This is a genomic window from Brevibacterium sp. W7.2, assembly GCF_018137945.1.
Classification (GTDB): Bacteria; Actinomycetota; Actinomycetes; order Actinomycetales; family Brevibacteriaceae; genus Brevibacterium; species Brevibacterium sanguinis.
Genome location: NZ_CP073089.1, coordinates 1,093,646 through 1,150,432, shown reverse-complemented (window position 1 = coordinate 1,150,432; position 56,787 = coordinate 1,093,646). Strand labels below are relative to the sequence as shown.

The following is a 56,787-nucleotide window of genomic DNA, read 5'->3' as shown; positions in this document are numbered from 1 at the left end:
GTGCCGACAGGACATCGTCGAGCCGCTGCTCGCGAAGCGGCAGATCGTGCCGGTCGCGCAGACCGCGGAGGGGACGGGCGGTGCCGATGCGGCGGCCTCTGCCGGAACGACGCGCACGATCGCCCAGTCGCTCGTCCGCGAGACCGGTGACGAGGTGCGCGATTCGCGCATCTACCTCATCGGACTCGGCATCGTCACCCTGGCGCTCGCGCTCATCATGCCGAGCGTCGTCGAAGCCCTCACCGTCGCCTACAACCTGCTCGTGGCCGGACTCTTCGTGCCGATCCTCGGCGGACTCGTCTTCCGCCGCGGCACCATCGTCGGCGTCATGGCCGGAATGATCCTCGGCTCCGTGACGACGATCGTCATCATGATCACCGTCGACATCTACGCCAACGAGGCGATCTACTTCGGCCTGCTCGCCTCTCTGCTCGGCTACCTCGTCGGCTCACTCGTCTCGAAGCCGACGTCGCCGGAGATCATGGCCGCATGGCGGGAGCGTCTGAGCCGGTAAGGGGCTGAGCCGGTGCTCAGTGCCGGCCGGAGCCCTTCCGCTTCGGCCGGCAGACCTCCCACACCGCGTAGGCGATGAGGAGACCGGCGACGATCCAGATACCCGTGCGCTTCTGGTCGGGAGTCGTCAGCTGCGCGACATAGCCGACGAGCGGGACGTGGTAGCGGACGACGCCGCGCACCTGCACACTGCGCACCGGGTCGGGGTCGGGAGCATTGTTCGCATCTCCCTGCGTGCGGTAGACGGTCTCACCGTCCACCTCGGCGACGTCGATGATCCGGTGGGTGATCATGTCGTCCGTGCCCGGTTTGCGCAGGTACGTGATGATCTGCCCCTTCGTGAGCCCCTGGGTCTGCTCCGGCCGCAGGGGTTTGACGACGACCTGCGACCCCGGCGGGATCGTCGGCTCCATCGACCCGGTGAGCACCGTGAGCGGCACCCAACCCATGGCGAGCGGCACGACGACGGAGGCAAGGAGCACCCCGATGATCGCGGTCAGCAGCACCCCGCACAGCCAGGAGATGACGGTCCGCAGGCGGCGCTTGGGTCGGGGCCGCCTCTCCACCGGGTCGGCGTCCGGGTTGACGGGGGCGGCGCCGAGGCGGTCGGCACTTCCGTCCGCGTGAGCGACCTCGGTCGGTTTCACGGTCATGTCGTCGTCTCTCCCTTCTCCGCGCGGCGTCGGCGGGCGCCGGCGATGAGGACTGCACCGAGTCCGATCGCGATGCCCGCGAGCGCGACGAGTCCTGCGCTCTCGAGACCGGTTCGCGGCAGCGCCCCTCCCCCGTCGCCCGTGCTCGTCGCCGAGGCGTCACTGGCCGTAGCCGCCTGCGACGAGGTGGTTCCCCCGGCGGCCGCGGAAGCGTCGGTTCCGTCGGCGTCGGCTGCGGCACCGGCGGTGTCGTCGGCATCGGCCGTATCGTCATCGCCTGCCGTGTCATCGGCACCGGCATCGGAATCCGCCGACGACGCTGCATCCGCGCGGACGTCGGCCTGCGCGTCTTCGTCGGCCGTGGCTACGCATTCGCCACCGGCGCCGACCCCGAGGGTGAAACGCAGCGGCCACGTGCGCTTCTGCGTGTCGTTGTCCCGCTCCTCGACAGCCGGCAGTGCGACGTCGACGGCAAGGGTCTCGCGGGCGCCGGGCGCGAGGGAGCCGAGCTCAATGCTCGTTCCGACGATGTCGCGGTAGGTTCCCTCGGCGACGGTGCGACCAGCCCACGTGATCGTCACCTGGAGGTCGCGGTCGGGGTTCTCCACCGGCGTCGTCTCCGGTGCGACCCGGAGCGTCGCGGTCACCGGCACCTCGGCGATCGAGCGGATCGCCAGCGCATCGTCGGCACCCGCACCGGGGGCGAGCAGCTCGGGCACATCGGGGAAGGCCCGAGCGAGATCGCCGGGCGCGGTCTCCTCGCCCCCGTCGGTCTCGGACACCCGGATCGCGTCATCGATCGAAGACGGACAGGCAACCGCCGAGGCGGGGGCGGGGACCAGGGCGAGCGCCCCGGCGACGGCCAGCGAGATGAGCACGGTCACCGTCCTGCGCAGCGCCCTCGCGGCGGAAAGGACATCGCTGATGTGCTGAACTCCTCTCATAGCGACGCCAGACTGACGCTGCAGGTGGGGAAGAGGCTAAAGGGCTCACGCTTCATCGACAGGATGTACACCGGCGACTGGGTGGCTCGTTCGCCGTTCGGGCCGGGCACATGGCTCCCGGCTCCCCCGGTTCCGCGGATGACGAAGGTGAACTTCAGGTCGTAGCCCGCTCCGAGTTCGAAAGGCTGGCGGACGACCTCGACGCTGGTGCCGGTGAATCCGGACCCCACATCGGGAATCGGCGCGTAGGACCCGTAGTTGCCCGGGTTCGAGCCCTGCAGCTCCCGGGCCGTCTTCGCCAGTCCGCTGTAGGCCGCCAGCGTCGACGTGTTCACCGAAAACGTGTGGGAGAGATCGAAGTTGTCGGTCACACTGCAGGCACCTGTGGTGTTCGATCCGGTCGCCACCGTGACCACGGGTCGCTTCACCGTCGCGGCGACGCCACGGCACTCCTGCGCTGCGGTGGCTCCGGCCGGGCATGCCGCCCGGTCGCCGGGATTCGGGCCGAGGGCACCGTGGGGATAGAGCTCGGCGGTCTCTGCGCTCGAGAGTCCGTCGACGCGCCAGTTCACAGCGAAGCGGAAGTCGAACTTCGCCCCTGCGGCTCCGACGAGACGCTGATAGAGGAGCTGAGTCGAGTTCGATTCGACGCCGACGACGATCTTCTGGCTGGCTCCCGGCGCGAGCGTCCAGCTGAGGTTCGCCTCGGGGAACTGGGTCGTCGACCGTGTCGTCGTCACGCTCGAGGCGATCTGCTGCTTCGCGCCGTTTCGGTCGATGACGTACGCCCGCGCTTTCCCCGACGCCTGACCGGTGTTCGCTCCCGTGAGCGCCACGGATCCGATGGCGACGGTGGCGACCATCGACGTCGGTGACGAGTTCGTCACCGTCAGCGAGGTCTCGTTGGTCTGTCGGTCGAACCAGTTCCAGTCGCCGTAGTCAGGCGTGATGATACCCGCGGTCGTCGCCGCAATCTGCTGGGAGGACAGGGTCGATCCCGAGGAGTCACCGGCCTCGTCGAAGAACCGCGCGAACGTGGCACCGCTGGGCACGAGCGCGACGGCGACGACCGCGGCGACGAGAGCGAGCACGCACACGGCGGCGAGCACGCGGGCCCTCGGGCGCTGTCTGTCCGACATCTGCGATCTCAACGGTCCTCCTGAATGGCTTGCACAGCGATGTCGGGAACCGTGACGTCGCCGAAGGCCCCAGCCCAGTCTCCGGCGCCGACGGGTCCGGAGAACTCGAGTGTGCGCTCGACTGTCACGGTCTGCGCACCGGTGAGCACACCGCCCGGTGTGACCGTGTCCTCACTCGTCCACCCTGGTGAAGGGGTCTGCGGCAGCGGCGTCACCGTGATCGCATACCGCAGATTCGTCCCGGTCGCCGTGACGTCGAATCGGGATTCCACGGTCAGCCGGTCCCCCCGCATGAAGCGGAAGTCCCGGACCTGGGCAGCACTCGCCTCGGCGCAGTGCGCGAAGCCCTGCGGAGCGGTGCACGCGGTCAGTCCCTCGAAGCGGGTGTCGGTCGGGTACCTGCCGAGGATCCGATAGGAGACGTCGCTCGAGGCGATGCCGAGTTCGCCGGAGTTCACCGTGATCGGATCGTCGGCGAAGCGCAGCTCCTCATACCACCTGGCACTCGTGCCGAGCCCGCTCGAGAGCAGCACCAAGGCGGCCGCAAGGGCCACGATCACGCGCACTCTCATCCGACAGCTCTCATCCGGTCACCGACGACAACGTCGTCCTCCGGCCGCTGCGAGCCGGAGGACTGTCCGTCAGCGGTCGTTCTGCACCAGCTGCAGCTTGATGTCGCCGGTGTTGAAGGAGTAGTCCGTGTTCTGGTTCTCCTCGCCCCACCACTGTGCGGTGTCGGTGCCGGGGTTGTCCCGGTTGAGGGAGTTGTCCACGGAGTCCTTGAACTCCTTGAAGTAGATGGAGAAGCCGACGTCGAAGGTGTCGCCGTCGTTGGCGGCGGTGAGCACGATCGGGTCGCTGCTGCCGTTGACGGTCGCCTTGAGCACGGCGAAGTCGTCGTCGACGAGCTGCGCGAGGGCTCCGGTGGGCACTGCGGTGAGGGTGGCCCGCAGGTTCTTGCCCTTGATGTTCGTCACGACCTGCGAGCTGCCGGTGCACTCCATGGTGTCGCCGGGCACGACGAGGTCACCGGGGACGACGTTGTCGCCGCCGTTGGCCCACTGGCAGGAGAGGTTGTCGATGGAGAAGTTGAGCTCACCGGACTGGACGTTGGCCGCCTCGTTGCCCAGGGATGCTTCGTCGTACCAGCGTGCGAAGGTGAGGCCGCCTCCGATGAGGAGGACCGCGGCGGCTCCGCCGGCGAGGACGGCTTTCTTGTTGACATTCATCGATGTGTCGCTTTCCGGCAGAGGATATTGCCAATAAAGGGTGTTGGAATGAGAGGGTGGGTGCGGGCACTGCGTTCTCGATAACGCATACCTGTCACAATGAGATTAACATTCATTTCAGTTAGCGAGAAACTCTCGTTATCGTTTCGTAACAATCAATGACTGTTTCATTGCGTGAATCACACCTGCAATGGCAATGTTGTCAAACAATTCATTTGTCAGAACAGCTGAACGGATACCATGCCTGATCACAAGGCCACTGACCATCCGACACAGGCTCGTCGGCGCACCGTCCGCACGGCCTCGACACGCCTGAAGATCGCCGCGCGAATGACAGTCGAGGATATTTCGACAAGGCACCTGGAGGTGCGGCGGCGCACAGCCGATTCCCGCTGAGCGCACCGCCTTGTCGACGATCAAAGCGCCTTTCAGGTGGATTGATCAGGAGTTCTATACGGTAATTGAAATATCTATCACAGACTTTATCAGTGCGATTTCATGATGCCGTTCAACGAGAATTCACTTGTTAATTGCGCACCTGATCGGTGCACATTCATTCACCTCGGTTCGCCTCCCCGGACTTGGCGCAGACGACTGCTTCGCCCTATATTCGTACCTGTCAGGTTCCCGGCGCTGCGCCTCAATCAGCGTCCCGGGGGCCGGTGCTCGAAAAAGGAGCGCGAAGCCTCACGCGAGACATATATGGACCACTCTCCATATCTCTCGAAAGGCCCTCTCTTGGCGCACACCTCGGCGCACGTCGCGCACACGCTCTCCCGGCACATCGACGACGTCTTCGGACTCATGGGCAACGGCAACGCCCACTTCCTCGATGCCCTCCTCACCTCCACCTCGGCGACCTACACCGCGGTCCGGCACGAAGCCGGCGCCGTCGTCGCCGCCGATGCCCACTTCCGCACCTCGGGTCGCCTCGCTGCGGCGACGACGACGTACGGTGCCGGGTTCACCAACACGCTGACCGCGCTGGCCGAAGCCGCGCAGGCCCGCGTTCCGCTCGTCCTCGTCGTCGGCGACGAGCCGACCTCGGGTCCCCGCCCATGGGATGTCGATCAGATCGCGATGGCGTCAGCGGTCGGGGTGCGCACGTACACGGTCGGGCGGGTCGATGCCGCTGCCGCGACGGTGACGGCCATCGAGCATGCTCTGACCTACCGGGTGCCCGTCGTCCTCGCGATCCCCTATGACGTCGCGACGCTCGAGATCGGTGAGATCCCCGAGGTGCCGGGTCCGGGAAGGCCGAGTCCGCTCGCGCCCGGCGGTGAGTCCGCCGGTGCCGCCCTCGACCGTCTCGCAGCGGCCCTGGCCTCAGCGCAGCGCCCGCTCCTGCTCGCCGGTCGGGGCGCGTGGCTCTCCGGCGCCGGTGCCGCCCTCGGGGACCTCGCCGAGGCAGCCGGTGCGCTGACCGTGACGACGGCGCTGGGACGCAACATCTTTCCCGCCGCCGAGCACGACCTCGGCGTCGCCGGGGGCTTCGGGGCGCCTGCGGCGATGGCCCGCGTCCGCGAGGCCGACGTCGCCGTCGTCATCGGCGCCTCGCTCAATCAGTTCACGATGCGGTTCGGGGAGCTCTTCGGCCCGACCACCTCGGTGTGGCAGGTCGACGTCGACGACCGGGCGACGCACGCCCGCGTCGGCGGATTCATCCGCGGTGACGCGCGGCTGACGGCGGAGGCGCTGACGGAGCGGGTGCGGGGACTGACCGGCCCGACGGAAACGTGGCGGGGCCGGGTCGACACCGCCGCTGATCGGGTCTATGACCGGGGTGGGGAGTTCGGCTCCGACGGCCGCCTCGATCCTCGGGCCGCTGCCGCCCGCCTCGGCGAGCTCATGCCTGCCGATCGGGTCGTCGTCTCCGACGGCGGGCACTTCATCGCGTGGGCGAACATGTTCTGGGAGCCTTCGGCACCGGAGCGGATCGCCATGGTCGGCACGGCCTTCCAGTCGATCGGGCTCGGCTGGCACAGTGTTGCCGGCGCCGCCCGGGCGAACCCGGAGGCGACGATCGTGCTCACCACCGGCGACGGCGGTGGGGTGATGGCGCTGTCGGACCTCGACACGGCGATCCGCTCAGCCGGCGGCCGGGGCATGGCCGTCGTCTTCAACGACGCCGCCTACAGCGCCGAGGTGCACCTCTACGGGCGCAAGGGCCTCGCCACTCCCCCGATGCTCATCGACGAGATCGACTTCGCGGCGCTGGCGACCGCGGCCGGCGCCCAGGGTGTCGTCGTGCGCTCGCTCGCCGACCTCGACGTCGTCGCCGAGTGGGCGGCCGCACCGGTCGAGCAGCGACAGTTCCTCGTCCTCGACCTCCGCGTCTCGGGCACCGTCGTCGCGCCGTACCAGGAGGAGATCATCCGCGTGAACTCGTGACGGACCGGGGTCGGCCGACCTCCGTTGCCCGGCTCGGCGAACACATCCTGTCCGCGGCGCCTGATGGGACGACAACGGCCCCGGCAGCTCGGATTCAACCGAGCTGCCGGGGCCGTGACATGAGTGGAGATGGCGGGAATCGAACCCGCGTCCGTCGGCAGATTGTCAGGACTTCTCCGGGCGCAGTTCGTGAGGCAGTTTCTTAGGTTCTGGTCATCGCACGAACACGTAGACCAACGAACGGAGTTGGGTAAGAGTCCCTCAGATGCCCCCAACGTGCATCTGAAGCAGTGGCCTCTTAAGCGACGCCAGGATCTAGAGCAGAGGCAACTCTAGGCTGACGGATTCGCAGCTCGCGCTCTATCAGGCAGCGAGGGCGAAATCGGTGCGGTTTTCAGATTTAGCACCTATTGTTTTGCAGAGGACATTAACGAGATGACTCTGCATTCTCGGCCCGCTTCTCCCGACGCAGTGTCCAACGTCGAAACCGATCATCCCCATATTCTGTTGCCAATCCTGCTCACCGACATCACCTGGACGAACAGGCTCTGCCGCCGGGCAGGAACACCAGCATACTCTCTCAACACCGACCGGGCCAATTGCATTCCCGGGTGGGTCCGGTGAAGGACTCAGAGGTACTGCTTGGACTTCATCGCCCGCTCGGCCTCGCGCTTGTCCTGGGCTTCGCGCAGCGACTGCCGCTTGTCCCAGTCGCGCTTGCCGCGGGCCAGAGCGATCTTGACCTTGACCCGCGACCCTTCGAAGTAGAGTTCGAGCGGGATGAGGGTGCGCCCCGATTCCTTGACCTTCTGCGAGATCTTGAGGATCTCCTCGCGGTGGAGCAGCAGCTTGCGCCGACGCCTGGCGGCATGGTTCGTCCACGTGCCCTGGAGGTACTCGGGGATGTAGACGTTCTCCAGCCACGCTTCGTTCTGGAAGATGAGCGCGAACCCGTCCGTCAGCGACGCCCTGCCCTCACGCAGCGACTTCACCTCGGTGCCGGTGAGGACGAGGCCAGCCTCCCACGTGTCCTCGATGTGGTAGTCGTGGCGTGCCTTGCGGTTCCTCGCGATGACCTTCTTCCCGGTGTCCTTCGGCATGACCGGCCTCCTCTCTCCTCTTGTCCGATGCTCTCGTGCAATGCTCGTGTCCGACGTGCTCCACCGGCGGTCCGACGACCGCCGCCGACCTGCACACGCAGACCCACCAGTCTATCCCATCTGCAGTTCCGGCGCACTCGCCCTGACTGCCCGAAGGTGCGGATTACGAGATGAACGGCATCGCGTTGACGTAGCCGCCGTTCTCCATGATCTCGAAGTGGAGGTGGCAGCCGGTCGAGGCGCCGGTCGTGCCCGACTGGGAGATGACGTCGCCCTTCTTCACCTTCTGCCCGGCCTTCACGCTCAGGCTCGTGTTGTGGTTGTACGTCGAGGCGATCGACTTGCCGCCGATCTTGCCGTGGGAGATGACGACGCGGTTGCCGTAGCCGCCGGCCCAGCCGGCGCTGACGACGACTCCGTCACCGGCCGCCCGGATCGACGTTCCGCAGGGCACACCGAAGTCGGTGCCGGTGTGCAGCTTCCGGTTGCCCGTGATCGGGTGGATGCGGTAGCCGAACTGCGAGGTGATCGGGAAGCCCTCGGCGGGATTGGCGAGGACACCGTCGCCGTAGACGAAGTTGCCCTTCGCCTCCTGCTCCTTCTCCCACTCGCGGACCTCCTTCGCGAGCCGATCCTGCTCCGCCTTCTCATCGGCGAGCTGCTGCTCGGTCTTGTCCTTGTTGTCCGAGATCGTCTGCTCGGCGTCGTCCTTGGCGGAGATGAGGTTGTTGAGGTCGTCGGCCTTCTTCTTCGCGTCGGCCTGGGCGGCCTCCTTCGCGATGACCGCCTCGGCGGCCTCATCCTTGAGATCGGAGATCTCATCGGTGACCCCGGAGAGGCGCTCCTCGTTGTTCTCGTTGAGCGCACGCTGCTCCGAGAGGTCATCGATCGTGCGCTGCTGGGAGCGCACCGCGGAGTCGACGCGGCCGATGCCGCCGTCGGCGCTCGTGCCCTCGGCCATCTGCAGCAGCATCGCGAGGTCGGAGGTGATGCCGGAGTTCTGGTACGCCTGCCGGCCGATCCGCGCCGCGGCCGTGCGGTTCTGCTCGATCTCGTCCGTGCCCTGCTGGATCTCGTCCTTGAGGTCGGACTGCGCGTTCTCCGCCGAGGTCAGACGGGCGGCGAGGTCCTCATCCTTCTGCACCGCCTCGGCGAGGGCGTCGTCGGCTTTCTGGGACGCCTCCTCCGCGGCGGGCAGGGCCTCCTGGGCTTCGTCGCGTTCGGCGATGACCCGGGCGAGGTCCTCGTCGAGGCCCTCGAACTCCTGCTGGAGCTCCTTGACGCGTTCGTCGACCTTGTTCTTGTCGTCGCGCGGGTTGGCCGTCGCCGAGGTGACCGGCATGACGACGGCGAGCACAGCAGCCGTGACGAGAAGGGGAAGCCTGCGTTTCATCTCAGACCTTCGTGTACTTGTTGAGTGTGATGAGCGACGAGGCACCGGCCATGACGATGCCGATGACGAGGAGGATCGGGGCGACGATGAGGACGTCGACGCCGGAGATCAGACTGAAGCCGGTCGCCTGGTCCTGCAGCCAGCCGCTCACCCCGAAGTGGACGAGCAGGCCCAGGGAGCCGGCAGCGAGTCCCGCGCCGATCGCTGCGGCGATGACCCCTTCGAGGAGGAACGGGAGCTGGATGAAGGAGTTCGAGGCGCCGACGAGGCGCATGATCCCCGTCTCCCGGCGTCTGGCGAACGCGGAGAGGCGGATCGTCGTGGCGATGAGCAGCATCGCGCACAGCAGCATGATGCCGGCGATCGCGATCGCAACGACGGTGGCGACGTTGAGGACCCCGAAGAGGCGGTCGAGGAGCTGATTCTGGTCGACGACCTCTTCGACGCCCTGGGTCGAGGAGAAGTACTCGTTGATGATCTGGTACTGCTCGGCGTCCTTGAGCTTGACCCGGAAGGACTCGTTCATGTCCTCCTCGGGCACGGTGCCCTCGAGGCTCGTGCCGGCGAACTGGTCCTGGAAGCGCTGGTAGGCCTCGGCCTTGTCCTCGAAGTAGACGGTGTCGACGTACGGGGAGAGATCGGAGCTGGCGAGCGCGTCCTCGATGTTCTTCTTCTGCGTGTCGGTGACCTCGCCGTCGACGCAGTTCGTCGCCTCGGAGTCCGGCGGGCAGAGGAAGATCGAGACCTGGACGCGGTCGTACCAGTAGTCCTTCATCTGCCCGACCTGCATCTGCAGGAGGATCGCGGCGCCGACGAAGAGGAGGGAGACGAAGGTGACGAGGACGACGGAGAGGACCATCGAGAAGTTCTTCTTCAGGCCCGATCCGACCTCGGAGAGGATGAAGCCGGCCCTCATGAGGCGACTCCGTACGTGCCGTGCTCGACGTCGCGGACGATGCGGCCCTCTTTGAGTTCGATGACCCGCTTGGCCATCCGGTTGACGATCTCCCCGTCGTGGGTGGCCATGAGCACGGTCGTGCCGTTGCGGTTGATCTTCTCGAGCACCGACATGATGTCAGCGCTGGTCACGGGGTCGAGGTTGCCCGTCGGCTCGTCGGCGAGGAGGATCCCGGGCTTGTTGACGACGGCGCGGGCGATCGCGACGCGCTGCTGCTCACCGCCGGAGAGCTCGTACGGGTAGCGCTTCTCCTTGCCGGCCAGGCCCACGGTCTCGAGGACGTCGGGCACGAGCGTCGACATCGACGCCCGTGACTTGCCGATGACCTGGAGGGCGAAGGCGACGTTGGCGAAGACCGTCTTGTTCGGCAGCAGCCGGAAGTCCTGGAACACCGTGCCGATGCCGCGGCGCAGGTAGGGGACCCGCCAGGAGGGCATCTTCACCACGGACTTCCCCGCCACGGAGATCCGCCCCTTCGTCGGCACCTCTTCGCGGAGGATGAGGCGGATGACCGTCGACTTGCCCGATCCCGAGGCTCCGACGAGGAACACGAATTCCCCGCGGTCAGCCTCGAACGAGATGGAGTCGAGGGCCGCCCGGGTGCGGGTGTCGTAGGACTTCGAAACGGAGTCGAATGTGATCAAGAGGGTCTTCAATCGTGTCGCGGATGGCTCGGCCGCTTCCACTGTACGTAACAGTTCCGTGATGTGCGCGGAGGCGGCGGGGCGTGTGTTGCGCATCTGATGAAGTTCACAGTCCCACCACGATGCGTTCACCCGCGCCGAGGCGGTGGTGCCGTGGGGTCGGTGCGCCGAGGGGGTGGGTCGGAGAGGTCACTCCTCCTCGGCGTTCTCCTGCTGCTTGCGCCAGCGGATGCCCGCTTCGATGAGTCCGTCGAGGTCGCCGTCGAACACGGCTTGGGGATTGTTGACCTCGTACCCGGTGCGCAGATCCTTGACCATCTGGTAGGGGTGCGTGACGTACGAGCGCATCTGATCGCCCCAGCTCGCCTTGATGTCGCCGGCGAGCTCCTTCTTCTGCGCGGCCTCCTCCTGGCGCTTGCGCTCGAGGAGCCGCGACTGGAGGACGCGCATCGCGGCCTCCTTGTTCTGGATCTGCGACTTCTCGTTCTGCATGCTCACGACGACGCCGGTCGGAAGGTGCGTGATGCGCACAGCGGAGTCGGTCGTGTTGACGGACTGGCCGCCGGGCCCCGAGGACCGGTAGACGTCGATGCGCAGGTCGTTCTCGTCGACCTCGATGTGGTCGGTCGACTCGATGAGCGGGACGACCTCGACGGCGGCGAAGGAAGTCTGGCGGCGGCCCTGGTTGTCGAAGGGGCTGATGCGCACGAGGCGATGCGTGCCGGCCTCGACCGACAGCGTGCCGTAGGCGTAGGGGGCGTTGACCTGGATCGTCGCGGACTTGATGCCGGCGCCTTCGGCGTAGGAGGTGTCGAGTTCCTGAACGTTGTAGCCGCGGCCCTCGGCCCAGCGGATGTACATGCGGATGAGCATCTGCGCCCAGTCCGTCGCGTCGTCGCCGCCGGCACCGGAGCGGACGGTGACGACCGCCGAGCGCTCATCGTATTCGCCGGAGAGCAGGGTCGAGATCTCGAGCTCGCCGAGCTGATCCTTGAGCTTGGCGATGTCGCGTTCGGCTTCGACGAGCGAATCCGAGTCGCCTTCGGCCTCGGACATCTCGATGAGGAGTTCGGCGTCGTCGATGCGCTCCCCGAACTTCTCGAGCTTCTCGAGCGTGCCCTGCTTGTGCGAAAGCTTCGCCGAGGTCTTCTGCGCCGAATCGGGGTCGTCCCAGAACGTCGGGGCCGATGCTTCCTCGGTGAGCTCGGCGACCTCGTCACGCAGAGTCGGCAGGTCGGAGACGTCGAGGATCGCCTGATAGGTGCTGCGGAGGTTGGCGATTTCGGAAGCGTGATCAGTCGTGGCCATAATGCCTCGATTCTAGTCCATGGGGCACAGCCCCTCGGAACCGCCGAGCGGACGGACGCGGACGGCGGACGGATCAGGCCGGATAAAACCTCACCGAATCGCCTCCTTAACTACATCTATGACATTTATCCGATGTCACCAGAAGTTATCCACAGATTGTGAGAAAGTCTGGATAAATGGGAATTTCGCGGATACATTGACAACCTATTGCCCGCCGCTCACACCGACGGACTCGCCGATCGCCACCGAGGGATTCACCGTGGAAGCCACCGAGGTCATCACGAGCGAGGTCCACAAGAGGATCCGAGACCTCGACGTGGATCCCCGCACCGATGTCCAGCGCTCCCGCGAAGTCATCCGCTCGGTGATCTCCGAATACGACGAGCGCAGTCTCACCGCGGACCTTCCGCCGCTGACGGACAAAGAGGCGACGTTCCGATTCATCGACAATCAGCTCTCCGGCTACGGCGCCCTTCAGGACTACTTCGAGGACCCCCGCGTCGAGGAGATCTGGATCAACTCGCCGAGCGAGGTGTTCATCGCCGTCGACGGTGTCCACCAGCTCACGACGACGAAGCTGACCAGCGGCGAACTCGACGACCTCATCGAGCGGATGCTGCGCACCTCGGGTCGCCGGGTCGACCTCTCACAGCCCTTCGTCGACGCCATGCTTCCCGACGGCTCCCGGCTCCACGTCGTCCTCCCCGACATCACGCGCTCCTCCCCGGCAGTGAACATCCGCAAGTTCATCCAGCGGCCCCGCAACCTCGCCGCCCTCGTCGCCCAGGGCTCGCTCACTCCCCCGGCGGCCCGCTTCCTCGACGCCGCCGTGAGCTGCGGTGCGAACATCCTCGTCTCCGGCGCCACCCAGGCGGGAAAGACGACGATGCTCAACGCTCTGGCCGGGTCGATCCCCGCCCGCGAACGCATCGTCAGCTGCGAGGAGGTCTTCGAACTCAACCTCCCCAGCCGCGACTGGGTTCCGATGCAGTGCCGCCAGCCCTCGCTCGAAGGCACCGGCGCTGTGACCCTCCGCGCACTCGTCAAAGAGGCCCTGCGGATGCGTCCGACGAGGATCATCGTCGGGGAGGTCCGGGAAGCCGAGAGCCTCGACCTCCTCGTCGCCCTGAATTCGGGGCTGCCCGGCATGGGCACGATCCATGCGAACTCCGCGCGTGCGGCGATCACGAAGATCTCGACCCTTCCGCTGCTCGCCGGGGCGAACATCTCGTCGTCGTTCGTCGTCCCGACGGTGGCGGTGAGCATCGACGTCGTCGTCCACCTGCGACGCGACAACAGCGGGGTCCGCCACGTCAATGAGATCTGCGCGGTGCCCGGCGGAGTCGAAGGCGACGTCATCGAACTCGACACCCTCTTCCATTCCCCGCACGGGACGCTGGTGCGCGGACAGGGGTTCGGCCACCTCGGCGAGCGCTTCTCCGCGATCGGCAAGGACCTCCACCAGATCTTGGAAGCGGCATGAGCTACTCGCAGCTGAGCCTGCTCGTGGGAGCCTGCCTCGGCGCGGGACTGCTGCTCATCTGGATGTCCCTGTGGGAGCAGACGGCGAGGCGCCGGCAGCAGCGGCGGTGGATCCGCGAACTCGACGACATGCTCACGGGTGCGGGATTCCCGCGCCTGCGCCCCCTCCACCTGCTCCTGCTGACGATCGCCGTCTTCCTCACCGTCACCGTCGTCGCCACCGTGCTCACCCGCTCGTGGGCGATCGCCCTGTGCTTCGGTCTCTTCGCCTCGTGGCTGCCCTACCGGTACCTCCAGCACCGTGCGCGCTCGAAGCAGGTGCTGCGTCGCGAACTCTGGCCCGAGACCCTCGACCATCTCAATTCCGGTGTGCGGGCGGGACTCTCACTGCCCGAAGCGCTGAGCTCGCTCGCCCACCGCGGACCCGAGCCGCTGCGGCCGCTCTTCGAGGTCTTCGCCGAGGAGTATCGCGCAAGCGGCTCCTTCGCGATCGCCCTCGAACGCTTCCGCCAGGTCAGCGCCGATCCTGTCGCCGACCGCATCGTCGCGGCCCTGAGCGTGACCCGGCAGGTCGGCGGCAGCGACCTGGGCACGATGCTGCGGGCTCTGGCCCAGTTCGTCCGCGACGACGCCCGCACCCGCAACGAACTCTCCGCCCGCCAGCAGTGGACCGTCAACGGTGCCCGCTTGGCCGTCGCCGCCCCCTGGGTCGTCCTCGCGTTCCTCTCGACCCGCCCCGAGACCGCTGCGGCCTACAACTCACAGGCCGGTCTCATCCTCCTGGCCGCGGGCTTCGTCGTCTCCCTCCTCGCCTACCAGGCGATGAAGCGGATCGGCCGACTTCCGCAGGAACCGCGCGTCATCGAGGGCTCCTCCCTGGCCCGGTCCCCGTTCCACCGCAGCGCCGAGGCGGGTGAGGCCTGATGACCGACCCGCTCACTCTCCTGCTCCTCGGCGCATTCAACGGCGTCGCCCTCACCGTCTTCGTCCTCGCCCTGCCTCCGCTGCGGCGCCCGACCCTGTCGTCGCGCATCGCACCGTACCTGCGCGATCAGGAGGCGCTCGTCGACGTCTACGCCCCGCCGACACCCCGGAAGGAGGGCCTCCTCGGGGCACTCCGGCAGGCTGCCCTGACGGCGACGACATGGGTGACCTCGCGCATCACCACCGATGCGACCCTCAGCCTGCGCATCGGCCGCCTCGGCGGGAGAGCGACGATCGAGCGGTTCCGGACGAATCAGATCCTCAGCATCCTCGTCGGCATGATCGCCGGCGGCGGCCTCGCCGGTCTCATCAGCGCGCAGCGCGGGTTCTCCCCCATCGTCGTCATCGTCCTCGTCGTCAGCGGCGGGGTCGCCGGCCACATCGTCAACGACTGGCGTCTCAGCCAGGCGATCGCCCGCCACGAATCCCGCATCCTCGCCGAGTTCCCCACCGTCGCAGAACTCCTCGCCCTCTCGATCACCGCAGGTGAGGGGATCGTCGAAGCACTCGAACGGGTGTGCCGGACCTGTTCGGGCGACCTCGTCGACGAACTGCGCACCGCGCTGTCGGCGACCCGGACCGGCACTCCCCTCGTCGAGGCCCTCGACCAGATGGCCACGCGCATCGCGATCCCGGAGATCGTCCAGTTCGTCGACGGACTCGCCGTTTCGATGACCCGCGGCACCCCACTCGCCGAGGTGCTGCGCTCCCAGGCCGCCGACGTCCGCGAGCAGTCGCGGCGGCGCCTCCTCGAGCTCTCCGGACGCAAGGAGATCGGCATGCTCGTGCCCGTTGTCGTCTTCGTCCTGCCCGTCACCGTGATCTTCGCCGTCTTCCCCTCCCTCGCCGTCCTCGACCTCAGCCCCTGACCGAGACGCCCAGCCGCTTTCCGCTCCCCTGTCCTCATCCGCCCCGACGCCATTGCTCCCCCACCCGACCTCCCCAGCCATCGACCGTCGCAACGAAGAAGGAGACATGATGTTCCACCGGTTCATGACACACCTCACCCTGCTCACCCTCGGGTGGATCGGCGACGACACCTCCCCACCGGCTGCCCGGCACGGCGCCGGTGACGACGGGCACCGCGGCGACCGTCCCGATCGCGGCGATGTGCCCGGCTGGGTGCTCATCACACTGATGACCGCGGGACTCGTCGTCGCCCTCTGGGCGCTCGCCGGCGAAGCCTTCACCTCGATGTTCGAGGACGCGATGAACAAGGTCCGAGGTGCCGGGTGAGCCGAGCACAGCGCGGCGATGCCCCTGCTGCTGCCTCCCCGCCGACAGGAGGCGCGGCCGGTGGCGGCGCGGCCGGCAGCGGTGCGGTCGACGGTGACACGGCCGATGCGGGCGCGCGCTCTGAGAACGGTGCGGTCGGCGGCACGGACACCGGTTCCGCGATCGCCGAGTTCGCCCTCGTCGCGTCTCTGCTCGCCCTCGTTCTCGCCGGCGCCCTGCAGATCGGTCTGGTCATCCACGTCCGCAACACCGTCATCGACTCGGCCATCGCCGGTGCCCGGCAGGCGGGACTCGCCGATCAGACGGCCGGCGACGGCAGGCGGCTGACCGCGCAGCTCATCACGGCCTCACTCGGCGAACGGTACGCCGAGGCGATCTCCGTCGACACCGAGAGCAACGGGAACGTCGAGATCGTCGAAGTCCGGGTCCGCACTCCGCTGCCCGTGCTCGGACTCTGGGGACCCGCCGAGGTGTGGGACCTGCGGGGACGCTCGATCGTCGAGGACATCGACCGTGACTGAACCCGCTGTCCTCCCCTCCGTCGGGCCTGCCGACCCATCCGTCGGCCCTGCCCACCCATCCGTCGCCCAGGACACCGAGGCGGAGGTCCGGTTCGCTCTCCCCGATGCCGGGACTGCGGTCATCGAGTTCATCTTCGCCGCGGTCATCCTCCTCATCCCCGTCGTCTACCTCATGCTCGCGCTCTCCCAGCTGCAGGCGGCCGGCTACGCGACGACCTCGGCGGCGGTGTCGGCCTCCCGGATCGCCGCCCGCGACGCTAACCCCTCGCAGCAGCGCGCCGAGGATGTCGCCGCCATGCATTTCACCGACTTCGGGCTCCGGGATGTTCCCATCACCATCACCTACTCATGTTCAGGACCCTGTGGACGCGCTGGCTCTCTCGTCACCGCTGACGTCGAAACGCGGATTCCGCTGCCGGGGATCCCCCTGATCTTCGGTTCGGAGAACTCCCCGCACATCACCATGCGGGCCTCGCATTCCGATGTCGTCGCGACCACCGGGAACGGATGAGTCGACGATGTCCCTGACGACGAGGTCCACCGCTCCCGGTCACCGCCCGGCCGACGAGGGGTCGATCACTCCCCTGGCGATCGGCTTCGTCATCATCGCGCTCCTCCTCGCGTTCCTCATCGCCGCCCTCACGGACCTGCACATGGCCCGTCGCGAACTCCAGGCGATGGCCGATTCGGCAGCCCTCGCGGCCTCCGACTCGTTCGAACCCGCCCCGGACGGAGAACCCGGACTCGTGTTCTCGCCGCCGGCGGCGCAGCGGGCGGCGGCGCGCTACGTCTCGGCCGTCCCCTCGCCCGAGGGCCTCGACAACGTCGGCATCCGCGCCGACGTCGACGGCGAGGCCTCGGTCGTCATCCGTCTGCGCGCCGACTACACCCCGGCGCTGCTCTCCCCCTTCGTTCCCGGACTCATCGAACTCAGTGCCACCGCCTTGGCGCGAGGGTCACTGCGGATCTCATGACAACCGTGCCTGCGGACTCGTGTGCCGGAACCTGTGGACAGCGGATGGACTCGCGTGCTGTGAGCCTGTGAACGCTCAGCGCTCGTCCACAGGGGGCGGATGACGGCTTGCCGACCGGCACCGGTTCACCAGACTCTGATGCGATGAAGGTCAGCGGAGTCGTCCAGCGGGTCGAAGTCAGCGGTGCCGTGCGCACGGACGTCCTCGACGCCGACGGCGAGCAGCCCGTCCTCGATGTGCTCCGCTCGGTCATCGATGAGCCTGTCACCGTCGACGATCTCCTCGCCTCCAACCCGGGCTCCGCTCCACCGCCCGATGATCCATCGGCCTGGGTTGAGTCGATAACGTGGGGCCAATGGCGCGGACTCCACCCGGTCACCCTCCTCGGCGCCGGTGCCTTCGATCGCGGCTGCGGCAGCACGACGGTGTCGGTGCTCGCCGGCCCCGATTCGGGATTCACCCTCGCCATCGACCCACGCCAGACCCTCATCGCTCGTGTACCGTCTTCCGACGGCCTCCTCATCGCCGACCCCTGCCTCTCGCGCGCTCCGGTCAGACTCCGCCTCGCTCCTGCGGGACTGCGCACGCAGAGCCTCGTCGGATCCACCGTGTTCCTCCCCGAGCTCGACCGCGATCAGCTGCCTGAGGCACCGACCGGTGGGACACTGAACACCGCCGGCAGCGAGACGATCCATGTCGCGCCGCACGCGGTCGACGAACCGCGCGCGGCCCGTCCGCCGCAGTGGTGGGCGTTCCTCATTCCCATCGGCATCGGCATCGCCCTCGCGCTGCTCACCGGCATGTGGTGGTTTCTCCTCTTCAGCCTCTCGGCGCCCCTGTCGGGCTACATCGCCCACCTCGTCGAGAAGCGCCGTTATGCCCGGGACGTGGAGACGCACCGGATCGAGCGCGCACACGCGATCGACGACGCCTCGACGAGAGCCCTCCGGCTCATCGCGCAGCGACAGCGCACGGCACGCGCCTCCCCGGGCCTGTGTCTGGGGTTCGGCGCGATCCTCAGTCGCATCTCACTGGCACCCGAGATCGACGACCGCGTCGATCGCTGCGACGACCATGCCGTCGTCAGCGACGTCCCCATCTGCATCGACCCGCGATCGACCGCGGTGGTCGTCACCGGTGAACGCGCTCACCTGCTGCCGATGATGCTCGCCTGGCTGGCCGACCGCCGGTGGGCGTGGGCACCGTCGGCCGAAGTGCGCGAGCTGCCGGACCTCGTCGGCGCGCTCGATCGGGACGAGCCCGCCACCGCGGCGACCCACCCCTCGGAGCGCATCAGCGTCGACCTGCGGACCGAGGGCACTGTGACCACCCTCCGCCTCGGGGCACCCAAGCCGAAGAGCACTGTCTCCCTCGTCCTCGGCGATCTCGCGCAAGCGCGGACGACGACGTCGACGGCGCTCGAGGGCCCGGTGCCCGGCCGAGCGTTCACGGCGACCCTGATGCCACCGGCCCGGTTTCTCACGCTCGTGCGCACCGGGATGCCGGCGACCGGTGCCGACTCGTTCCCCTGCCACGGCCTCGGCGAGCACTGCGATGATGACCCCGAACGCACCGCGAACCGCTGGCGGCAGCCGCATTCGGGGGCCGTCCCCGTCGGCCGCGGACCTCTCGGGGCGGTCGGCATCGATCTCTTCGGCGACGGCCCGCACGCTCTCGTGGCCGGCACCACCGGCAGCGGCAAGTCGATGCTCCTCCAGTCGTGGCTGCTGTCCCTGGCCCTGCATCACCCACCCGAGCGGTTGACCTTCGTCCTCATCGACTTCAAGGGCGGAGCGACGTTCGCACCCCTGTCACGGCTGCCGCACACCGACTGCGTCCTCGACGACTTCGACTCGGCTGCGGCCTTCCGGGCGCTCGTCGCCGTCCGTGCGGAGATCACGCGGCGCGAACGGCTGCTCGCCGACCGCGGGTGCGCCGACATCCTCGACCTCGATGTCCCTCCCCCACGGCTCGTCGTCGTCATCGACGAGTTCCACGCCCTCATGACCGCGCATCCCCGGGCCGCGGACCTGCTCGAGCATCTTGCCGCCCTCGGCCGGTCTCTGGGCGTCCATCTCATCCTCGCGACCCAACGGCCGCTGGGCATCGTCACCGGGCACATGAAGGCGAACATCAGCATTCGGATCTGCCTGCGCGTGCGCGACGACGCCGACTCCTCCGATGTCATCAGCGTCGCCGATGCCGCGCGTCTTCCGCCGGACCGGCCCGGGGCCGCTCTCCTCGATGCGGGGTCCGCGCTCGTTCGCTTCCGCGTCGCCGTTCCCCTCACCGACGAGCCGCCTGAACCGACCGCTCAGCGTCCCCGACTGCGACCGTGGCAACCCGGTCGTGCCGTGCAGACGAGCTCCGCCCTCACCGGAATCCGCATCGACAATCTCCTCACCGCGGCGCACGCGCACACCGTCGATGCGCCGCGGTCCGTCGTGCCCCCGCCGCTGCCGACGGTTGATGACGTCCCGGGTACTGCGGCGAGCGCGTCGTCGCAGCAGCCTGTCACCGGGATCATCGACCTCCCCGCCGCACAGCGGCAGATCGACTGGTCCTATGATCCGGCGCAGGACGGGTCGACCATCGTCGTCACCGACGACGATCCCACCGCCGTGCTCGTGACGCTGGCGGCGTCGGCAGCCGTCACCCACCGCATCGTCGCGCTCGGTCGGATCGCCGAGGTCATCGACCAGGCGGCGATCTCCTGCGGGATGCATGCCGGGTGGCGCCTGCATGCGATCCTCGACCATCTGGGTCGCCCACCGAGTTCGGGTTCCGCCGGCAGTGCGCGGGCGCGACCGTCGACGCTCGTCGTGTGCGGGAACTGGGGTGAGCTCGTCGATTCCCTCGACCATCACACGGCGGCGGCGTTGGAGGGCCTCCTCTCCCATTCCCGCGATCTCGGACTCACGCTCCTCCTTGCCGGGTGCCGGTCGGGGCTGCGCATCTCCTCCCAGTTCCGCTCTCACCTCATCTTCCCGCCGAGCGCCGGCGGGGACGGTCTCAGCGTCGGTCTCTCCCGCCACCGGTTCCTCGGAACGTGGCCGCGTCTGCGTGCCGTGCTCGTCGGCCCGCGCACCGCTGAGTGCGGCGGCGACGGCGCCGACGTCCAGCTCTTTCCCCCTCGTGGTGGTGCAGGCTCGTCGGCCTTCTCACCGGGGTGGCGGGGACTCGACGAACCGGGTGACGTGAGGGAAGCGTCGCCGAGACGGAGGGAGGACGGAACGATTCCGCTCGGCATCGACGCCTTCGGGGAACCCGTGTCCTGGGACCCGGCACGTGACGGTTCCGTGCTCACTGTGCGCGGGTCGGCGCAGAGCGGGAAATCGTCTCTGGCCCGGGCGTTCAGCAGGTGCGAGCAGGCGGACCTGACGATCCACGACGACGCGCATCGCGAGGAGCCTGCGACGCTCGACGTCACGGCCGGTGGGCTCCACGTGGTGACGATGCCGCTGCGTTTCACTCCTGGCTACGGCTCGCCGCTGGCGAGCGCCCAGACGCTCGGACCCACGCTCATCCTCGGCAGTCACACTGCTCAGGACCTCGCGACTCTCGGGTTCACCCGCCTGCCGCCACTCGACGGCACCGCCGGGACGGGCTGGTTCGTCACCGACTCCCGAGCACGAGCGATCAGGGTCGTCGGGTCACCGACGCGGGGCGAATCAACCGACTCCGGGGTCGACTCGACTCACTGCGTGTCCGCGGGAGGTCCCGAAAGTGTCTCGTAGCGGTAGAGTTCGCTCGCCTGGCCCGCGGCGAGGAGCCGGTCGGCGAGCGCTGAGACCACGGGCATGCCGCTGGTGACCTCGATGACGACATCGGCGTCGACTGACAGCCTGGCCAGCAGCAGCTCGGCATCGGCGATGGCCGCCTCGAACTGCTCAGGGGAGGCGTCGGCGACGTCCTCACGGGTCTCGAACATCGAGCCGAGGATGAGTTCGGTCGCCGGCTCGTCCTCCGCAGTCCCGTGCAGGTTCGCCGCGGCATCCTGGGCCCCGCCGACCGCAGCCGGGTCGGCCTCCCTGGCGTAGGAGACAGCGAAGGCGCTCAGCCCGCTGCCCGACCCTGCGTCACCGGAACCAGTCGCCGCGGAGTCGCTCATGAGCATCGCCGCACCATGGGCACCGGCCGCCTCGGAGAGGAACGCACTGCTCACCTGCCCGATCGTCAGCGGCGCGACCGCATCGTCGCGGTTGACCGCGGTGTACCACTCGAGGAACGCCTTCGTCAGCTTGACCGACCCGGTCGAGACGATCTCGAGGTCCTCGGCGCGACCGCCGCCGCTGGGCGGCAGGGCCCCGGCGGAAACCTTGATGACCCGCGTCGTCGTCAGCGGGGTGAAGCCGAGCGCCTCGGCGAACTTCTCCCCCACGCTGCCGGCCTCGACCCGAGCCCGCAGGTCAAGGCCCTCCAGCGGGGTTCCTGCGGTCTCCGCCGACACCGCCTCGAAGAGCTCACGACCGAGACCGTGGCCGCGCTCCTCGGCGGCGACCTCGACGTTGACCCACGCCCGGTACGGGTGGAGCGGGGACTCCGCGATCGCCGCCGCGCCGACGGGAACCTCGGGGACCACCTCGGCGATGACCGACCGCAGCAGCGGGGACTCCGCGGCCGGACGGAACAGGGACCGGGCCATGTGACCGGCCGGAGTCGCCGCGTCGGAGAACACCTCGTTCAGTCGCAGATCGTCGCCGTCGGCAAGTGGTCTGATCGGCATGGTGAGCGCTCCTTGCGGCATGTCAGATGTTGATAATCTTGGCGTCATGACTGACTTAAGCGATCCTACCGCCGCCGCGCAGGCAGCGGCCACGACCATCAACTCCGCCGCTGGGATCGAGTCCCACGACATCGCCCTCGTCCTCGGATCGGGATGGGGCGGAGCGGCCGAGCTGCTGGGCGAGACGATCAGCGAAGTCCCCGCCGCCGAGGTCCCCGGATTCCACGCCCCGGCCGTCGCCGGCCACGTCCCCACGCTGCGCACCGTGCGCATCGCCTCGAGCGGGAAGCACGCCCTCGTCCTCGGATCGCGCACCCACTACTACGAAGGCAAGGGCGTGCGCGCCGTCGCCCACGGGGTGCGCACCGCCGCCGCCGCCGGCTGCACCAGCCTCGTGCTCACCAACGGCTGCGGTGGGCTCAACCGCAATTGGGCCCCGGGCACCCCGGTCCTCATCTCCGACCACATCAACCTCACCGGCACCTCCCCCATCGAAGGTGCGAACTTCGTCGACCTCACCGACCTCTACTCGCCGCGGATGCGGGCCATCGCCAAGGAGATCGACCCGACACTCGACGAAGGCGTCTACGCCCAGTTCCGCGGCCCCCACTACGAGACCCCGGCCGAGGTGCGGATGGCAGGCATCCTCGGCGCCGATCTCGTCGGCATGTCGACGACGCTCGAGGCCATCGCCGCCCGGCAGGCCGGGCTCGAGCTCATGGGCATCTCGCTCGTGACGAACCTCGCCGCCGGCATCCAGGAGACCCCGCTCTCCCACGCCGAGGTCATCGAGGCCGGAGCCGCCGCAGCCCCGCGGATCTCCCAGCTGCTCGCCGACATCGTCGGAAAGCTCTGAGGCCGGTGAGCGAATCGATGAGCGAATCGAACACCAGCCCGGTCCGGGTCGCCGACCGCTTCACGACGGGCTTCGACGCCGACATCGTCCGCGCGTGGATCGCCGATGACCCCGATGCGCAGACGGCGACGTCGCTGACGGCCATCCTCGCCGAGGCGGAGGCCGGTGACGCAGCCGCGCGCGCCGACCTTGCAGATCGGTTCTCCGGACCCTTGGTCTTCGGCACCGCAGGCCTGCGCGGGGAGATCGCGGCCGGGCCCAACCGGATGAACCGCTCCGTCGTCATCCGCGCCGCAGCCGGACTCTCGGCGTTCCTCAACGACACCGTCGGCCCGGGCTTCCGCGTCGTCATCGGCTGCGATGCCCGGTACAAGTCCTCCGACTTCGCCCGCGACACCGCGGCCGTCGTCACCGCCGCCGGCGGGGTCGCCATCCAGCTGCCCGAACAGCTGCCGACTCCGCTCACGGCGTTCGCGCTCACCCACCTCGGCGCCGATGCCGCCGTCATGGTCACCGCCAGCCACAACCCGCCCGCCGACAACGGCTACAAGGTCTACCTCGGGGAGCGGCCGCTGCTCGCGATCGAACCGGACCCGGCCACCGCTCGTGCAGGTGCGGGCGCGCAGATCGTTCCCCCCGCCGATGCGCTCATCGCCGAGAGGATCGCCGCCGTCCCGTCCGTCGCATCGGTGCCGCGTGCCGAATCGGGTTGGGAGCACCTCGATGACTCGATCATCGAGGCCTACCTCGAGAGCATCGAGGCCCTGGGCGTGCGCGCGAGCGCGGACCTGTCGATCGTGCTCACTTCGCTCCACGGCGTCGGGGCGACCGTCGCCGAGGCGGCACTGGCGCTCACCGGGTTCGAGAATCTCCACCCGGTGGCCGTTCAGCAGAAGCCGGACCCGGACTTCCCGACCGTCGCATTCCCCAATCCCGAGGAAGCCGGCGCGCTCGACGAGGCGTATGCCTTGGCCAGAGAGGTCGGCGCCGATCTCATCATCGCCAACGACCCCGACGCGGACCGGTTCTCCGCGGCGATCCCCGATCCTGCCGCCCCCACCGGGTACCGCCAGCTCACCGGCGACGAGGTGGGGCTCCTCCTCGGCGAGGACATCGCCTCCCGGCTCGCGGCCTCCGCCTCGGCCTCGGCGTCAGGGACCGCCGATGGCGCGACCGCCGGTGGAGCGACCGCCTCGGCGAACGATTCCGACACCGCCGGGCCCGTCTTCGCGAACTCGATCGTCTCCTCGCGCGGTCTTGCCGCCGCTGTGCGCGCCCACGGCTTCCCCGCCGTGCAGACGCTCACGGGCTTCAAGTGGATCTCCCGGGTGCCCGGCCTCGTCTTCGGCTACGAGGAGGCGCTCGGCTACTGCGTCGACCCGACCGTCGTCCGCGACAAGGACGGAATCTCCGCGGCCGTGACCTTCGCCGCGCTGGCGTCACGCCTCAAAAGAGACGGGTCAACGATCGATGCCGAACTCGACCGCATCCGCACCCGCGACGGCGTCTTCGCGACGGCACCGCTGAGCTTCCGCCTCGACGACGTCTCCCTCATCGCCTCGGCGATGGACAAGCTGCGGCAGGCTCCGCCGACCGCGCTGGCCGGGTCACCCGTCACCGAGGTTCACGATCTCTCGACCGGGTACGACGGCCTGCCGCCGACCGACGGCATCCTCCTGCTCTCGGAGGCGAACTCGCGGGTCATCGTCCGACCTTCGGGCACCGAGCCCAAGCTCAAGTGCTACCTCGAGGTCGTCGGCGCCCCCGCCCTGGGGCCGTCGCTGCAGGAGAGGCTGGCGACGATCACGACCGAGCTCAAGGCCTACTTCGGACTCTGAGGTCGGCACGGGGGCTTCGGCTCGGGGGCTATGAGAGCGCTGGCGCACCTCGATCAAGCGCTGGTGCGGATCGAGGGCCGTGCACGCGCCCGCATCCGCACTGCCGCTTGATCGAGCGTCACTGGTCTCGGTGTATTGCACCGTGACATTCATGGTCGAGCAATGGCGAGGTGGCATGCCAGCGAGGCGTCCTAATCACCCAATGGAGTCGACGGAGCAACCCTTGCGCAGCTCGGCATCCATCTCAGGCGATAGTCTGGACTGGACAACGGGCGACTCCCGAGCGTGCGATGCGAACATCTGCGGTCACGAGCGTCAGGTCGTGCGATTCAGCGACGGCGACGTACCCGGCATCGTAGGTGCTCAAGTTGGATCTGAGTTCCCACATCCTCGCGATGTGCGGGCCGGTGGGAGCGGTCATCACGACCAGCCGAGCCACCCAGTCAACCGCGCGTTCAGCGTCAGCGGCGTCGAGTTTTCCTCCCAACGTCAGTCCTCTCATCACCGAGAGCACCTCGGTGCGCCAATGCTCGGGAACCATCCACGCGGGATCGCCGCGGAGAATCTCGATGGCCGAGGTCCGTCGGGGTTCGGTCTCCGGATCTGCGAACATCAGCGCCACCGCCGAGGCGTCTGGAACGATCATGATCGTCAGGCCGACCGACCGGTATCGATGACATCGAGAACATCGTCGACGCTGAAGCTCCGCTGCCCCTTCCACGTCGAGATCTCGTCGATGACACGCGCATTGTCGGCGAACCGTGCTTCCCGGATGATGACGTCGCGGAGGTACGAGCTCAGACTCTGGCCCTTCTCGCGCGCACGAGCGGCCAGCTGATCGCGAATCTCGGGCGGTACGTCGCGGATCTGGATGGCAGTCATGACAGGATCATACGCGTCTTGCATGCAGATTGCATGCACAGTGCGCCAGAACCGGCAGAACATCGGATATACCCGAATCCGCCAGCGCTCGATCAAGCGCGGGTGCGGATCTAGGGGCGTGCACGCGCCCGCATCCGCACTAACGCCTGAACGAGCGGCCGACGATCCACTGGCGCGCCTCACGCGCTGCGGCGCGTCAGTCGGAGCGCTGGGTCGTGCCGGTCCGCGAGCGCCTGGGCGTGCCGATCAGTCGGAGAGTCCCGCGAGGATCGCGGCGGACCCGGACAGGCCGAGGCGCGAGGCACCGGCAGCGATCATCTCCTCGGCCGCCTCGACGGTGCGGATTCCGCCGGAGGCCTTGACGCCGAGGCGGTCGCCGACGGTCTTGCGCATCAGCGCCACCGCGTGCGCACTGGCCCCACCGGCCGGGTGGAAACCCGTCGAGGTCTTGACGAAGTCGGCTCCGGCCGCCTCGGCGCGCCGGCTGACCTCGACGATCTGCTCATCGGTCAGTGCCGCGGATTCGATGATCACCTTGACGAGCGCGTCGCCGCTCGCCTCGACGACACCGCGGATGTCGGCCTCGACGGCGTCGAAGTCCCCGGCGATCGCCTGCCCGATGTTGATGACCATGTCGACCTCAGCGGCGCCGTCGGCGACGGCCCGCTCGGTCTCGGCGGCCTTGATCTCCGGCTTCACCTGACCGCTGGGGAACCCCACGACGGTCGCGACGACGAGGTCACCGGTGTCGGTGAGCGGCAGCATCGACGGTGAGACGCACACGGCGAGGACGCCGAGGTCTCTCGCCTCGGCGACGAGCGCGTCGACGTCGGCCCGCGTCGCCTCCGGCTTGAGCAGGGTGTGGTCGATCATGGCGGCGACGTCGGAGCGGCTGGTCATGGTGTCCTCCAAAGAATGTGTACGGGAATGCTGTGTGCGGTGGTGCAAGGGCTGGGCCGGTGGCAGGTCAAGCCAGCGGCGACGGGCGCAAGCCTACGTGATCGTCTCGAGGACGATCGAGTCCGGCACGGCGGCGGCATCGCCGCCGATCTCGTAGGCCCCGACGAGGGACTCGAGGGCGCGCTCGAAGCGCTCAGGCGTGTCGGTGTGCAGGGTGAGCAGCGGGTCGCCGGCGGCGACGGTGTCACCGGGCTTGGCATGGAGTTCGATGCCGGCGACCGCCTGCACCGGGTCCTCCTTGCGTGCGCGTCCAGCACCGAGCCGCCACGAGGCGACCCCGACGGAGAGCGCATCGAGCTTCGTCAGCACCCCGGATTCGGGGGCGAAGACGACCTCGGTGTCGGACGCAACGGGCAGCGGGGCGTCCGGATCCCCGTTCTGGGCGCGGATCATCGCCTTCCACTTGTCCATCGCCCGACCGTCGGTGAGCGCGGCCCGGACGTCGACGTCGGTTCGTCCCGCGAGCCGCAGCATCTCCTCGGCGAGAGCCACGGTGAGGTCGACGACATCGGCGGGCCCGCCTCCGGCGAGGACCTCGACGGACTCGCGCACCTCGAGGGCATTGCCGACGGTGAGCCCGAGCGGCGTCGACATGTCCGTGAGCAGCGCCGAGGTCTTCACTCCGGCGGCCTTCCCGAGCCCGACCATGGTCTCGGCGAGCCGGCGTGCCTTCCCGATGTCCTTCATGAACGCCCCGGACCCGACCTTGACGTCGAGGACGAGGCCCGCGGTGCCCTCGGCGATCTTCTTCGACATGATCGACGAGGCGATGAGCGGAACGCAGTCGACGGTGGCGGTCGTGTCCCGCAGGGCGTAGAGCTTCTTGTCCGCCGGGGCGAGCCCGGAACCGGCGGCGCAGATGACGGCCCCGATGTCCTCGAGCTGCGTGAGGATCTCCTCGTTCGACAGGTTCGCCTGCCAGCCGGGGATCGCTTCGAGCTTGTCGAGCGTGCCGCCCGTGTGTCCGAGGCCGCGCCCGGACAGCTGCGGGACGGCGACGTCGAAGACCGCAACGAGAGGCGCGAGCGGCAGGGTGATCTTGTCCCCGACACCGCCCGTCGAGTGCTTGTCCGAGGTGGTGTGCGTCAGCGACGAGAAGTCCATCCGCTCCCCCGAGGCGATCATCGCCTGCGTCCAGTCGGCGATCTCGTCGGACCCCATGTCGTTGAGGAAGATCGCCATCGCGAGCGCCGCCATCTGCTCGTCGGCGACGACCCCGCGGGTGTAGGCGTCGATGACCCAGTCGATCTGGTCCTTGGACAGCGCCCGGCCATCGCGCTTGGCGGCGATGACGTCGACGGCGTCGAATGACTCTACGGTCACAGTTGGTGAACCTCCGGTGGTCGGTGGGAAGTGGTCAGTGCTTCGGGTGCCCAGTGCCCTCGCCGAGGCTGCCTGCCCCGAGGTCGTCGGGACCGAAGGCGTCGGGCAGGACCTCGGCCATCGTCTTCCGTCCCGAGGGCATGTTGAGGACGAGGTCGGCTCCCCCGTGTTCGAAGAGCAGCTGGCGGCAGCGCCCGCACGGGGCGAGCGTGGTGCCGTGGCCGTCGACGCAGTCGAAGGCGACGAGCCGGCCGCCGCCGCTCATGAACAGATCGGAGACGAGTGAGCACTCGGCGCACAGGGTCACCCCGTACGAACTGTTCTCGACATTGCAGCCGGCCACGATCCGACCGTCGTCGACGAGGGCCGCGGCCCCGACGGGGTACCGCGAATACGGGGCGTAGGCCCTTCCCATGGCGGCGACCGCGGAGGCGCGCAGCAGCTCCCAGGACTCCTCGGTCACCTCGGCGGGGATCACCTTCGCCACCGGCTCACACCAGGTGGGATCGTCCCCGAACGCGTGTGCTGTCGTCATCGCATCCTCCGATCTCCGTCACACTGTCATGACTTCACGTAGGGCACGCCCTCGGCGGCCGGCGGGCGGACCCGTCCGACGAATCCGGCGACGGCGAGGATCGTGACGATGTAGGGCAGCATGAGCAGCAGTTCGTTGGGCACGGGCGTGCCGATCGACTGCAGCGTGTTGCCGAGGCTCTTCGAGAAGCCGAAGAGCAGGGCGGCGAAGAGCGCGCCCTTCGGGTTCCACTTGCCGAGGATCATCGCGGCCAGCGCGATGTAGCCCTGTCCGGCCGACATCTCCTTGCCGAAGGCGAGTCCGGAGCCGACGGTGAAGAACGCGCCGCCGAGGCCGGCGATCGCCCCGGCCATGATCGTGTTGCGCACCCGCGTGAAGTTGACCTTGATGCCGACGGTGTCGGCGGCCTTCGGGTGCTCGCCGACCGCCCGCATCCGCAGTCCCCACTTCGAGCGGAAGACGAAGATCTGCAGGGCGATGACGACGACGTACATGATGTAGACGAGGATGTTCTGATCGAAGAGCACCCGCCCGAGGATCGGAATGTCCGAGAGCAGCGGGATCGGCAGGTTGGGCAGCTTCTGCCGGGAGTTCCACAGCTCGGGGTTCTCAGTGAGCACCGTCGAGTAGAGGAAGTTCGTCAGGCCGACGACAAGGACGTTGAGGACGACGCCGATGATGATCTGGTTGACCCAGTACTTCACGGCGAAGAAGGTCAGCACCACGGCGACGAGGGCACCGGCGATCGGGGCGGCAAGCAGCCCGGCGTAGGGGTTCTTCACCACCGAGGCGACGACCGCGGCGAGGAACGCACCGGCAAGCAGCTGACCCTCGATCGCGATGTTGATGATGCCCGAGCGCTCTCCGATGAGACCGCACATCGCACCGAAGATCAGCGGCACCGACAGCGCCAGGGCGCCGGCGAGCAGGGTGGTCAGCGGGATGACGCCGCCGCTGCCGCCGCCGGCCCACGCGAGGAACGAGAGCACGAAGACGATGCCGAAGGTGACGGGGAACCACGAGCCGAGGTCGTCCCTGCGGGTCGCGAACCAGATGCTCACAGCCGCCATGACGACGAGGATGAGCGCGAGCACGAGGCCCGTGGCCTTCGCCGACACGACGAGGTCGGGGATGGCGAAGAAGTCACCGCCGGTGGCGATCCGGAAGGTCGTATCCCCTGCCCGGCCGATGAGGCCGAAGAAGATCAGCGCGATGAGTGCGAGCACCGAGTAGACGATCGGGTACTTCCACGCGATCGGCGCGACCACCTTGGTGTGCGCACCGGTCGGGGTGTCAAGAGTCTGTGCGCTCATATCAGGACTCCTTCCGCTTGAGCACCGGTGCGGGCAGGTGGAAGATCGTCCTCACGAGCGGCGGGGCGGCGATGAGGAGGACGATGACCGACTGGACGACGAGGACGATGTCGATCGGTGTGCCGGTCTGCGACTGCATGAGGTAGCCGCCGGCCTTGAACGCGCCGAAGAGGAGCCCGGCGAAGAACGTCCCCAGCGGCTTCGACCGTCCCAGCAGCGCCACGGTGATCGCGTCGAAGCCGATGGACCCGGCGATCCCGCCGGTGAGCTTGTCCTCCGTGCCGAGCACCTGTGTGGCCCCGGCGAGTCCCGCGAGGCCACCGGCGATGACCATGACGAGGACGGTCACCTTGGCCACCGAGATGCCGGCGGTGCGCGCGGCATGCGGGTTCGCGCCGACGGCCTTGAACTCGAAGCCGATCGTCGAGCGCTCGAGCAGCCACCACACGAAGATCGTCGCGAGGATCGCGAGGATGAACCCGAAGTTGAGGCGGAAGGGCAGCGGCAGGAGGAGGAACATCTGCGCCGATTCGTCGATCGTGCGCGACTGCGGGTTCGCCGACTGCGTGTGCGTGAACCACGACTGCTTGAGCAGGTAGCCGAGGAGGTAGCCGGCGATCGAGTTGAGCATGATCGTCACGATCACCTCGTTCGCCCCGGTCCGCGCCTTGAGCACACCGGCGATGCCCGCCCAGATCGCCCCGCCGATGATGCCGCCGACCGCGGCGATGAGCATGTGGACGATGGGCGGCAGGCTGAGCGCGTAGCCGAGGAAGCCTGCGACGGTGGCGCCGAGGATGACCTGGCCCTGACCGCCGATGTTGAACAGTCCCGAGCGGAAGGCCAGGGCGATGCCGAGGCCGGTGAGGATGAGCGGGGTGCCGTTGACGAGCGATTCGGTCAGCGGGCGGATCGCGCGCTCGGGGGTGCGGGCGTTCCAGTCGAAGATCGCCCCGCGGAAGAGCGCGGAGTAGGCGTCTCCGACGGTCGAGAAGACCGTGGAGAAGAACGCGCCGGGAGCGGAGAAGAAGTTCCTCGCCGCAGCGATGACCTCGGCGTTGGCGAAGGCGATGAGGACTCCGCCGACGAGGAGGGCGAGCACGATGGCGAGCACCGTGACCAGCCATGATCCTGAGAGGATCTCCTGGATGAGGGTCTGCTGCCGCCCGGGCTTCGCCTCGGCGGTCGGCGGCGGGGCCGGGGACGGCGCGGCCGGTGAGATGTCAGTCGTCATTCGCTCTCCTCCGCCGAGGTGGTCGCTGAGTCTGGGGTCGCGTCGGCCGCGGTGCCGGCGTCGGACGGGGCACCCGCCTCGGGTGCGGTGCCTGCGGAGGCCAGCGCCTCCTCGGCGGGGACACCGGCCATCATGAGGCCGAGCGCCTCACGCGAGGTCTCGGGTCCGACGATCCCGACGATCCGACCGGAGTACATCACGGCGATGCGGTCGGCGAGTCCGTAGACCTCGTCGAGTTCGGTCGAGACGATGATGCACGGGGTGCCGGTGTCGCGTTCGGCGATGACGCGCTTGTGGACGAATTCGATCGATCCGACGTCGAGGCCGCGGGTCGGCTGGCTGGCGATGAAGAGGCGCAGCTCCCGGCCGAGCTCGCGGGAGAGCACGACCTTCTGCTGGTTGCCGCCGGACAGGGTGGAGATCGGGTCGGCGATGCTGCCGAGGCGGATGTCGAACTCGTCGACCTTCTTCTTCGCCTCGGCGGTGATGACCGAGGAGCGGAGGTTGGGGCCCTTCGCGTACGGCGGGCGGTCGTAGACGTCGAGGATCATGTTCTCGCGGATCGAGAACTCGGCGATGATGCCGTCGGTCGACCGGTCCTCGGGCACGAAGCCGATGCCGTCGCCCAACCGGTCCTTGACGGACGTGCCGACGAGGTTCTTCCCGTCGAGGGTGATCGTGCCCAGGCGCGGTTCGCTCAGCCCGATGATCGTCTCGGCGAGCTCGGTCTGCCCGTTGCCCTGGACACCGGCGATCGCGAGGATCTCGCCGCGACGGACGTCGAAGCTGACATCGTCGACGACGACGTTCTCGGCCCGGTCGACGACGGTGAGGCCGCGCACCTGGAACGTCGCCTCACCCGGGTCGGCGGGGCTCTTGTCCGTCGTCAGGGACACGTTGCGTCCGACCATCTGGCTGGCGAGCTCCGCCTCGGTGGAGTCCGGGGAGGCCTCCCCGACGATCCTGCCGCGGCGGATGACGGTGATCGAATCCGCGATCGCGCGGACCTCGCGGAGCTTGTGGGTGATGAAGACGATCGACGTGCCCTGCTCCTTGAGCTGGCGCATGATCGAGATGAGCTCGTCGGTCTCCTGCGGGGTGAGCACGGCGGTGGGCTCGTCGAGGATGAGGATCTCCGCGTCGCGGGACAGGGCCTTGATGATCTCGACCCGCTGCTGCGCGCCGACGGGCAGATCCTCGATGAGGGCGTCGGGGTCGATGTTGAACCCGAACCGCGCGGAGATCTCCGTGACCTTCCTCCGCGCCTCGGCGACGTCGATGAGGCCGAGCCCCTTCGTCGGTTCGTAGCCGAGCGCCACGGATTCGGCGACGGTGAAGACCGGCACGAGCATGAAGTGCTGGTGGACCATGCCGATTCCCGCGGCCACGGCATCGCCGGGTCCGGCGAAGCTCACCGGCTTGTCGTCGATGAGGATCTCTCCCCCATCGGGGTCGTAGAGGCCGTAGAGGACGTTCATCATCGTCGACTTGCCGGCGCCGTTCTCACCGAGAAGGGCGTGGATCTCACCCGGTTCCACGGTGAGATCGATGTGGTCGTTGGCGACGAATGATCCGAACACCTTCGTCAACCCGCGAAGCTCGAGTTTCACTGCTCGCAGCACTCCTCACAAACTTGAAAACTGCAGGGCCGAAAGATTTCGACCCTGCAGTTTAACCCAGGTGATTATTTGGGCGAGTTCTCCGACTCGACCGTGATGGTGCCGTCGATGATCTGCTTCTTCAGCTCCTCGACCTTCGTCTTGACGTCCTCGGGGACCTCGCCGTCGAAGTCGTGGTAGGGAGCCAGTCCCACACCTTCGTTCTCGAGCGTGCCGACGTAGGGTTCGGAGGTGAAGTTGCCGTCGACGCCCTGCTTGACGGTGTCCTCGACGGCGTTGGCGATCTCCTTGACCACCGAGGTGAGGATGATGTCACCGTATTCCGTCGAGTTGTAGCCGTCGGTGTCGACCCAGACGAGCTTGACGTCGCCGGCTTCCTTCGCTGCGGCCGCGGCACCGAGGCCGACGGGACCGGCGACGGGCATGACGACGTCGGCGCCCTGGGAGATCAGCTGCTTCGTCAGCTCCTGGCCCTGACCCTGGTTCTCGAAGTCACCGGAGAACGATCCCTGCTGGCTGTCCTTGTTCCAGCCGAGGAGTTCGACGTTCTTGCCGTTGTCGTCGTTGAACTTCTGCACGCCGTCGGCGAAGCCGTCCATGAAGACGGTGACCGACGGGATCTGGATGCCGCCGAACGTGCCGACCTTGCCGGACTTCGACATCGCTGCCGAGACGTAGCCGGCGAGGTACGCGGCCTCGGCGGTGTTGAAGACGAGCGGCTTGGCATTGTCGATCTCGACCGGGTTGCCGTCGGGGTCGGAGAACGTCGAGTCGATGAGGGCGAAGTTGAGGTCGGGGTTCGCCTCGGCGGCGGTCTGGATCGCATCCTCGAGGAGGAAGCCGACGCCGAAGGTGAGGTTGCAGCCCTGCTGGACCATGTTGTCGACGTTCGGGGTGAAGTCCGCGTCGCCCTGGGATTCGGCGAGGCTCTCCTGAATGCCGAGGCTGTCCTTGGCCTTCGTCAGTCCCTCACGGCCCGACTGGTTGAACGACTGGTCGTCCCAGCCGCCGGAGTCGGAGACCATGCAGGCGAGGTAGTCCCCGCCGGCACTGGAGTCGCTGCCGCTGCCGCCGGAGCCGCAGGCGGAGAGCACGAGGGCGGATGCGGCGATCATCGACACCGCTGATGCGAGCTTTTTCAAGGTCTACTCTTTTCTCGAAGGACCAACACTGGCGTCGGCGGTGGACCGCCGGCCGACTCATCGCGAATCTGTGAGACGACTGGGCGATCGGTCACATTTCGATGAGTTTTCGGCCAGTCTAATGCACGTGAGCCACGTCTCCCGCGCGCGTAGCACGCGAATCCGCGACACCGATATGAAAACGCAATCAACAGTCACAGTTGCAGTGCGTCCGACAGGGGCCGCTGTGCCGCCTCACGGGCCGATCACGGTAGGGCATGCCCCGGTGCTCTAGGCTGGTGGGCGTTATGGCACATCTTCTCGGGGCCGAAGCCCTGCACCTCGAATTTCCCACGCGCATCGTCTTCGATTCGGTCACCCTCGGCGTCGACACCGGGGACATGATCGGCATCGTCGGGCGCAACGGCGACGGCAAATCCTCGCTGCTCGGGATGCTCGCCGGCACGATCACCCCCGACTCCGGGCGCGTCACCTACCGCGGGGGCCTGCGGCTGGGAATGCTCACCCAGCGCGACGAGCTCGACGACGAGGCGACCGTGGGATTCTCCGTCGTCGGCGACAAGGCCGACTACGAGTGGGCCGGGGACGCGAAGATCCGCGACATCATCTCAGGCCTCATCGCCGACCTGCCCTGGGAGGCGCGGATCGGCAGCCTCTCCGGCGGTCAACGGCGGCGCGTGGCCCTCGCGGCCCTCCTCGTCGAGGACTGGGACCTCATCATCCTCGACGAGCCGACGAACCACCTCGACGTCGACGGCATCGCCTGGCTGGCACGGCATCTGAGGAACCGGTGGCCGAAGAACTCCGGTGCCCTCCTCCTCGTCACCCACGATCGGTGGTTCCTCGACGAGGTGTGCACGAAGACGTGGGAGGTCCACGACCGGATCGTCGAGCCCTTCGAAGGCGGGTACGCCGCCTACGTGCTCCAACGCGTCGAACGCGACCGGATCGCCGCGGCCACCGAGGCGAAGCGGCAGAACCTCATGCGCAAGGAGCTCGCGTGGCTGCGCCGCGGGGCTCCCGCCCGGACGTCGAAGCCGAAGTTCCGCATCGAGGCGGCCAATCAGCTCATCGCCGACGTGCCCGAGGTCCGCAATCCCATCGAGCTGAAGAAGATGGCGACGGCCAGGCTCGGCAAGGACGTCGTCGACCTCGAAGGTGTGTCCGTCCACTTCGGTGACCGGGACGTCCTCGACGACGTCACGTGGCGCATCGGTCCCGGCGAGCGCACGGGCATCCTCGGTCCCAACGGCGCCGGGAAGTCGACGCTGCTCGGGCTCGTCGCCGGCACGCTCGAACCGACCGCGGGGCGAGTCAAACGCGGCAAGACCGTCAAAGTCGGCGTGCTCGATCAGCAGTTCGCCGATCTCGCCCGGATCGGCGGCAGGCGAGTGCGCGAGGTCCTCGCCGAAGCGAAGACGACGTTCACGATCGAGGGCAGGGACTTCACCCCGGCCCAGCTGCTCGAGCGCTTGGGGTTCGCCACGGAGCACCTCTCGGCCCGGGTCGACGACCTCTCCGGGGGCCAGAAGCGCCGCTTGCAGCTCCTCATGCTCCTGATGTCCGAACCCAATGTCATCATCCTCGACGAACCCAACAATTCGATGGGTTGTTCGTTCCGGACACCTCGATTCTACCGTCGTGGCAGGGCAACGTCACGCCCTGATGCTCGACGTCGGCTCCTTGGGAGACGGTATGGCGTGCCGTGTCGCACCGCGCCGGTCGGGAGGGGTGGTCGCTGATGGCTACACCGCTTCTGGGGGCCGAAGGGCTGCACTTGGAGTACCCGACGCGGGTGGTCTTCGACTCGCTCTCGGTCGGGATCGAGGAGGGCGACCGGATCGGGATCGTCGGTCGCAACGGTGACGGCAAGTCGAGCCTGCTGGGGATGCTCTCGGGGCAGATCGAGCCGCAGGCGGGTCGGGTGACCCGGCGCGGCGGCGTGCGGTTCGGCGTGCTCGGTCAGAGTGACGACCTCGATCCGGAGGCCACGGTCGGGTACTCGATCGCCGGCGACGCGCCGGAGCATGAGTGGGCCAGCGATGCCCGCATCCGCGATGTGATCGGCGGGCTGGTCTCGGATATCTCCTGGGATGCGGTGATCGGCCGACTCAGCGGAGGGCAACGGCGGCGCGTGGCCCTCGCCGCCTTGTTGGTGGGTGACTACGAGCTCATCGCGCTAGATGAGCCTACGAACCATCTTGATGTGGAGGGTATCGCTTGGCTGGCTGAGCACATGAAGCGACGCTGGCCCAAGAACAGCGGCGGACTGCTGGTCATCACGCACGATCGCTGGTTCCTCGATGAGGTCTGCACCGAGACGTGGGAGGTGCACGACGGCACGGTCGAGCCGTTCGAGGGCGGCTACGCCGCCTACGTGCTCCAGCGGGTCGAGCGAGATCGGATGGCCGCTGCGGCCGAGAGCAAGCGGCAGAACCTGATGCGCAAGGAGCTGGCGTGGCTGCGGCGAGGCGCTCCGGCGCGCACGTCGAAGCCGAAGTTCCGGATCGACGCGGCCAACGAGCTGATCGCTGACGTGCCGCCGGTGCGCAACCCCATCGAGTTGCAGCGGGTCGCTGTCGCACGTTTGGGCAAGCAGGTCGTGGACCTGGAAGACGCGAGCGTGAGCTTCGGGGACCGGACGATCCTCGATGACGTGACCTGGCGGATCGCCCCTGGTGAGCGCACCGGCATCTTGGGCGCGAACGGTGCGGGCAAGTCGACGCTGCTCGGACTGATCTGCGGCACCCTGGAGCCGACCGAGGGACGGGTCAAGCGGGGTAAGACGGTGCAGGTCGGCATCCTCGATCAGCAGTTCTCCCAGCTCGCCGATATCGGCGGTGACCGGGTGCGCGAGGTCCTGGCCCGCACCAAGACCACGTTCCAGATCGACGGGAAAGACCTCACCCCGGCGCAGCTGCTGGAACGGCTCGGCTTCGCCCGCGAACACCTCTCGGCACGCGTCGATGACCTCTCCGGCGGGCAGAAGCGGCGGCTGCAGCTGCTGATGCTGCTGCTCAGTGAGCCGAACTTGCTGCTACTAGACGAGCCTACGAACGACGTTGATGCGGACATGCTCGCCGCGTTGGAAGACCTACTGGACTCCTGGCCGGGCACGCTGATCGTGGTCTCGCACGACCGCTACCTGCTGGAGCGGGTCACGGACCAGCAGTACGCCATCTTGGACGACGGGCTGCGGCATGTGCCGGGCGGGGTGGATGAGTACCTGCGGCTGCGAGCCGCGCAGGAGCAGCAGGCCGTGACCCCGTCGCCGATGAGCGCCCAGGCCGCCGAACAGAAACCATCGTCGCCTTCGTCTTCGGAGTTGTCGGGTGCGGAGCGCCGGGCGGTGCAGAAGGAGATCGGCGCGATCGAACGCCGGCTGGAGAAGCTGTCGGGAAGCATCGACCGCATCCATCAGCGTCTCGCCGACCACGATCAGAGCGACTACGGGGGCCTGCAAGGCCATACCGATGAGCTGCGCGAGGCGGAGGGCGAGGTCGCCGAGCTCGAAGAGCGGTGGCTGGAGCTGTCCGAGTCGATCAGCTGACGGGCCAGGGCTCCCGCCCCGCAGACAGAGGTTCGCGCCTGCCGCTTCGTGAGCGACAGGCGCGAATGCTGATCCCGATGACCGGGGTGATCAGGCCTGCGGCGGTCTGTGCTCGTTTCTTGTTTCGGCGGGGGTGGGTTCTCGGTAGGTCTCGGGAACCTCTTCGGCGCGACGACTGGCTCGTGATTCTCCGATCTCCTGCAACGTGAGACGGATCAGCATCTCCGACAGCTTGTGCAGATCGGGTGGTTCGCGATGCACCGCCCTGATAGAGAAATGTCGTTCGTCGTACCGACGCCGCGAGGTCTTCTTCACGTACTTACCCATCGTGCACTCCTACGCCGAGACCGTCGGTTCGGCGATAACGTGCTCCCGAGAGTTACGCTCCGTGCGCCGCTCGGTGTGCTCGTGGATGCGCACGCGGGCAAGCAGAACCAGGCTGACGGGGCCGATCCAGAGCAACTTGAGCCCCGACCAGATCGCGACCAGCACGATGAGGTTGAGCCAGCCCGGCCCGCCGTCACGGATGATGACGGTCAGTAGGCTCGCGGCGTAGAGGTACGGGATCGCGAGCAGCATCGCCGGGATGCCCCACTTGAGGCCGCGACGGGTGCGGACCTTGTCGAGCACGATGTTGGTCGGCATCCGGCGGCGCATGAAGACGCGGATATGGATGCTGGCGAACCAGATGAGTCGGAACATGATGCCTCCAAGCACGCAACTGTGATGAGGCAGTACGTGTGGAGTGTCCCGAAGGACGGCCCCAAAAGGGGGCCTACATGGTGAGGGGCGAATCTGCCTCTGTGCTTCTCACTCTACGCCGCGCGTACGACGCGCGGTAGCCCCCGCGGGCCGTGCTCGGTCGCTGGCGGTGCACCTTGCCGGTGACCGTCTGGGAAGGGACACAGATCATGGCGAAGCTGGCAGAGCAGGCGAAGGGTGAGCGGCAGGCACGGATGATGCTGTCGATGATCGCCGAGCCTGACGACGCGGCCACCGGCCGCATCCTGCACCGACTCGGCGGGGTCGAGACGCTCCGGCTGCTCGAAGACGACCAGGCCGCGGTGCCGGAGATGAACCGCGCCGATGCGATCGCCTGGCTCAACCGCGTCGCCCCGCGCATTGAGGGCGACATCTCGGCACGAGTTGCGGAGGCGGAACGAGCCGGTATGTCCACGCTCATCCCGACCGATACGGACTGGCCGCACGCGCTCAACGACCTCGGCTCCCGCGCCCCGTACCTGCTGTGGACACGCGGGGCGACCTCCTTCCTCGCAGGCGCTCTCACGGATCGGGTCACGATGACCGGCTCCCGGGCGGCCAGCGAGTACGGCGTCCAGGTCGCCGGGCATCTCGCCGGAGACCTGGCCCAACAGGAGCGCACCATCGTCGCCGGCGGCGCCTACGGCATCGACGCCGCAGCACACCGGTCGGCACTCGCCGACGGTGGAGGCACGATCGCGGTACTGGCCGGCGGCATTGACCGTCCCTACCCGCGCGGGAACTCGGACCTGCTGGCCCGGATCGGCGATCTGGGGGTGCTGGCCAGCGAGGCTCCTCCGGGGGCGACGCCGACCCGGTGGCGGTTCATGGCCCGCGCCCGTCTGCTGGGTGCGCTCTCGGGCGCGACGGTGATCCCAGAGGCAGGCTTCCGGTCGGGATCGCTGCTGGTGGCAACAGAAGCCCACCGGCATAGCCGCGCCGTCGGAGCGGTCCCCGGCCCGGTCACGTCGGCGGCGAGTGCGGGTCCGCATGAGCTCATCAAGCGCGGACGCGCCGAGATCATCACCGATACCGCGGACGTGACCGCCCTGCTGGATTCGCTGGATGATCCAGGCCGGCTGCTGAACCGCCAGGCAGCCTATCGGCCGTTCGAGACTCAGGAGCCCGCTTCTTTCGGGTTGCCGACAATTCGTCAGTTCTAGGATCGCCACGCTGAAAACGTCGAGACCACACGGGCGAGAAGCCGTCTCTGTGGAGCGCAGTCATCCCGGCAGAGGTGCCCTTCACTCGGTTGATGGGTTGAGTGCAGCGGAAACTAAATCGTTGCCACTACTTCTCCGAGAAGCGAACGTTCAAAACTAGTAAGCGGTATTCTCTCTGTGCCACGCAACGCCTGAATTGCTTCAAGCATCTCATCGAGACTTCGGGAGTTCCCAAGTCCGCGTACCAACTGTCGCGATATCTCAAGAGGCAGGCCGTACTCCTCCAACGTAGTGAGATGCGGAGCGGAGAACATGCTCTCAACTCGGGCCGCGAAACCGTCGAATGACCCAGATTCCAATCCGCGCTCCTCAAGAATCTCGCTCACGACTACATCGAGCGCCCTCAACGCAGTGGGAAAATTGTGGTCTAGCCAGTACCGCACGAAATCGAACGCCGCCTCAATCTTCTCGTCAACGCTGGAAGATTGATCATGTTCGTTCTCAACAAACCCCGCGATAATGTCCTTCATTCGGCCTTCAACGAGAGACGCTTGATTGACTTGATAAGCGAGTTGCTGCGCGCTGTATGCGCCGTGCCCACGATGATACGAAGGAGGAATGTAGTTCCATATCAGTTCGCAGACTGCCCGAAGCTCCGCCCATTTTGGGTAGGAAGTAGACCACTGCAGCGGCTGAAGCCGTGACGTGGGCAGCGTGCGAATATGCTTCGCAAGCTCGGTTGCAGCTTCCGGTTCCACACCCTTTATCGAGCGCAGAACCTTCAGGCTAAGGCCCGACTCTTCTAATACAGGTGACACCCGCTCCCTGGTCTCGTCGCTCCAATCTCCTTCGTCGATCTGCACGAGTAGTGAACTCGGGGCAATATCGCTTTGGCTGACTCCAGGAATGTCAATCTCGGGAAACTCTCTCGTCGGGGCATCATGAAAGAGCACGATCTCACCCACGAAATGCTTAAACATTCTGCCAACACGGCCACGTATGTTGGCGAATGTGAAGTAGTTGTATGCCCTATTAGCAACTTTGCGATCAAGAATTATGATGCGTTTTGCTCGGGTATTGACTCCTTCGATCAGAGAGTTCGTGCAGACAAGCGTGTCAAGATCACCGTCTTCGAATCCCTGTACCATCTTTTGTGCGAGCCAACGAGGAAGGCGTCCATGATGCACACCCACTCCACGTCGCAGCGCTCTTGAGACAATCCAATCCGGATGGTAGTTCTCTTCGATCCACTCGGCTACTTCCGGTAAGCCCCGACTAACGGTCGCGCCACTTGACCGCTGTTCGATCAGCGCTTCCAAAACCTTTCGCGTCTTTGCTGGGCTTTGGCAATATACCAATGTGGGGTCACAGGACGAACCAATCAGTTCGGCTACTATCGCGAGGCGTTCTTCGTCGTTTGAAGCCTTGAGTTTTCTGGTGTCAGCAGCAACGGTGGAGAAATCAGTTCTGATGAAAGAAGCACGAAGGTTAGAAGGGAGGACTGATGCGAGGCCCTCCACGACTGGACCCGCAAAGTAAAACTGGGCGCCAGTCTTAGCGAGTCGCAAGAATGCCTGATTCAACATTGATGCGCGTTGTTCTAGAGTGCCTTCGCTCTCCTCCGCAAGCTTGTAGAACTCGTCAATGAAGAAGAAATCAACCGCAGGGAGTTGAGGAACCGCGAGCAACCGCTCCTGTGTCATGACCAGGATGTTGCGTTCACTCAACTCCTGGTTCGGGTGGGTGACAATCTTGTACTCACGAAATTGGGAGAGGCGTCGGCGGGTCTCATCCAGAAGTGCGATTGTAGGAACCACGAGTACCAGGTTCTTGTACCTGCCAGTTTGAACTAGTGCATCTATAACCACACTCTTTCCAAAGCTGGTTGGCGCCGAGAGAATTACATTCTCTCCTTCAACCAGGCGGTGAAATACTTGAGACTGAATGCGGTGGAAGACGGTCTCAGAGGCTGGGTTGGGTCGGTTCATTTCCATGATGACCGCATCCCGAAGAGAGTCATGGTCTGCACCTTGAACGGCATAGGGGTACAGTCCGTGCAGCATTGCTAAACTTCGAAGGATTTCGCCCTCGGGTCCCGTCCTACTGATTTTCTCAAGCGCTCGAATTACAAGATCCGTGCTTTCAGATCCGATGCCATTAATTGAAGTGAAAGCAGCAATATCGGATAGGATCTCAAACGCGTCGTCAACCTCACCGCGTAGCAGAGATGTCAGTTCTGCGTGAGAGCCTGCCATGCTTTCAACCTCCCATCGAAAGCGGACGTGAGTTCGGCCTTGGTGTCCATTGGGAAGAAAAACACGTGTGCCCTGATCTGACGAGGAAGTGTCCAGTTCTCGTACCTGTCTCGCAGACTCTTCCAGTTGTTCATGACCTCGGTTCGTAGATCAGCGAGGTACTCCTCAGTGCTCTCCTTGTGCCTGCCCGCAGCTTCGCTGTCATAGGAAATGAAGATAGGAACTACGACACTCTTGAATGTTCTGTCCAACGAGGTCTTTCGAGACAACAGCGCGGTGATCTTGTCCCGGTGAGGATAGTCGTCAGGAATCTTGTCGGTTATGGCGGCAAATTCGTACCGCAGGTAGTCGCGACTGAGATGTAGCTTCAGCTCATCATATATTGCGCTGGCTGCACCGTAGCTGTCTTTATAGAGCTTCGATTCGCCAAGCCAGAGTTCCAGTTCCCCGGAGGCTCCTGTATCGACAATGTGGGCACAGTCGAAACCTTTGACAGTGTCGTTGGCAGCGTCTTTGAAGTAGATCCGGGATATAAGTCTCGAACTTCCATAGAACTTGCGCAGAATCATGTGAAGGAGGAGTTCACCAATTTCTCCTCTTCTCTCAAAGTCAATGGTGGCGTAGACACGACTGAGAGCCTTCCCGAGCAGTGCTGTGCCAGTAGCGTGGTTGTACCCTTCCAGTTCTTGCGTAGGAAGAATCCAATCTGCTGCCCAATTGATCAGATCGACGCTGAGGTCATCGGAGCGCCATGTTCCATCTTCGAAACCGGCGCAAAACGTTGCAGATGGTAAGAGACTGTCGGTGTGATCTACGACGAGTTCAAGGATCGTCTCAGGAACTGGGAGCTTCGTAGCCATTGCCGACAGTTACCTCCGTGGATAGCTGAAGACGCTCAACGGAGGTGCCCATGAGGTCGAAGTTGCTGTCATAGCTACGCGTGCCGCAGCCATGCGGTTGAGTCACATCCTATCCTCTTCGGCTGTAGCCAAGAGGTCCTCTGGCGTGAGTGTCACCAGATGTCACAGGGATCGTTCTTGCCTCCTGACGCTGACAGAACGTTGGGCGACAGAGTCTCCGGTCTGAGGAGTATCCGCAGCTACCCGACGTATGGCTGCCGCTGCGCGGGCGCGGTCAATCTTCTGCGCCGCGCTCTGGGGTGCCGGGCCGAGTGGGGTGTCGTCGCTGATTTGATAGCGGTCGCGGTAGGCCGCGATGGTCCGGGCGTCACGTCGCCAGCGTGCCTGTTCGCGGTCACCGGACGGCGGGTCACCGAGCGGCTGGGTCCACGGTTCGCCGGTCTGGCGGGCGGTGTCGAGGATCGCGTCGGCGCGGGTCTCGATCAGCTCTCGTCGCTCGGTCAAGGCCTGGAGCATGTCTGCCGCGATCGGGCCCTGCACGTGCGGGATGAGGCCGGCGATCAGCCGCGGGGTCTTCCTCATGCGCCCCGACCCGGCCGGCTGGGCGGTGGCGCGTGCGAGACGGTAATGCATGACCTTGGCGATGTCCTCGGCGTCATCGAAGCCGCGAGCAGCCACCAGGCGCGGGAAGAGCGTATCGACGTCGTGGTGGTTGGCCTCGGCGCGGCGCAGCTCGGCAGTCAGCGCTCCGAACGCGACCGAGCCCAGCGTGGCGTCGGCCTGTTCTTCGGTCAGGCCCGAGTCGCGGATGAGGGCGGCCCAGCGGTCGTGTTGGGCGGCTGCGGCGATGGTTTCGTACTCGGCGGCGAGCTGGGCGATCGAGCCCCACTGGTCCTGCTCGGCGGTGATCGTCTCGTGCGCGGAGAGCTCGGCTCCCGAGTGCTGCAGCACTCCGTAGAGGACCGAGCGGCCGGTGGCTTCCTCGTTGTCCGAGGGGTGCGGTGCGGCGTGGTCGTCGGGGCGGTCGAGGACGACGTAGGCGTGGTTGGACTCGCGGCCGCGGGTCATCGCGACGTAGACGTTCTCACGGGTCGAGGACGGCTCGACCAGCACATGCGCGGTATCGACGGTGATGCCCTGCGCCCTATGCGCAGTGACGGCGTATCCCAGATCGACGTGCTCGGCCACGTAGTCGGCCGGCAGCACGATCGACCCGAACCTGCGGCCGGGCTTGCGGATCGTGATCGACCCGTCATCGCGCACGTCGGTGACCTGCCACCGCGCGCCGTTGCGCACCCATCCCCGGCCCGTGCCGGTGCGCAGGCGTCGATCGTTGCGGCGGGTGATGACCGTGTCCCCGACGCCAGCGGACGTGCCCTCGGCCAGTGCGACCTCCCGGCCGGGTTTGATCTTCCCGGCCAGGATGAGATCGGCGCGGGCCCTCGCGTTGAGCGCGGTCACGTCTTCACGGGTCTCGGCGATCAGCACCGAGGCCCGTCTGGCGTCGCGGTCGGCACGCCAAGCGGTGTAGGCGGCATCGATCATGTCCTCGGCATCGCCGTCGCTGATGCGGCCGTGACCTGCGTAGGTGTCGATCACGCGGGTGCGGCCGTGGCGCAGATCGAGGGAGGCGGTCTTCTCCCATTCGTGGACGAAGCGGTGCACGTCCACGAGCTCGGGGGCGTCGTCGCGGTCGGCCACGAGCATCCCGAAGCTCCCGCCCGCATCGACGGATTGGAGCTGTCCGTAGTCGCCGACCAGCAGCACTTTCGCGCCCGTCTCGGCTGCGAGGCCGGTGATGCGCTCCAGCGACAGAGTGCCCGCGAGGCTGGCTTCGTCGATGATGACGAGCTGCCCGGCCTGGAACGTCTCCCCGCGGAGAAGGTGGTTCTGCCACCACTTCGCCGTGTTCTCGGTCGCGATCCCGAGATCATCGCCGAGGACCTGCGCCGCCACGGCAGAGGGAGCCAGCCCGACCACGGTCCCGTGGCCGTGCTGCTTCTCCCATGCCCGCCGCAATGCCGACATGGCGGTGGTCTTCCCGGCACCTGCCGGGCCGACCAGCACGTCGAGAACACGGCCGGAGACCGCGATCTGGGTGAGCGCTGCGGCCTGGTCGTCGCCGAGCAGGCGCCCTTCCTGGTCGGGCTTCGCGGTGATCTTCTCGACCGTCTCGACCTCGACGGTCGGGCCGGTCAGGGTGCGGGAGCGTTCCAGGAGACGGTCTTCGGCCTCCAGCAGCACCGTGGAGGAGAACACGGTCGAGTGGCGGGGCCGGAACACGCTGGTGCCGTCTGGGCGGCGGAACGCGGCCGGGCTGGTGGCGAGCTCGGGCGGCGTCAGCCGCAGTGAGGCCTGCTCGGCGGCATCGGCGATCATCCCCACGATCGCCTCCCGGTCGCTGGCGGTCGCGAATCGCCATGCCATCGACTGCCGGCTCGCTTCGGAGTGCAGGTTCCATCGCCGCCAGGTCGAGCGTTTCTCGCCGACGACCTCGACCACCGCCTGCCCGAGCTCGGAGATCACCTCCAATGGCACATCATCTGCCCGCAACGGCCGCACCTGCTGCGCCTCGGCGAGAAGGCTGCCGGCCCAGCCGGTCGCGTCCTCACCCAGCAGTTGGCCGGCCCGGTCGCGCCAGCCAGCGGTCAGGTCGGCCAGGGAATGGACCTGCTTCTCGGGCCGGGTGGCGAGAGTGGCCTGGGCGCGCAGGCGCACGATCGTCCGTGCGGAGGGCCGGCGGCCGTGCTCGGCGGTGTAGGCGGCGATGAGCCGGTCGGTTTCGGCGTCGATATCGCGGGCGCGGGAGGAGAACTCCTCGACCAGCTCCTCGCTGACCCCGGTGATCTCCCACGCCGGGTTGCGGTCCCGGCCCCGATCCCGTGCCTCCCACTCCACGCCGAGCGTGCCGGTGAGGCGGTCGGCCAGGACCGCGTTGTAATGCTCCGAGAGCGCGACGACCGCCGCGTGCATCGGGCGGCCATCCAGTGACCGCCATCGTCCGTCCAACGCGGTCTGGACCTTGTTGGAGATCACGACGTGAGTGTGCAGCTGCGGGTCCCCGGAGCGGCTGTCGTAGTGATCGAAGGCCGTGGCGATCAGTCCGGTCACGTCGACCTGGGCGACCGCGCCGTCGGCGGCGGTGTAGCCGGTGCGGGTCGCGGCGACCTCGCGCTCCATGAAGTTCACGACCTCGGCGATCGCCTCGTGATGCGCCTGGGCGATCAGGGCCTGCGTGCCGGCGTCGGCCACGCCCCACAGCACGGAGACGGACTTCGGCACCGAGAACGTGTAGTCGAACCCCGCGACCGCACGGCGGTTGCCCCGCTCGATCTCCTCGGCCTCGATCTGGCTGATCTGCTCGGCACGCTCACCCATCCCCAGGCCGGGGTCGAGGTCGGCGGCGCGCTTCTCGATCCGGTCGGCGACCGAGACGTACCGTGGGAAGGCCCGCCCGAGCGGGTCGCCGCTGACGGGATCGCGGCCCATCCCGATCAGCAACTGCAACTGCGACTCCGAGACCTCATCGCCGAGAGCGATCCGCCCGTCTCCGAGGCCGCGAAGGGCCGACCCGATCCAAGTGCCCGGTGGTGTTCCCTCTTCCGTGTAATACCTGGTCAACGGGGTCGAGAGGGAGCGGTCGCCGTCGGCGGCGGCGATCGTGCGCATCAGGTACTTGTACCCGTCGCCCGCGCTCATCACCCGCATCGAGACCGTCATGCAGACCAGGTGGACAGACTCACCACGGCATCGGTGTGAGCCTCAATGCCGGAGGTTGGCTACAGGGCCGGCCCGTCGTCGGACGGGCCGCGCCGCCGGGGAGCCTGCACGGTGGGCTCGAAGGTCGAGCGAAAGGGGTTCGGGAGCTGTCGGCGTGTTGCACTGGGGTTGCGCAACTGGTCGATCTCGCGCCGTTGCGCCTGGAGTTGCTCGTTCAGACCGTCCATGCTTGTGCGCAACTCGGCGAGCTGCTCGCTGATCTTCGCGTTGGCTTCGGTCAGGTAGTGCATGATCGCGGCCTCGTAGCGCTCGGCATCAGAGGGTTGCAGCTCCGCGTTCACCACAACGAACTCAGCGAGAGCAAACGATCCGTTCCCGGCGGCCTCACTCATGCGACGGGAGGCCATGCGGGAGAACATTGCCGTGCGAGCGGCCCAAGGGGGAACTCGCCACCGTAGATGTCGCCGAAGGCTTCCTGGATGAGCTGGACCGTCTCCGGAGTGAGCAGCAACGGGTTCTCGCTCTCGATGACGGAGGCCATCGCCATGCAGCTCTCAGCAACCGCGTGGTGCGAGGCAGTCCTGCCCTTGATCTCCTGCGTGAGGTTCGGAGGCTCCAGCTCGTGCGGCTTCTGCTTCGTGAACACGTTCCAGAGATCGACTCCCGTGCGCTCATGGTAGGCGCCGTAACGACGTAGATCGTCAGCGATCTTGCCTCGCTCAGCTCCGTGATCGCGAGCTCCACCCGTTCCACCATGACCTGTCTCCTGTCCCTTCGCTCGGCCCGCCGCGGGGCCTGTCGATCTCCAGGTGACCGCGCGATCCCGCCGCCGCGAAGCCTTGTCAACCTGGGTTGACACCTTGATCTGCAAGAGGTGTGGACCAACTCTGAGCGGTAGGTGATCAGGCTGGCGACGAGAGAACGCCGAGCCAAAAATTATGCCGTGGGAAGCCCGGTAAGGGTCGCGCAGGTGACAGGGAGGTGAGTGGGAAGCGCTGGAGAAGTTCGGCGCCGGAGACGGACTCGCTTACCTGGCAGCAACCAGACCGGTAGGGCAGGCAACCGCTCAGCACCGGGAAAGCCAATCACCCGGAGCAACTTGTGTCTGCACGTCGCACTTCCCCCCGTTTCCTCGCCGCGAATTGGCTCGACCTTCAGCGGGTACGGAGGGCTCGACCTTGCCGTCGAACACGCCACTGGTGGGGGATACGGTCTGGTTCTCCGAGATCAACACCTCGGTCGCGCAAGTCTTCTCTCACAATTGGTCGGATGCCCCAAACCTCGGCGACATCTCCGTCATAGACTGGAGTACCGTACCGCCGGTCGAAATCGTGATAAGCGGCTTCCCCTGCCAGGGCGTCTCAATCGTCGGCAAGGGTGCAGGCATCGCGCCAGGTACTCGCTCGGGGCTCTGGTCGTGCATGGCACGCGCAATCGAGGAGCTGCAACCCGCGTGCGTCGTGATCGAGAACGTAAGGGGTTGCTCTCGGCCCCCGCTACCCGACCCGCGAAGGGGTATCAAGTGGACCCGTTGACCGTGATCCTACAGCCGCTGGCCATGCAACCGTTTGCGACTTGGCATCCGACCCGTGCGGTCTGGGGGACGCATCAGCCCGACCTCTTCGGACGGCAGGCGCCGTACTCGGAGACCTGGCCGACTTGCGGTATGACGCACGATGGATCGGCCTACCGGCTTCACTTTCCGGCGCTGATCACCATCGCTTCCGTATCTTCATCGTCGCCTACCGCAGGGGCGCTGTTCCGGACGCCGCTAGCAACGGACTCCTCTCGGGGCGGAGAGACGATGGAGACGGTCAGAGCCCGCGGCGGCACTATCGCACTGAGTCATCAGATAATCGACCTCGCACTTAACGGACCGGGCGGCTCGACCATCAACTCGAACGCAGCGGAGACCCTGTTCGCGCTAGTCGACAGCATCTTCGTCGCTGGGGGCGATACGCCGACGCCGTCGCACGATGGGAGCACATCACCCGACGCGGCGCCCCTGCCCCCGCAGTTCTGAACGAGGACAGAGGGCCACGTTCGTCGCCGGAGTTCGTGGAATGGCTTATAGGTCTGCCAGTCGGATGGATCACCGACCCGATGGGTGATCTGACTGCAAATCAGCAGAACACCGCGTTGGGTAACGGGGTCCTGCCACTTCAAGCGCTCCTTGCCCTGCGCAGTCTTGGACTACGTATGGAACCACGCTGATTTGGGCGATCGTCAACTGCCGCGCAACGATCGGCGGAGTTCGGGAACAGTTCGACGGCCGAGCCTCAGATAATACCGTCGAGGCGCTGCTCGATCTGCGGCTTCGGCATCGCCCCGATGATCTCGCGCACGATCTCACCCTTGTCGAAGACCTTCATCGCAGGGATCGAACTGATGTTGTAGCGCGAGGCGATGTCGGGGTTCTCGTCGACATTGAGCTTGGCGATGAGAAGCTTTCCATCCTGCTCGGCAGCAATCTGGTCCAGGACCGGCGCGATTGCACGGCACGGGCCGCACCAGGCTGCCCAGAAGTCCACGAGAACGGGAACGTCGCTCTGGAGCACAACCTCATCGAAGGTCTGGGTGTCGACGGTGGTGACTTCGCTCATGGGACTGATTTCCTTCCTGTTACACGTTGCGTGCGATAGACCGCACGCACACCACAACACCCTACCCCCTGGGGGTATTCCCGTGGTGCTGGTTTCAGGCCAGTCGCATCGTGGTCAAGCAGGTTTGCGCATCGTCGTCGACGCTCGAAAGTTTGGAGGTGGCGGTCTGGCCGTCGTGGGTGATCGAGATCGACGTCTCGATGCCTCGGGGCAGCCAGATCCCGACGAAGCCGTTGTCGAGGGTTCTCATCTCCTCGTCGACGATCGTCTCGCCGGTCGTCGCATCCGTCACCGTGACGGCCACGTCTGCGTTGCGCAGCTCACCCAGGCATCCGGTCGGGCTGTGGTAGTAGCAATCATGGGTCTGCGACCGATACGGGGCGACGGATACGTAGATCTCGTTACTTGGCAACCGCACCTCTGCCGTGTGTTCGTGCTGATCGGTGAGCGTGACCGCCTCCGCAGTGATCGACGTGGTCAAGGTCTCCGTGCGTTCGTCCAGCGGGATCGCATCGAGCGTTTCGACCAGCTCACGCACGTCGAGGCCATCGAGACCGTTCTCGGCAAGGATCTCGGCTCCGCTGGCCGAGGAGGCTGAGGGTGAGTCGTTGGCGGCCGTGCATCCGGTGAGCAGGAAAGCGCCGACCACGACGGTGATTGCAGCGGTTTTCGTTCCGCCGTACTTCGGGAATGGCCTGAAGTTTTTCATGGGATTCCTTGCCGTGTCTGCCGTGGTGCCAATTGGCCATACTACCCCATAGGGGTAGTGCCTACCTGCGTGACGCGGAAGCCCCCGGAACGAGCCCGGGAGGGGGCACTGCGTTCAGTCGTGCTTGCTGATTTCCGGTTCATGTTCGGCAATGTGCTCGGTCTCGATCTGGAAGGTCGAGTGATGGATGGAGACCTCGAAGTGTCCTGCGACGCAATCTTTGATCTCGTGGAGCGTCTGCGCGGCATGACCGTCGGTGAAACACTCGTCGTCGACGACGACGTGGGCGGTCAGGGTCGGCAGGCCGGTCGCCACAGTGGAGGCGTGCAGGTCATGGACATCTTTGACATGGTCAAGTTCGAGGATGTGCGAACGCACCTTGTCGAGGTCGAGGCCCTTGGGAGTGAACTCCATAAGGACGCCGGTGGTCTCGCGCATGAGCTTGAACGCGCGAGGCACGATCAATGTGGCGATAAGCAGTCCGGCGATGGCATCGGCCTGCATGAACCCGGTCGTGGCGATGACGATCGCCGCGATGATCACTCCGAGCGACCCGAGGGCATCATTGAGAACTTCGAGGAACGCGGCACGCATGTTGAAGTTCGAACCGCGGCTGGAGGCGAGGATGGTGATGGCGATGATGTTCGCGACCAGGCCGATGATGCCGAATATCAGCAGTTCGCTTGCGGGCACCTCCGGCGGCTCGAACAGTCGCCGGATGCCTTCGATGGCGGCGTAGGTGCCCACCGCCAGCAGCAGTGCCGACTGTCCGAGGGCTGCGATCACTTCGATACGCCGGAACCCCCAGGTGCGCTTGGAGTTGGCGGGCTTGAGCATCAGCGTCGCGGCGATCAGTGCGACCAGCAGCCCGGAGGCATCGGTAATGGCATGGGCGGTGTCGGTCAGCAGTGCGAGGCTGCCGGTGATGATCGAGCCGATGGCCTGGGCGACGACGATCGTCGCGGTGATCGAGAATGCGATCCAGAGTTTCTTGCGGAAATCTCCGGGGTGACCGGTCTCGCTGGCGGCGGGGCCGTGATTGTGTCCTGCGCCCATGTCTACTTCTTGTCCGTATCTGTCGCGTGGTGGGTATGTGGGAGTCGCAGGTGCGTGCAGAGCAGGGCCTGCGTGCCGGTGGCATCGAGGAGGCGTTCGGCAGCGGCGATGAGGGTACGCAGGAGCTCGGACTGTGCCAGCGAGTACCAGGTGGAGCGCCCTTCCGGGCGCATCGTCGCCAGGCCGCACTCGACGAGGAAGCCGACATGCTTGCTCACCGTGGACTGGGCCAGGCCCATGTGCTCGACCAGGTCCCGGACCCGGTGCTCCCCGGAGGCGAGGTGCTGCACGATCGCTAACCTCGTCGGCTCCGCAAATGCCTGGAACAGGTGGGCGTACGCTACTGTCGCCACTTCGTCGAGGGTTGCCCCCTCCTCTTGAATCATCGTCATAGGGCGATCATATCGCGCTAGAGCGATATTGTCGAGTGTGATCTGTTGCTCCGACACGGAATGAAACTCAGGGGTCCCGTCGCACCCGAGGATGGGCTACCTGGGGGATGGTCGGTCGCATAGCTGCAGTGGGGAGCTACGTCAGCTGACCATCGGCCCCGGTGGAGAGCAGGCGGGGTGGGGAGCCGATGTCGATGAGTCGGGTGAAGTAGTCCTGTGCGCAGGTGGCGAAGACCCCTACCTGCGGGTGGCTCCTCCTCTGCCCTGGCCAGGTCAGCGCCACGGTCACCCGTGGGGCATCCTCGATGGGCAGATAGACCACCTCCGGCGCGCGGTGATTGTGCGTTGTCGCCTCTGCAGTGATGCCGATGGCGTCGCCGACAGCGATGCGGGTTAACCACTCGTCCGTGTTCGCCACCGAGATCGTGCGCGGCATGCGAGCAGTCGTACTCCACAGCTCCCCGGTGGCCGTCGGAGCGGTCGCGCAGACCGCCACCGGCCCGTCAGCGAGATCGGCTAGGGTCACCGACTCCTGCCGGGCACGCGAGTCGGTACTCGTCACCGATGCAACCAGGCGTTCGGTGAACAGCGGTAACCGCTCCAAACCCGGACCAATGGCACGTTTGGGTGAAGAAGAGCGGATGAGTGCGGCATCGATCGCCCCCGTCGCGCAGGGCCCAGATCGGGTCCGTCGGGCGACTGTATTCGATGAGCTCAGCGTGCCCACGCTTCCATTCCTGGAACAGAGGCAAGGTGTGACGGCCAAAGCCGGCCCAGGCGCAACGGCACCAGGATGCGCAGTGAGGCCGTGGTGCGATCTTCCAGGTGAAAAGGTAGGTTTGAATCCGGTTCCGAGAAGGGCACATGGGCCTGGGTCCGACGATCAGACTCTGTTGTGAGCCGCGGCCCGCCCTCGCCCTCGCAACGTTCAAGTGAGTAGATCCTGGAACGGCCGAACTTCAGACGGATGCCGTAGCCGCCGTTGGGTCCGTCAGGCAGAAACTCTGCCCCAATTCTTCGAGGGCGGCCCGCACACGCTCCTGCTTCTTCTACGACAAGTCGTGTCGCCCCTTCTCGAAGTCGCGCAACTCTTCCTTGGTCACGTTGGCTTCACGGGCGATATATTGGGCGCTCACCTTCACGAGGATGCGCGCGGCGCGTGTCATGTCACCGTTGAAGATGTGCTGGCTCTCCATCACTCGCCTCCAACGACGTGTGTCCTATTGGGCTCAGCGGGAAGTGGAGGTGCCTACGGGATTCGAACCCGTGTAAACGGTTTTGCAGACCGCTGCCTATCCTCTCGGCCAAGGCACCAAGTCGCCGGCGAAGTCAGTCGCCCGGCGTGAGGCCAGCAACCAGGTTGAAGGCGCCGGTGAGAATGTTCAGCGACACGACCCCGACGACATCAGAGATCTCACGGTCGCTGTACCCGTATCCCCGAAGCTCGTCAATCTGCTCGTCGGTGATCGACGTAGGCTCACGGTAGACCTGGAGGCCGAGCGCGATCATCGCCGCGACCGGGCCGGTCATCGCCGTACCCTGCTGGGCGAGTGCGATCTCGTCATCGCTGACCCCGAGCGATCGTGCCGCGCTGATGTGCGAGGCCAGGCACATTCCGCATCCCTGCTTCGACTGCACGGCGATCGAAACGAGCTCGCTGACCTTACGGTCGAGCTTGGCGCGACGCATGGCTTTGCTCAGCTGCAGATAGCCGCCGAGCACCGCCGGGGAGTGCGCCATCGTCGAGACCATGTCTCCGACCTGGCCGTGCCGCTCGACGAGATCGCCGAGCAAGTCTCGTGAGGCCCCCACTGCGGTCTCAGGGGTCAATCGGGAAAAACGGGGCATGATGCCTCCTCTGTCAGTTCGGTCGCGAGTTCGAGGTGGGAGAACCCGCACGAGTGCGTTCCTGCTGCTGATGTTCGGCATGGAAGATCGCAGCCTCAGCCAGCGCCCCGGCATGCACACCGTTCAATAGGTAGAAGTCGCCGGACTCGCGTCGCTGCCGACTCACGATCCCGGCCGACTCCAGGCGGTGAAGCTCGTGGGAGGTCTGGTCGACGGGAAGGTCGACGATGTCCGCCAGGTGATTGGCAGAGACCTCGATGTCGCGAATGGCGAGGATCATCTTCACACTCACCGGATTCGCCAGCAACGCGAAGACTCCGACCGCCGCATTCAGATGCGGTGTGTCATACGTGGCGTGCACGTGCTCAACCTTTTTCATAGTCATCAATACTACCCCATACCCCTATAGGGTATCAAGGGTTATTCAATCGATGTGACGGACTCGGAAACGCGTGGCCGGGTGCGGCGGATCGGGGTGAGGCCAGAGGCGACGGGTCCGCGCAGGAGCACGTGTCCAGTCGGGAGGGTCAACCGCGTCCAACGGCCGGCGGTTGAGATCGTGGCCCCGTTTCCTCGGCTGAGGAACCCGAAGACGTAGGCGGCGAACGCAACGCCTTGTGGCAGCGATGCGAGTGCCGTGTCCGGGGTGCCCCAAACCGTGCCCCGGATCTTGCGGACGACATCGTCGCCGGGTTTGTCGGGAAGTGCTTGGGCGACGGCCTCGATGCCGGCACGGGCGCTGCGCATCAGCGTCAGGCTGGACACATCCGCAATAAGTCTCCACCCGTGTTGCGGGGGTTCGACGCTGGTCCAGGCGGGTGCCAGCGCGGTTTCCGGCAACGCCAGGGTAAGAGGGACGGCGGTCGCGGTCAACGTTTCCACGGTGACGTCGCACTGCAGCTGAGGGTCGGAGCGGAGCGTGCGAAGGACGAGGATCGTAGGAGTGCGGTCGAGCGGACCACGGGGCGTTAGCGCGGCTGCGCTCATGCGCAGCAGCCCGGCCGCGGCCTGCAAGCGCACGCCATGGGCACCGGCCTGCGCGGCCCGCTTAGCGAAGGTGAGCGCGTCGCGGGCGGACGGCGCGTCGGCAAGGATCAAGCGCGCTGGCATCCTGAGGGTTTGTGCCCGCCGTGTCCTGGAACGCGGTGATCGGGGTCCGGGTTCAGGAGCGAACGAGCCGGTTGATGGCGTCGGTGGCTTCCTGGATCTTCTCGACGGCCGCCTCGTCGCTGAGCTTGGCGGCATCAAGCACGCAGTGCTTGAGATGGTCGTCGAGCAGACCAGTCGCAACCCCCTGGAGGGCACGGGTCAGAGCGGAGACCTGGGTGAGGATGTCGATGCAGTACTTCTCCTCATCGATCATCTTCGCGATCCCACGCGCCTGTCCTTCGATGCGCTTCATGCGGCCGAGATAGCGCTCCTTGTCGCTGATGTAGCCGTGCTGGTGGGAATCGGTATCGACAGACATGGGCATGTCCTTACTTCTGGCGCTCCAGGACGGAACGCGTGCTGGCTTCGGGTGTGAGGTCGATGCGCCGCAGCAGCTGGGCGTTGAGCGCGACAACCACGGTGGAGGCTGACATCAGGATCGCGCCGATCGACATTGGCAGGACGAATCCCACCGGTGCCAGGATACCGGCCGCCAACGGCACCGAAAGAAGGTTGTAGCCGGCGGCCCACCACAGGTTCTGCTTCATCTTGCCGTATGCGCGTCGCGACAGCTGGATGATCGAGAGCACGCTGCGTGGGTCGGAACTGGCCAGGATCACCCCGGCCGAGGCGATGGCGACATCGGTGCCCGCGCCGATCGCGATGCCGACATCGGCCTGCGCCAGAGCCGGGGCGTCGTTGACGCCGTCGCCGACCATCGCGACCCTCTTGCCCTCTTCCTGCAGCTGGGAGACCTTCGCGGACTTGTCCTCCGGGCGCACGCCGGCGAAGACGCGGTCGATGCCGAGCTCCCGTCCGACCTCGTTCGCGACCGCCTCGGCATCGCCGGTGATCATGACGACCTCGACACCGAGGGCGTGGAGGGCGTCGACGGCGTCGCGGGATTCTGGCCGGACCTCGTCGGCGAGCCTCAGCCCGCCGACCACCTGGCCGCCGCGGAGAACGTGCAGAATGATCGCGCCCTCGGAGCGCCATGCCTCGGCCGTGCCGACCTCGTGCTGACCGGTCTCCTCGAGCAGCCGGGGCCCGCCGACGCGGACCTTCTGGCCGGAGACGGTCGCGGTGACGCCGACGGCGGGCGAGGATGAGAAGCCGCTGGCCTGCTGGAGGGCAAGGCCCTTGTCCTTGGCGGCGGTGACGATGGCCTTGGCGAGCGGGTGCTCGCTGTCGGCCTCGGCCGAGGCAGCGAGGGCGAGGACCTGGTCGGCGTCGAGTTCGCCGGTCGGCTCGACGCCGGTGACGGTGGGCTCGCCCTTGGTCAGCGTGCCGGTCTTGTCGAACAGCACCGCGTCGACCTGCCGCATGGACTCCAGCGCCAGGCGGTCCTTCACTAGGACGCCTCCGCGGGCGGCTCGCTCGGTGGCGATGGAGACGACCAGCGGGATCGCCAGGCCGAGGGCGTGGGGGCAGGCGATGACGAGCACGGTGATGGTGCGCACGACGGCCTCGTCGGGCATGCCGATGAGCGTCCAGACGACCGCAGTGACCAGCGCCGCGCCAAGAGCGAACCAGAACAGCCAGGCCGCGGCCTTGTCGGCGATCCGCTGGGCGCGGGAGGATGAGTTCTGCGCCTCGGCGACGAGCCGGTTGATGCCGGCCAGGGCGGTGTCGTCACCGGTGGCGGTAATCTCCACCCGCAGGCCGGAGTCGGTGGCGACGGTGCCGGCGGTGACGGTCTGGCCCTCGCCGCGAGAGACCGGGCGGGACTCGCCGGTGATCATGGACTCGTCCATGTCGGCGCGGCCGTCGACGATGGTTCCGTCGGCCGGGACGCTGCCGCCGGGGCGCACGATGACCACGTCGCCCACGTCGAGGTCGGCTGGGGCCACCTTGACGACGTTCTCGCCCTCGACGCGCTCGGCCTCGTCTGGCAGCAGTGCCGCCAACGAGTCGAGCGCCGAGGTGGTCTGGGCCAGGGAGCGCATCTCGATCCAATGGCCCAGCAGCATGATGACGATCAGCAGCGCCAGTTCCCACCAGAATTCGAGCTCGTGATGGACGAGCCCGAGCGTGGCGGCCCAGGAGGCGAAGAAGGCCACCGTGATCGCCAGAGCGATGAGCAGCATCATCCCGGGCTTGCGGGACTTCAACTCGCTGACGGCACCGGTGAGGAAGGGCCTGCCGCCCCAGACGTACATGACGGTGCCCAGTGCCGCGGCGACCCAGCCCGCCCAGCCGGGGACCTCGTAGCCCAGCAGCATGGCGAACATCGGTGAGAGGGCAACCGCGGGGATGGCGATGACGAGGTTGATCCAAAACAGCCGGCGGAACTGGCCAACGTGGTCCCCGTGCCCGCCATGGCCGCTGTGATCTCCGTGCCCACCGTGCTGGGCATGCTCATCGTGGCCGCCGTGCTCGTCGAGGCCCGTGTGGCCTGAGTGCTGCCCGTGGTCCATGGCGTGGCCCTGATGCCCGGTGTGCTGACCCTCGCGCGTGCCGTGCGCATCCGCCGAGGCGTGCGCGGACACAGACCCGTGGTGATGCTCGCCGTGGGCGGGTGTATCGGTTTCGTGGCCGTGGTGCTGGTGTGAGTTCGGGTCCGTCATGATTCCTCTCCTCCGTCATCGAGCCAGGCCGATTGCCGCTCACCCGGTGGCCGGGCAAGCGAACGTCGGCTCAGGACGCTGGTTGGATCTCGCTCTCGACGACCCACTTGTGGTTCGTCATCTTCATGCCGTCCGTCTCGTAGTCGACCATGTAGACCGTCTCATCGGTGGACGAAGCGATGGTGGCCTTTACGCCTTCCATGCCTTCCATGTGCTCGGCGAGCAGAGTCACCTCTGTGCCGTCGGCCAGAAGCTC

At 66.7% G+C, this 56,787-nt stretch carries 54 protein-coding genes, 1 tRNA gene, 1 other RNA gene and 1 pseudogene (2 of these 57 only partly in view); 16 read left to right on the top strand and 41 right to left on the bottom strand.

Annotated features, from left to right (window positions below; genetic code table 11):
* On the top strand, positions 1-514 hold the end of the coding sequence (locus J9315_RS05075; RefSeq protein WP_249121032.1) for a sodium:solute symporter. 986 nt of this gene lie to the left of the window's left edge; only the last 514 of its 1,500 coding nucleotides appear in the window; its start codon lies beyond the left edge, outside the window; it ends in the stop codon at positions 512-514.
* 16 nt (positions 515-530) lie between these two features.
* On the opposite strand, the gene J9315_RS05070 is transcribed toward J9315_RS05075, so the two are convergent.
* From J9315_RS05070 to J9315_RS05050, 5 genes are all read right to left on the bottom strand, one after another.
* Positions 531-1,166, bottom strand: a complete 636-nt coding sequence (locus J9315_RS05070) for a signal peptidase I (protein WP_211978922.1) — start codon at positions 1,164-1,166, stop codon at positions 531-533.
* Positions 1,163-2,110: a hypothetical protein gene (locus J9315_RS05065; RefSeq protein WP_211978921.1), complete on the bottom strand. Its 948-nt coding sequence runs from the start codon at positions 2,108-2,110 to the stop codon at positions 1,163-1,165. Before J9315_RS05065 ends, J9315_RS05070 begins: the two co-directional genes overlap by 4 nt.
* A complete protein-coding gene (locus J9315_RS05060) occupies positions 2,107-3,249 on the bottom strand; it encodes a hypothetical protein (protein ID WP_211978920.1) in 1,143 nt (380 codons plus the stop codon). Before J9315_RS05060 ends, J9315_RS05065 begins: the two co-directional genes overlap by 4 nt.
* 8 nt (positions 3,250-3,257) lie before the next feature.
* Complete coding sequence (locus J9315_RS05055) at positions 3,258-3,809, bottom strand: hypothetical protein (RefSeq protein WP_211978919.1); 552 nt, start codon at positions 3,807-3,809, stop codon at positions 3,258-3,260.
* Positions 3,810-3,890: 81 nt separating this feature from the next.
* A complete protein-coding gene (locus J9315_RS05050) occupies positions 3,891-4,478 on the bottom strand; it encodes an alternate-type signal peptide domain-containing protein (protein ID WP_211978918.1) in 588 nt (195 codons plus the stop codon).
* Positions 4,479-5,216: 738 nt separating this feature from the next.
* Between J9315_RS05050 and J9315_RS05045 the strand changes: the two genes are divergently transcribed.
* A complete protein-coding gene (locus tag J9315_RS05045) occupies positions 5,217-6,869 on the top strand; it encodes a thiamine pyrophosphate-binding protein (protein ID WP_211978917.1) in 1,653 nt (550 codons plus the stop codon).
* Positions 6,870-6,990: 121 nt separating this feature from the next.
* Here the strand turns inward: J9315_RS05045 and ssrA are convergent.
* The 6 genes from ssrA to prfB all read right to left on the bottom strand — a co-directional run bounded on the left by ssrA (position 6,991) and on the right by prfB (position 12,272).
* Positions 6,991-7,368: a transfer-messenger RNA gene (ssrA, locus tag J9315_RS05040) on the bottom strand.
* Between the two features lie 130 nt (positions 7,369-7,498).
* On the bottom strand, positions 7,499-7,969 hold the full coding sequence (smpB, locus tag J9315_RS05035) for an SsrA-binding protein SmpB (RefSeq protein ID WP_211978916.1): 471 nt from the start codon (positions 7,967-7,969) through the stop codon (positions 7,499-7,501).
* 163 nt (positions 7,970-8,132) lie between these two features.
* Positions 8,133-9,362, bottom strand: a complete 1,230-nt coding sequence (locus J9315_RS05030; protein WP_198499323.1) for a M23 family metallopeptidase — start codon at positions 9,360-9,362, stop codon at positions 8,133-8,135.
* Between the two features lies 1 nt (position 9,363).
* Positions 9,364-10,278, bottom strand: coding sequence for a permease-like cell division protein FtsX (gene ftsX, locus J9315_RS05025; RefSeq protein WP_198499324.1), 915 nt, complete (start codon positions 10,276-10,278; stop codon positions 9,364-9,366).
* The gene (gene ftsE, locus J9315_RS05020; RefSeq protein ID WP_137826750.1) at positions 10,275-10,964 is read right to left on the bottom strand and encodes a cell division ATP-binding protein FtsE; all 690 of its coding nucleotides are present in this window, start codon (positions 10,962-10,964) and stop codon (positions 10,275-10,277) included. Before ftsE ends, ftsX begins: the two co-directional genes overlap by 4 nt.
* Positions 10,965-11,153: 189 nt before the next feature.
* Entirely contained in the window at positions 11,154-12,272 is a 1,119-nt protein-coding gene (prfB, locus tag J9315_RS05015) for a peptide chain release factor 2 (protein ID WP_137826753.1), read from the bottom strand.
* 259 nt (positions 12,273-12,531) lie between these two features.
* Here prfB and J9315_RS05010 point away from each other — a divergent pair, with 259 nt between their 5' ends.
* The 8 genes from J9315_RS05010 to J9315_RS04975 all read left to right on the top strand — a co-directional run bounded on the left by J9315_RS05010 (position 12,532) and on the right by J9315_RS04975 (position 21,206).
* Positions 12,532-13,755 (top strand): ATPase, T2SS/T4P/T4SS family, encoded by a 1,224-nt coding sequence (locus J9315_RS05010; RefSeq protein WP_211978915.1) that lies wholly within the window; start codon positions 12,532-12,534, stop codon positions 13,753-13,755.
* Positions 13,752-14,678, top strand: coding sequence for a type II secretion system F family protein (locus J9315_RS05005; protein ID WP_211978914.1), 927 nt, complete (start codon positions 13,752-13,754; stop codon positions 14,676-14,678). The genes J9315_RS05010 and J9315_RS05005 overlap by 4 nt, the downstream gene beginning before the upstream one ends.
* Entirely contained in the window at positions 14,678-15,607 is a 930-nt protein-coding gene (locus J9315_RS05000) for a type II secretion system F family protein (protein ID WP_211978913.1), read from the top strand. Before J9315_RS05005 ends, J9315_RS05000 begins: the two co-directional genes overlap by 1 nt.
* A gap of 109 nt (positions 15,608-15,716) precedes the next feature.
* A complete protein-coding gene (locus J9315_RS04995) occupies positions 15,717-15,974 on the top strand; it encodes a hypothetical protein (RefSeq protein ID WP_211979258.1) in 258 nt (85 codons plus the stop codon).
* Positions 15,971-16,495 (top strand): TadE/TadG family type IV pilus assembly protein, encoded by a 525-nt coding sequence (locus J9315_RS04990; RefSeq protein ID WP_211978912.1) that lies wholly within the window; start codon positions 15,971-15,973, stop codon positions 16,493-16,495. Before J9315_RS04995 ends, J9315_RS04990 begins: the two co-directional genes overlap by 4 nt.
* Positions 16,488-17,006: a hypothetical protein gene (locus J9315_RS04985; RefSeq protein ID WP_249121031.1), complete on the top strand. Its 519-nt coding sequence runs from the start codon at positions 16,488-16,490 to the stop codon at positions 17,004-17,006. Before J9315_RS04990 ends, J9315_RS04985 begins: the two co-directional genes overlap by 8 nt.
* A 7-nt stretch (positions 17,007-17,013) precedes the next feature.
* On the top strand, positions 17,014-17,469 hold the full coding sequence (locus J9315_RS04980; protein WP_211978911.1) for a pilus assembly protein TadG-related protein: 456 nt from the start codon (positions 17,014-17,016) through the stop codon (positions 17,467-17,469).
* A 143-nt stretch (positions 17,470-17,612) separates the two neighbouring features.
* Positions 17,613-21,206, top strand: a complete 3,594-nt coding sequence (locus tag J9315_RS04975; protein ID WP_211978910.1) for an FtsK/SpoIIIE domain-containing protein — start codon at positions 17,613-17,615, stop codon at positions 21,204-21,206.
* Here the strand turns inward: J9315_RS04975 and J9315_RS04970 are convergent.
* Positions 21,167-22,195, bottom strand: a complete 1,029-nt coding sequence (locus J9315_RS04970) for a GNAT family N-acetyltransferase (RefSeq protein WP_211978909.1) — start codon at positions 22,193-22,195, stop codon at positions 21,167-21,169. The two genes, J9315_RS04975 and J9315_RS04970, sit on opposite strands and share 40 nt — an antisense overlap.
* 46 nt (positions 22,196-22,241) lie before the next feature.
* Between J9315_RS04970 and J9315_RS04965 the strand changes: the two genes are divergently transcribed.
* Entirely contained in the window at positions 22,242-23,051 is an 810-nt protein-coding gene (locus J9315_RS04965) for a purine-nucleoside phosphorylase (RefSeq protein WP_211978908.1), read from the top strand.
* 17 nt (positions 23,052-23,068) lie between these two features.
* Entirely contained in the window at positions 23,069-24,889 is a 1,821-nt protein-coding gene (locus J9315_RS04960) for a phospho-sugar mutase (protein WP_211978907.1), read from the top strand.
* Positions 24,890-25,133: 244 nt separating this feature from the next.
* On the opposite strand, the gene J9315_RS04955 is transcribed toward J9315_RS04960, so the two are convergent.
* The 9 genes from J9315_RS04955 to J9315_RS04915 form a co-directional block, all read right to left on the bottom strand.
* Positions 25,134-25,535 carry a type II toxin-antitoxin system VapC family toxin gene (locus J9315_RS04955; RefSeq protein ID WP_211978906.1) on the bottom strand — a complete coding sequence of 134 codons (402 nt, stop codon included), beginning with the start codon at positions 25,533-25,535 and terminating at the stop codon, positions 25,134-25,136.
* Positions 25,536-25,540: 5 nt separating this feature from the next.
* Complete coding sequence (locus J9315_RS04950; protein ID WP_211978905.1) at positions 25,541-25,771, bottom strand: hypothetical protein; 231 nt, start codon at positions 25,769-25,771, stop codon at positions 25,541-25,543.
* 246 nt (positions 25,772-26,017) lie between these two features.
* Positions 26,018-26,671 carry a deoxyribose-phosphate aldolase gene (deoC, locus tag J9315_RS04945; RefSeq protein WP_211978904.1) on the bottom strand — a complete coding sequence of 218 codons (654 nt, stop codon included), beginning with the start codon at positions 26,669-26,671 and terminating at the stop codon, positions 26,018-26,020.
* A 93-nt stretch (positions 26,672-26,764) separates the two neighbouring features.
* A complete protein-coding gene (locus J9315_RS04940; RefSeq protein WP_211978903.1) occupies positions 26,765-28,054 on the bottom strand; it encodes a thymidine phosphorylase in 1,290 nt (429 codons plus the stop codon).
* Positions 28,055-28,088: 34 nt separating this feature from the next.
* Entirely contained in the window at positions 28,089-28,589 is a 501-nt protein-coding gene (locus tag J9315_RS04935; RefSeq protein ID WP_211978902.1) for a cytidine deaminase, read from the bottom strand.
* 26 nt (positions 28,590-28,615) lie between these two features.
* Complete coding sequence (locus J9315_RS04930; RefSeq protein WP_211978901.1) at positions 28,616-29,902, bottom strand: ABC transporter permease; 1,287 nt, start codon at positions 29,900-29,902, stop codon at positions 28,616-28,618.
* A 1-nt stretch (position 29,903) separates the two neighbouring features.
* Positions 29,904-31,136: an ABC transporter permease gene (locus J9315_RS04925; protein ID WP_137826503.1), complete on the bottom strand. Its 1,233-nt coding sequence runs from the start codon at positions 31,134-31,136 to the stop codon at positions 29,904-29,906.
* Entirely contained in the window at positions 31,133-32,746 is a 1,614-nt protein-coding gene (locus J9315_RS04920; protein WP_211978900.1) for an ABC transporter ATP-binding protein, read from the bottom strand. Before J9315_RS04920 ends, J9315_RS04925 begins: the two co-directional genes overlap by 4 nt.
* A gap of 74 nt (positions 32,747-32,820) precedes the next feature.
* Complete coding sequence (locus tag J9315_RS04915) at positions 32,821-33,897, bottom strand: BMP family ABC transporter substrate-binding protein (RefSeq protein WP_249121030.1); 1,077 nt, start codon at positions 33,895-33,897, stop codon at positions 32,821-32,823.
* 287 nt (positions 33,898-34,184) lie between these two features.
* Here J9315_RS04915 and J9315_RS04910 point away from each other — a divergent pair.
* Positions 34,185-35,492, top strand: a pseudogene (locus J9315_RS04910) (ABC-F family ATP-binding cassette domain-containing protein); the annotation flags it as partial.
* 146 nt (positions 35,493-35,638) lie between these two features.
* Entirely contained in the window at positions 35,639-37,447 is a 1,809-nt protein-coding gene (locus tag J9315_RS04905) for an ABC-F family ATP-binding cassette domain-containing protein (protein ID WP_119297048.1), read from the top strand.
* A gap of 90 nt (positions 37,448-37,537) precedes the next feature.
* Here the strand turns inward: J9315_RS04905 and J9315_RS04900 are convergent, their stop codons facing one another.
* Together J9315_RS04900 and J9315_RS04895 are read right to left on the bottom strand one after the other, a co-directional pair.
* Positions 37,538-37,774 (bottom strand): hypothetical protein, encoded by a 237-nt coding sequence (locus J9315_RS04900; RefSeq protein WP_119297042.1) that lies wholly within the window; start codon positions 37,772-37,774, stop codon positions 37,538-37,540.
* Between the two features lie 9 nt (positions 37,775-37,783).
* Entirely contained in the window at positions 37,784-38,149 is a 366-nt protein-coding gene (locus J9315_RS04895) for a sulfate permease (protein WP_119297043.1), read from the bottom strand.
* 209 nt (positions 38,150-38,358) lie between these two features.
* Here J9315_RS04895 and J9315_RS04890 point away from each other — a divergent pair, with 209 nt between their 5' ends.
* Positions 38,359-39,372, top strand: a complete 1,014-nt coding sequence (locus J9315_RS04890) for a DNA-processing protein DprA (protein WP_225984160.1) — start codon at positions 38,359-38,361, stop codon at positions 39,370-39,372.
* 113 nt (positions 39,373-39,485) lie between these two features.
* Here J9315_RS04890 and J9315_RS04885 read toward each other — a convergent pair whose 3' ends face one another.
* The 5 genes from J9315_RS04885 to J9315_RS04865 all read right to left on the bottom strand — a co-directional run bounded on the left by J9315_RS04885 (position 39,486) and on the right by J9315_RS04865 (position 46,853).
* Positions 39,486-41,627: a DEAD/DEAH box helicase gene (locus tag J9315_RS04885; protein ID WP_119297044.1), complete on the bottom strand. Its 2,142-nt coding sequence runs from the start codon at positions 41,625-41,627 to the stop codon at positions 39,486-39,488.
* Positions 41,603-42,487, bottom strand: coding sequence for a DUF1837 domain-containing protein (locus J9315_RS04880; protein ID WP_119297045.1), 885 nt, complete (start codon positions 42,485-42,487; stop codon positions 41,603-41,605). The genes J9315_RS04885 and J9315_RS04880 overlap by 25 nt, the downstream gene beginning before the upstream one ends.
* A 162-nt stretch (positions 42,488-42,649) precedes the next feature.
* On the bottom strand, positions 42,650-46,207 hold the full coding sequence (gene mobF, locus J9315_RS04875) for a MobF family relaxase (RefSeq protein ID WP_162909124.1): 3,558 nt from the start codon (positions 46,205-46,207) through the stop codon (positions 42,650-42,652).
* Positions 46,208-46,266: 59 nt separating this feature from the next.
* Complete coding sequence (locus tag J9315_RS04870; RefSeq protein WP_124108932.1) at positions 46,267-46,599, bottom strand: hypothetical protein; 333 nt, start codon at positions 46,597-46,599, stop codon at positions 46,267-46,269.
* Positions 46,596-46,853, bottom strand: a complete 258-nt coding sequence (locus tag J9315_RS04865; protein ID WP_006214177.1) for a hypothetical protein — start codon at positions 46,851-46,853, stop codon at positions 46,596-46,598. Before J9315_RS04865 ends, J9315_RS04870 begins: the two co-directional genes overlap by 4 nt.
* A gap of 553 nt (positions 46,854-47,406) precedes the next feature.
* Here J9315_RS04865 and J9315_RS17420 point away from each other — a divergent pair.
* Positions 47,407-47,742 (top strand): DNA cytosine methyltransferase, encoded by a 336-nt coding sequence (locus tag J9315_RS17420; protein WP_225984242.1) that lies wholly within the window; start codon positions 47,407-47,409, stop codon positions 47,740-47,742.
* 744 nt (positions 47,743-48,486) lie between these two features.
* Here the strand turns inward: J9315_RS17420 and trxA are convergent.
* From trxA to J9315_RS04795, 13 genes are all read right to left on the bottom strand, one after another.
* A complete protein-coding gene (gene trxA / locus J9315_RS04855; protein WP_006214176.1) occupies positions 48,487-48,810 on the bottom strand; it encodes a thioredoxin in 324 nt (107 codons plus the stop codon).
* Positions 48,811-48,904: 94 nt separating this feature from the next.
* Positions 48,905-49,519: a CueP family metal-binding protein gene (locus J9315_RS04850; protein ID WP_179861205.1), complete on the bottom strand. Its 615-nt coding sequence runs from the start codon at positions 49,517-49,519 to the stop codon at positions 48,905-48,907.
* Positions 49,520-49,633: 114 nt separating this feature from the next.
* A complete protein-coding gene (locus J9315_RS04845) occupies positions 49,634-50,575 on the bottom strand; it encodes a cation diffusion facilitator family transporter (protein WP_006214174.1) in 942 nt (313 codons plus the stop codon).
* Between the two features lie 2 nt (positions 50,576-50,577).
* On the bottom strand, positions 50,578-50,967 hold the full coding sequence (locus J9315_RS04840; protein ID WP_040560570.1) for a metalloregulator ArsR/SmtB family transcription factor: 390 nt from the start codon (positions 50,965-50,967) through the stop codon (positions 50,578-50,580).
* A 136-nt stretch (positions 50,968-51,103) separates the two neighbouring features.
* Entirely contained in the window at positions 51,104-51,694 is a 591-nt protein-coding gene (locus J9315_RS04835; protein WP_197464198.1) for a LysR substrate-binding domain-containing protein, read from the bottom strand.
* 322 nt (positions 51,695-52,016) lie between these two features.
* Positions 52,017-52,163: a hypothetical protein gene (locus J9315_RS04830; protein ID WP_156491183.1), complete on the bottom strand. Its 147-nt coding sequence runs from the start codon at positions 52,161-52,163 to the stop codon at positions 52,017-52,019.
* Between the two features lie 44 nt (positions 52,164-52,207).
* Positions 52,208-52,281, bottom strand: a tRNA-Cys gene (locus J9315_RS04825).
* Between the two features lie 15 nt (positions 52,282-52,296).
* Positions 52,297-52,815, bottom strand: a complete 519-nt coding sequence (locus J9315_RS04820) for a carboxymuconolactone decarboxylase family protein (protein ID WP_040560569.1) — start codon at positions 52,813-52,815, stop codon at positions 52,297-52,299.
* A 13-nt stretch (positions 52,816-52,828) separates the two neighbouring features.
* A complete protein-coding gene (locus J9315_RS04815; RefSeq protein WP_061873197.1) occupies positions 52,829-53,194 on the bottom strand; it encodes a helix-turn-helix domain-containing protein in 366 nt (121 codons plus the stop codon).
* Between the two features lie 41 nt (positions 53,195-53,235).
* The gene (locus tag J9315_RS04810) at positions 53,236-53,913 is read right to left on the bottom strand and encodes a hypothetical protein (protein ID WP_225984161.1); all 678 of its coding nucleotides are present in this window, start codon (positions 53,911-53,913) and stop codon (positions 53,236-53,238) included.
* A gap of 64 nt (positions 53,914-53,977) precedes the next feature.
* Complete coding sequence (locus J9315_RS04805) at positions 53,978-54,283, bottom strand: metal-sensitive transcriptional regulator (RefSeq protein ID WP_006214168.1); 306 nt, start codon at positions 54,281-54,283, stop codon at positions 53,978-53,980.
* A 10-nt stretch (positions 54,284-54,293) separates the two neighbouring features.
* Positions 54,294-56,381, bottom strand: coding sequence for a heavy metal translocating P-type ATPase (locus J9315_RS04800; protein WP_040560587.1), 2,088 nt, complete (start codon positions 56,379-56,381; stop codon positions 54,294-54,296).
* Positions 56,382-56,601: 220 nt separating this feature from the next.
* Positions 56,602-56,787, bottom strand: partial view of a YdhK family protein gene (locus tag J9315_RS04795; RefSeq protein ID WP_006214166.1) — the 3' portion only. The gene runs 414 nt beyond the window's last position; only the last 186 of its 600 coding nucleotides appear in the window; its start codon lies beyond the right edge, outside the window — the gene reads right to left on this strand; the stop codon is at positions 56,602-56,604.

Coding starts and splice junctions, on each gene's coding strand:
- J9315_RS05070 (WP_211978922.1), bottom strand. CDS start 1,166: ATGACCGTGAAACCGACCGAGGTCGCTCACGCGGACGGAAGTGCCGAC.
- J9315_RS05065 (WP_211978921.1), bottom strand. CDS start 2,110: ATGAGAGGAGTTCAGCACATCAGCGATGTCCTTTCCGCCGCGAGGGCG.
- J9315_RS05060 (WP_211978920.1), bottom strand. CDS start 3,249: ATGTCGGACAGACAGCGCCCGAGGGCCCGCGTGCTCGCCGCCGTGTGC.
- J9315_RS05050 (WP_211978918.1), bottom strand. CDS start 4,478: ATGAATGTCAACAAGAAAGCCGTCCTCGCCGGCGGAGCCGCCGCGGTC.
- smpB (WP_211978916.1), bottom strand. CDS start 7,969: ATGCCGAAGGACACCGGGAAGAAGGTCATCGCGAGGAACCGCAAGGCA.
- J9315_RS05030 (WP_198499323.1), bottom strand. CDS start 9,362: ATGAAACGCAGGCTTCCCCTTCTCGTCACGGCTGCTGTGCTCGCCGTC.
- ftsX (WP_198499324.1), bottom strand. CDS start 10,278: ATGAGGGCCGGCTTCATCCTCTCCGAGGTCGGATCGGGCCTGAAGAAG.
- prfB (WP_137826753.1), bottom strand. CDS start 12,272: ATGGCCACGACTGATCACGCTTCCGAAATCGCCAACCTCCGCAGCACC.
- J9315_RS05005 (WP_211978914.1), top strand. CDS start 13,752: ATGAGCTACTCGCAGCTGAGCCTGCTCGTGGGAGCCTGCCTCGGCGCG.
- J9315_RS05000 (WP_211978913.1), top strand. CDS start 14,678: ATGACCGACCCGCTCACTCTCCTGCTCCTCGGCGCATTCAACGGCGTC.
- J9315_RS04995 (WP_211979258.1), top strand. CDS start 15,717: ATGTTCCACCGGTTCATGACACACCTCACCCTGCTCACCCTCGGGTGG.
- J9315_RS04980 (WP_211978911.1), top strand. CDS start 17,014: ATGTCCCTGACGACGAGGTCCACCGCTCCCGGTCACCGCCCGGCCGAC.
- J9315_RS04975 (WP_211978910.1), top strand. CDS start 17,613: ATGAAGGTCAGCGGAGTCGTCCAGCGGGTCGAAGTCAGCGGTGCCGTG.
- J9315_RS04970 (WP_211978909.1), bottom strand. CDS start 22,195: ATGCCGATCAGACCACTTGCCGACGGCGACGATCTGCGACTGAACGAG.
- J9315_RS04965 (WP_211978908.1), top strand. CDS start 22,242: ATGACTGACTTAAGCGATCCTACCGCCGCCGCGCAGGCAGCGGCCACG.
- J9315_RS04960 (WP_211978907.1), top strand. CDS start 23,069: ATGAGCGAATCGAACACCAGCCCGGTCCGGGTCGCCGACCGCTTCACG.
- J9315_RS04955 (WP_211978906.1), bottom strand. CDS start 25,535: ATGATCGTTCCAGACGCCTCGGCGGTGGCGCTGATGTTCGCAGATCCG.
- J9315_RS04950 (WP_211978905.1), bottom strand. CDS start 25,771: ATGACTGCCATCCAGATCCGCGACGTACCGCCCGAGATTCGCGATCAG.
- deoC (WP_211978904.1), bottom strand. CDS start 26,671: ATGACCAGCCGCTCCGACGTCGCCGCCATGATCGACCACACCCTGCTC.
- J9315_RS04935 (WP_211978902.1), bottom strand. CDS start 28,589: ATGACGACAGCACACGCGTTCGGGGACGATCCCACCTGGTGTGAGCCG.
- J9315_RS04930 (WP_211978901.1), bottom strand. CDS start 29,902: ATGAGCGCACAGACTCTTGACACCCCGACCGGTGCGCACACCAAGGTG.
- J9315_RS04925 (WP_137826503.1), bottom strand. CDS start 31,136: ATGACGACTGACATCTCACCGGCCGCGCCGTCCCCGGCCCCGCCGCCG.
- J9315_RS04905 (WP_119297048.1), top strand. CDS start 35,639: ATGGCTACACCGCTTCTGGGGGCCGAAGGGCTGCACTTGGAGTACCCG.
- J9315_RS04900 (WP_119297042.1), bottom strand. CDS start 37,774: ATGGGTAAGTACGTGAAGAAGACCTCGCGGCGTCGGTACGACGAACGA.
- J9315_RS04895 (WP_119297043.1), bottom strand. CDS start 38,149: ATGTTCCGACTCATCTGGTTCGCCAGCATCCATATCCGCGTCTTCATG.
- J9315_RS04890 (WP_225984160.1), top strand. CDS start 38,359: ATGGCGAAGCTGGCAGAGCAGGCGAAGGGTGAGCGGCAGGCACGGATG.
- J9315_RS04885 (WP_119297044.1), bottom strand. CDS start 41,627: ATGGCAGGCTCTCACGCAGAACTGACATCTCTGCTACGCGGTGAGGTT.
- J9315_RS04880 (WP_119297045.1), bottom strand. CDS start 42,487: ATGGCTACGAAGCTCCCAGTTCCTGAGACGATCCTTGAACTCGTCGTA.
- mobF (WP_162909124.1), bottom strand. CDS start 46,207: ATGACGGTCTCGATGCGGGTGATGAGCGCGGGCGACGGGTACAAGTAC.
- J9315_RS04870 (WP_124108932.1), bottom strand. CDS start 46,599: ATGAGTGAGGCCGCCGGGAACGGATCGTTTGCTCTCGCTGAGTTCGTT.
- trxA (WP_006214176.1), bottom strand. CDS start 48,810: ATGAGCGAAGTCACCACCGTCGACACCCAGACCTTCGATGAGGTTGTG.
- J9315_RS04850 (WP_179861205.1), bottom strand. CDS start 49,519: ATGAAAAACTTCAGGCCATTCCCGAAGTACGGCGGAACGAAAACCGCT.
- J9315_RS04845 (WP_006214174.1), bottom strand. CDS start 50,575: ATGGGCGCAGGACACAATCACGGCCCCGCCGCCAGCGAGACCGGTCAC.
- J9315_RS04840 (WP_040560570.1), bottom strand. CDS start 50,967: ATGACGATGATTCAAGAGGAGGGGGCAACCCTCGACGAAGTGGCGACA.
- J9315_RS04830 (WP_156491183.1), bottom strand. CDS start 52,163: ATGGAGAGCCAGCACATCTTCAACGGTGACATGACACGCGCCGCGCGC.
- J9315_RS04820 (WP_040560569.1), bottom strand. CDS start 52,815: ATGCCCCGTTTTTCCCGATTGACCCCTGAGACCGCAGTGGGGGCCTCA.
- J9315_RS04815 (WP_061873197.1), bottom strand. CDS start 53,194: ATGAAAAAGGTTGAGCACGTGCACGCCACGTATGACACACCGCATCTG.
- J9315_RS04805 (WP_006214168.1), bottom strand. CDS start 54,283: ATGTCTGTCGATACCGATTCCCACCAGCACGGCTACATCAGCGACAAG.
- J9315_RS04800 (WP_040560587.1), bottom strand. CDS start 56,381: ATGGACCACGGGCAGCACTCAGGCCACACGGGCCTCGACGAGCACGGC.